Source organism: uncultured Methylobacterium sp. (assembly GCF_964244095.1).
Lineage (GTDB): Bacteria > Pseudomonadota > Alphaproteobacteria > Rhizobiales > Beijerinckiaceae > Methylobacterium.
On the sequence record NZ_CAXTHR010000004.1, the window covers coordinates 1 to 53,769 of the forward strand.

The following is a 53,769-nucleotide window of genomic DNA, read 5'->3' on the forward strand; positions in this document are numbered from 1 at the left end:
CGCAAGGCGATGTTCGCCAACATGTCCGCCGCGCTGATCAAGCACGAGCAGATCATCACCACGCTGCCGAAGGCCAAGGACCTGCGGCCCGTCGTCGAGAAGCTGATCTCGCTCGGCCGCATCGACAGCGTCCACACCCGGCGCCTCGCGATGTCGCAGATCCGCGACGACGACATGGTGAAAAAGCTCTTCACGGTGCTGGGACCGCGCTACGTCGCGCGCCCCGGCGGCTATTGCCGCATCATGAAGGCGGGCTTCCGCAAGGGCGACAACGCGCCGCTCGCCGTGATCGAGTTCGTCGATCGCGACGTCGATGCCCGCGGCAAGGATTCGGGCCCCGTGGTCGGCGCGAGCGAAGCGGCCTGAGCGCCGCCGGCCCATCGCCCGACCCACGCAGGGCACGAAACGAAAAAGGCGGCTCGCACACGAGCCGCCTTTTTCGTTCCACGGGTAACGCTTCGACCCTCACGTCCGGCGGCGTGTCAGCCGGCGGTGGCATCCTGGAGCAGCGAGGAGACCCTGCGGGCGAGTTCGGCCGACTGGAACGGCTTCGTCAGCACCGGCAGGCCGTGCGGGATCTGGACCGCCTCGGCGTGGCCGGTGAGGATCAGCACGGGCACCTCGGACCAGCGGCTGCGAACCTCGGCAGCGAGTTCGACGCCGGTCATTCCGGGCATGGCGAGGTCGGCGACGACGAGGTCGAACCGGCGATGCTCCAGCAGGGCGAGCGCGGTGGCGCCGTCCTCGGCCTCGGTCTCGCTGTAGCCGAAGCCGTTGAGGAACGAGGCCGTGACGTGGCGGACCTCGGCGTCGTCGTCGACCACGAGGATGCTGGCCGGGCGTGCGGCCGTCGGGGCGGGGCCGGTGGCGGCGTCCTCCGCCTCGGCGGCGGAGGTAGCCACCGGAAGGGCGAGGTCGACGCGGGTGCCGTGCCCGACGCGGCTGTCGATCCGCAGGCGCCCCTGCGATTGCTGCGCGAGGCCGAACACCATCGCGAGGCCCAGCCCGGTGCCCTGGCCGACGGGCTTCGTGGTGAAGAACGGCTCACACACCCGCGCCAGGATCTCGGGTAGGATGCCTTCGCCCGCATCGATCACCGAAACGCCGACATAGGTGCCGGGGGCGAGATCCGGGTCGTCGTCGATCGTCAGGGACGCCGTCTCGATCGTGATCGCGCCGCCCTCCGGCATGGCGTCGCGGGCGTTGATGCAGAGGTTGAGGATCGCGAGTTCGAGCTGGTCCGGATCGACCTGGGCGGGGGGCAGCGCCGGATCGAGTCGGGTCTCGACCGTGACGAGGCCGCCGAGGCTGCGCCCGAGCAGCGCGTTCATGCCCTCGACGAGGGCGTTCACGTCGGTCGGCCGCGCGCGCAGGTCGTTGGCCCGGCTGAAGCTGAGGAGGCGCTTGGTCAGCGAGGCGCCGCGCTCGGCCGCGCCCCGGGCGTTCTCGATCAGCCGCTGGACGCGGGGCTGATCCTGGATCTTCGGGGTTGCGAGTTCGAGGCTGCCGAGGATCGCGGTGAGCAGGTTGTTGAAGTCGTGGGCGATGCCGCCGGCGAGCGTCCCGAGCGCCTGCATCTTGTCCGACTGGCGCAGCCGCGCCTCCAGGCTCTTCTGCTCGGTGACGTCGCGCTCGATCGTGGCGAGATGCGCGGTCCTGCCGGACACGCCACGGATCGGCACGCGGACGACGTGGCTCCATCGCTGGGCGCCGACCGGACCTTCCGCGGAGACCGTCTCGCCGGTCTCGCCGGAGCGGATCGCGGCGGCGTCGGCCTCGGCGCTCTCGGCGGCGCGGGCGCCAAGCAGGTCGGCCTCCCGCCGTCCGAGGCAGGCGGCGACGTCCTGCCCCAGGAGCGCCGCCTTGCGGGCATTGAGGCGCAGGAACCGCCCCTCCGTGTCCTTGAACGAGATCGCGTCCGCGGAATGGTCGAGGAGGCCGCGCAGCAGCGCCCGCTCGGTGGCGAGTTCCCGCCCCAGCGCATGGCGCTCGAAGGCGTTGCGCACCGTGCCGAGCAGCAGGTCGGCGTCCCACGGCTTCGTCACGTAGCCGATGATGCCGCCGCGGTTCAGCGCGCCGATCACCGCAGTGATGTCGGCATAGCCCGTCAGCAGGATCGCCTGGGCGTCGTGGAAGCCCCGCACCTCGGCGAGCAGGGCATCGCCGGTCATGCCGGGCATGCGCTGGTCCGAGAGCACGACCGCGATGTCGGGGTCGGCCCGCAGGATCGCGAGGGCGTCGGCGGGCTTCGTCGCCGTGACGATGCGGTAGGTGTCCTCGAACAGGTCCTCGAGGGCGATCAGGATGTCGGGCTCGTCATCGACGGCCAGGATCGTGCCTCTGGTCATACGCTCGCCGTCCGCCGCGGAATCCCGATCACGAAGCAGGCCCCGCCTCCCGGCGCCGTCTCCACGGTGAGCGAGCCGCTATGCGCCTGAACCACGCTGTAGGCAATCGCCAGACCGAGGCCGGTGCCGGCGCCGACGGGCTTGGTCGTGAAGAACGGCTCGAAGATCTTCTCGCGCAGGTCTTCCGGGATGCCGGGTCCGGTGTCGCTGATCCGGATCAGGTCGGTGTCCGGCGTCGTCTCGGTGGCGACGCGGATGGTGCCGCCCGCGGCCATCGCGTCGGCGGCGTTGCCGAGGATGTTCATCACCACCTGATTCAGGAGGGCCGGCGTGCAGTGGATCTCGGGCCGGCCGGCGAAGGCGCGCTCCACGCCGATCCGTCCGCCGAGCTTGTGCTGGATCAGCGCCAGCACCGTCTCGATCGCGTCGGGCACGTTGACGAGCGCGCGCTCGCCCTCGTCGAGGCGCGAAAATTTGCGCAGGTTCAGGACGAGGTCCTGGATGCGCGTGAGGCCCAGGCGCATCGCGCCGACGCGGTCGCGGACCTTGCCCAGCGCCTTACCCGCGGCAGGGTCGGCCTCCGGCATCGGGAGGTCGCCGAGCAACCGCTCGACGGTGCCCTGGTGGGCGAGGATGAACGCCAGCGGATTGTTGATCTCGTGCGCGATGCCGGCGACCAGCTCGCCGAGGGAGGCCATCTTGGCGGCCTGGACCAGCTTGGCCTGCGCGTCGGTGAGCTTGCGGTTGGCGAGCGCGAGGTCGACGTTGGCCCGCTCCAGGGCGTCGGCGAGGCGCGCGCGGGCTTCGGCCGCCTCGGCCTCGGCGCGGGCGTGCTCCACCGCCTGCTGGCGCGCGCCGAATTCACCGGCGATGCGGCGGTCGTCCTCCTCCAGGAAGCGGCGACGGACCAGGCCGCGCACCCGAAGCGCCAGGACCTCGGCTTCCGATTTCGAGACCACGTCGTCGGCGCCGGCCGCGAAGGCCCGGACGAGGAAGTCCTTGGCCGGGCTGCTGCCGGCGATCCCGACGAGGTGGAAGCCGGCACCGGCCACCCGCACGCCGCGGCGCCGGTCGATCGCCCGGCACAGCGACAGGCCATCATAGGCCGGCCCGAGGAGGTCGACGGTGATGCAGTCGAAGGCCGCGCCCGCCTCGGCCTCCGCGTCGAGGGCGGCGAGCGCCTCGGCGGGAGAGGCGGCCGCGGTGACGGCGTGGCCCTCCTGGCCCAGCAGGCCGGCGAGGAAGGTGCGGTAGGTGGCGCTGCCGTCGATGACGAGCACGCGGCCCCGCCGGAAGGCCGCCGCCGAGGGTGTCGCGCTGCCGCCGGCGCTGCCCGCGCGCTCGCGCAGCAGGGCGCGGATGCGCAGGACCAGGAGGTCGCGGTCGCCGGACTTGGCGACGTAGGCGTCGGCGCCGCTCTCCAGCCCCTGGCGCTCACCGTCGCGGGCGCCGGTGAGCATCAGCAGCGGCAGGGCGCGGGTGCGCAGCGACAGCCGAAGCTGCCGGGTCAGTTCGTCGCCGTTCATGCCGGGCAGGTGGTGGTCGGCGACGACGAGGTCGGGCAGGCCGTGGTTGAGGTGGTCGAGCGCCGCTTCCGCCGTCGCGCAACGCTCGACCCGGAAGCCGTGGCCCTCCAGAAGCAGGCGCAGTTCCAGCGCCTGCGTCTCCGAATCCTCGACGAGGAGGATGCGGGCCGGTTCGGGCGCGGGCGCGCTCATGCCGGCCGGTCCGGCAGGACGAGGCGCAGGAGGTGGGCGGCGATGCGGTCGAGCGGTAGCACGAGGCGGGCGGCCCGCAGGCGCACGGCCGCCGCCGGCATGCCGTAGACCACCGCGGTGCTCTCGTGCTCGGCCACCGTTTGGGCGCCGGCGGCGTGCATGTCGAGGAGGCCGCACGCCCCGTCCTCGCCCATCCCGGTGAGCAGCACGCCGATGCCGGAGGCGCCCGCCTGCCGGGCGAGCGAGCGGAACAGCACCGTCGCCGCCGGGCGCTGGCCGGCGACCGGCGGGCTGTCGAGGATGCGCAGGGTCCGGCCCGGTCCGAGTTCGAGGTGGCGGTCGCCCGGCGCGACGTAGACGCGGCCGGGCTCGGCCCGCCCGCCGTCGCGGGCGAGCGCCACCGGCATCGGCACGACCCCGTCGAGCCAGTTCGCGAACCCCTCCATGAAGGCCGGGCCCATGTGCTGCACCACCAGCACCGGCAGGGGAAACGTCTCGGGAAGGGCACCGAGCACCCGCGCCAGCGCCGGAGGGCCGCCGGTCGAGGCGGCGAGCGCCAGCACGCTCGGCTGCTGCGATGCCGCCGGGGTGGGGGTCGGCATCGCGTTCGCGGGGCGGCCCGTCCATTCGGCGCCGATCGGACGGCGGCGGATCACCGGCACCTGCGCCATGATCCGCAGTTGCGTGCAGATCTCGCCGGCGACGGCATCGTAGCCGGCGTTCGTCGTCGCCACGGGCTTCTCGACGACCGAGAGCGCGCCGGCGCGCAGTGCGTTCATCGAGATGCGCAGCGAGGAATCCTCGATCGCGTCGGCGATCACCACGATCGGCGTCGGACGCTCGGCCATGATGCGGCGCGTCGTCTCCAGCCCGTCGATGCCGGGCAGGCGGATGTCCATCGAGATCACGTCGGGCCGCACCGCGTCGATCGCCGCCAGCGCCTCCTCGCCCGAGGCGACGGCGGCGACGCATTCGAGGCGGGCATCGCGAGAGACGATGTGGCGCAGCAGCGCGCGCACCACCAGGCTGTCCTCGACGAGCATCACGCGCACGGGTGGGCTCACAGCAACTGCCCGACGGTGTCGAGGAGCTGGCGCTGGTCGAACTTCTGCTTCGTCAGGTAGGCGTCGGCGCCGAGGTCGAGCCCGCGGGCGACGTCGGCGGCATCGCCGCGCGAGGTCATCAGCACCACCGGCATGCGCGAAAACCGCGTCTCGGCGCGGATCGCCTGGAGCAGGCCGAACCCGTCGAGCCGCGGCATCTCGACGTCGGCGAGGACGAGGTCCACGGGCTCGATCTCGGCGCACAGGCGGTCGAGGGCGTCCTGCCCGTCGACGCAGACGACCACGCGGTAGCCGGCGGCTTCCAAGATGCCCTTCTCCAGGGTTCGGGTGGTGATGGAATCATCGACGACGAGGATCGTCCTGCGGTGTTGCGAACGTGGCGCCTCCGTCATCGTTCCGCCCCGACCCGCCGCTGCTTGCGCGGGCATCGCCGCACCCGCTTCCGCGGCCCGGAGGGCGAGACCGTCCGGGTCGAGGACGAGGGCGGGGACGTCGCCGGGCAGGATCACCGTGCCGGAGACCAGTCCGGGAGCGGCGCCGACGGGGGGCGCCGGCAGCACGAGGAGGGTGCGCACGTCGTGCAGGGCATCGACGGCGAGGGCGAACCGGCGCGTCCCGGCCCGCAGCAGCACCGCCGTGAGGCGCGCGCCGGAACCGCCCGCGCCGCCGAGGATCTCGCTCAGGCCGACGACGGGCACGCTCTCCGGTGCGCTGCCTGTGCCCGCGATCCGCAGGACCGGGCGGCCCATCGCCTGGGCCAGGCCGGCCCGGTCGATGCGGATCAGCCGCTCCACCGCGGCGCCGGGGAGCGCGTAGGTCGCGCCGTCCGCCTCGACCAGCAGCATCGCGCGCCGGGCGGCCGAGAGCGGGACGGAGATCGTCAGGGCGCTCCCCCACGGCGTGCGGGGCTCCAGCCGCGCGGTGCCCTGGAGCGCGCGGGCGGCGTCGGCCACCACCGAGAGGCCGAAGCCGCGCCCCGAGAGGGCGTCGACGGCGCCGGCGGTGGAGAAGCCCGGCTCGAACACCAGCTCGAGCAGCGTCTGCGGATCGGCGGGCTCGTCCGGCCGGAGCAGCCCGCGGCGGCGGGCGGTGGCCTCGATCGCGGACAGGTCGGGGCCGGGGCCGTCGTCCTCGACCGAGACCACGAGGCGCCCGCCCCGGATCGCGACCGCGAAGCGGATCGCGAGCGCCCCGGGCTTGCCCGCGCGCCGCCGGGCCTCCGGGCTCTGCGCGCCGTGGCTGAGGGCGTTGCGCAGGCCATGCAGCACCGGGTCCTTGAGGCCCTGGAGCATGCCGCGGTCGACGGGGAGGTCGAGGCCGAAGACGGAAAGGTCGATCTCGCGCTCCTGCTCGCGGGCGGCGTCGCGCAGGAACCGGGCGAAGCCGCCGAACACGCTCTCGGCCGGCACCAGGGCGAGGCGCTCGGTCCGCAGCCCGACGCGGGCGGCGGCGCCCTCGACGGCGGCGGCGGCGGCGGCCTGCCGCCGCGACAGGTCGGCGGCCTCGCGCGCCAGCCCGGCAAGCCCCGCCTCGAAGCCGCGCAGTTCCGTGCGGACGGCCTCCAGGGCCTCGGCGACGCCATCGGCCATCGCCTCGCCCGTCCGCAGGGCGCGGGCGAGGCCGGAGACCGCCCCGCGCCCGTGCAGGGCCTCGGCCCGGCGGTGCAGGTCGCCCGACAGCCGGGCGAGGCGCGCGAGCCCGTCGGAGACGGCGGCCTCGGCCCCGAGCGTGCTCACCAGTTCGTGGCCCGCCCGCGTCAGCGCCTCGACCGCCTCGGCCGGGACGCGCAGCAGCGACGGGCCGGCCTCGGGGACGGGCTCGGCGGCGGGCGGCGGCGAGGCCGGCGGGAAGGGGGACGGTGTCGGCGGCTCGGCCGGCCCCTGCGGGTCGGACGGTGGCGGTGGCGGGGCGCCCGCAGGCGCGGCGGCCCCGGCGGCGGGCGCCGGGCCGCGGGCGAGGCAGCGGTCGAGGGCCGCGATCGCGTCCGCCGGCATCGCGGTGCCGGACCCGGCGTTCATCGCGGCGACGAACGCCTCGATCCGGTCGAGCGCCAGGTGCGTCGCGTTGGCCGCGTCCCGGTCAAGGTGCGCGCCTGCCGAGACCTGCTCGAACAGGCTCTCCAGCCGGTGCGCCACCGCCTCGACGGGCGGCAGGTCGACGGCGCGGGCCGCGCCCTTCAGGCTGTGCGCGCGGCGGAAGATGTCGTTCCAGTCGGGCGCGCGGCCGGCGCTGGCCGCGCCCAGCGCCGCCCGGATCGCGTCGATGTGCTCGCGGTGCTCGACAGCGAAGGCCGCGAGCAGGAGCTGGCGGATGTCGGTCACGGCCCGCGGCGACCGGTCAATGCCGGTACCGCTCGGCGAGCGCCATCAGCGCGGCCGCCAGCTCGGTCAGGTTGGCCGAGGCGCCCTCGACCTCGCGGGTGCCGGCGGCCGTCTGCTGGCTCGCCTGGCGGATGTTCTGGAGCGCGCCCATCACCTGCTCGATGCCGAGCTGCTGCTGGTTGTTCGAGGCGACGATCTGCTGGAAGGTCTGGACGTTCTCCTCGACCCGGGCGGTGATCTCCTCGATCGTCCGCTGGGTGGTGTCGGAGCGCGACTTGCCCGCGGTCGCGCGCTTGACCGCCTCCTCGGTCAGCATCACCGAGGTGTTGATGCCGCGCTGGATCTCCGAGAGGATGCCGCGCACCTGGATCGTCGCGCCCTTGGCCTGGTCGGCGAGCAGCTTCATCTCGGAGGCGACGACCGCGAAGCTCCGCCCACTCTCCCCGGCCGCCGCGGCCTCGATCGCGGCGTTGAGCGCGAGGAGGTGCGTGCGCTCCGAGATGTCGTTGACCGTCTCGATGATGTCGCCGATCGTCTGGGTCTTCTCAGAGAGCGTCACGATGTTGCCGGCCACCGCCTCGGCCTGGTCGCGGATCGCGTCCATGGCCTTGGCGGTGTCGGCCACCGCCCGCAGGCCCTGGCGCGAGGTCTGCGCCGTCGCCTGCGCCGTGGCGATGACCTCGCCGGCGCGCTTCGAGATCTGCGCGCCCGAATGCGTGATCTCGTCGACGGTGGCCGCGGTCTCCTGCACGGCGGCGAACTGCTCCTCGACGGAGGCCGCCTGCTCCTGGGCCGAGGCGCGGATCTCGGCAGCGGCGGCGTTCAGATCGGCGGTGGCGGCGCGGTTGGTGCGGGCGAGGTCGGCGAGCCCCGCGACCATGCCGTTGAGCGCCCGGCCGAGGCGGCTGATCTCGTCGCCGCCCCGCGCCTCGAGCTTGCCCGACAGGTCGCCTTCGCCGACGCGCTCAGCGAAGGCCATCACGCTCCCGAGGGGCCGCACGATCAGGCGGTTGATGGCGACGCCGATCCCTGCGCAGATCAGGAGCGTGATCACGGCGCCGCCCCACAGAGCGAGGCTCGCGTTGCGCTCGGCCCGCATGAGGCGCTCGTTCTGCATCACCCGGATGCGCTCCTGCACGGTCTCGATCGCGGCGAGCTTGGCGCGGAAGCTGTCGAAGAGCTGCTTGCCCGATCCCTGTGCCTCGATCTTGAGCGCCTCGGGACGGGTCGCCGGATCCGCCATGCCGCGGATCGCGGCCTCGGCGATGTCGGCCTGCCAGGTGCGGGCGGAGCGCTCCGCGTCGGCGAGATACCGCGACGTCTCGGGGTCTTCGGCGACGAACGCGTGCAGCCGGGCGATGCTCCGGTCGAGGGCGGCCCCGCCGGCGCGGTAGGGATCGAGGCTGCTCTCGCGCCCGGTGAGCAGATAGCCGCGCAGCCCGGTCTCCTGGTCGAGCATCGCGCCGTGGAAGCCGTCGAGGGCCTTGATCACCTGGCTCGAGCGGATGCTGGCTTCCGTCGCATCGTGCAGTTGGGTGAGCGTGGCCAGGACCGCGCCGCTGCTGAGCACCGACACCAGCGCGATGGCACCGATGGCGCCGCCGAGCGAGCGGCTGAGGCGGAACGTGCCCGCCATGCTCAGCGCCCCCCCGGAGCGCGGACGGTGCCGACGGGCGGCAGGATCGGTTTCGGGAAGATCGGTTTCGGGAGGATCGGTGTTCCGATGGCGATCGACACGGCGGCTGACGCTCCGGTGAGGCGGCCGGCGGAGCCATGCCCCGCGGCCCCGCTTCTATGGCAGGGTGCGCCGCAACAGGCGCGGCAGGTCGATGACGACGAAGTCGCCGAGGCCCGTGGGGCCGGATTCGGCCGGGGCATAGCGCGAAACCGCCTCGCCGCCGAATCCGCGCGCCGTGCCCTCGGGCTGCTCAGCGAGATGCGCGACGCCCAGCACACGGTCGACGGCGAGCGCGAGCGGCGTCGCGGCGGCGCGAAGCACCACGAGGTGCCCGTCCGCGGCAGCGCCGGCACCGGGGCGCCCGAGGGCGCGGGCGAGGCCGATGACGCCGACGATGCGGCCGGACAGGGCGACGAGGCCGAGGACAGCGGGCACCGCCCCAGGCACCGGGGTGCAGGGCCGCATCGGAAGGACGTGGGCGACGCCGGCCAGCGGCAGTCCGAAGCGCTCGGAGCCGCAGGCGCAGACAAGGTGGGCCCGGGTCGGCACGGCCGCGCGCCCGGCTTTCTCGCGGCGGGCGAGGGCCTCGGTGCGGCTCGCACGGAGCGCGGCCGCCCGCGCCGCCTCGCGCGCGGCCCGGTCGGCATCCAGCCCCGTCTCCCGATCCGCCGCGTTCACGCCGTCTCCGTTTCCAGGCCGTCGCGGACGAAAGCCGCGTTCAGCGAGATCTCGCCGGCACGAAGGCCGTCGCCCTCCGGCAACGCCGCATCCGCTGGCAGGGCCCGGCTCAGGGCGACCGCGTTGTTCAGCGCGCGCCGGGCCTCGGCCTTACGGCCGAGGCCGCCGAGCAGCAGGCCGAGATGGTAATGCGCCATGACGAAGCCGCGGTCGAGGTAGAGCGCGCCGCGGAACGCCCGTTCGGCCTCGGCCTCGCGCCCGAACCCCTGCGCGAGCAGGCCCTCGTAGAGCCGCAACGGGGCATCGGTCGGCCGCGCGGCCAGCGCCGTCCGCACGAGCCGCCAAGCCGCGCCGGTCTCGCCCGCATCCGCGAGGGTGCGGATCGCCGCCACGACGTCCCCGGCCGCGCCCGGCACCGCGGCGGCGGGCGGTTCGACGACGGACGCCGCGCGGCGCGGGACGGGCGCGACGGGCTCCGTGCGGTCCGTGGGGAGGTGGGCGGCGTCGGCATCCGCGACGGGCCCGACCGGGCGGCGATAGGCGACCGTGCCGGGCAGGCTGACTGCGTCGAGCCAGCCGGCGAAGGCCGGGTGAGGCTCGGCGTGGCCGATCAGCAGCCAGCCGCCCGGCCGCAGGCGCCGGCCGAGCGCGCGCACGATCCCGGCGACGGTCTCGGCACCGAAATAGATCAGCACGTTGCGGCACAGGATGAGGTCGAACGCGTCGCCCTCCGGCGCCGTGCCGTCGAGCAGGCTCATCAGGTTCTGCCGCTCGAAGCGCGCCATGCGGCGGAACTCGGGCCGCAGGGCGTATCCGCCCTCGCGCGCCGCGCCGGGACGCGCGGGTATGCGGTGGAAGTAGCGCAGGCGTTCCTCCGGGGGCAGCGTCCGCAACGCCCAGCGGCCGTACTCGGCGGCCTGCGCGGTGGCGAGCGCGGCGATGCTGATGTCGGTGCCGACGATCGCGATCCGCCAGTCGGGCAGCGCCGGCCCGAGCAGCCGGTGCAGCAGGATCGCCACCGAGTAGGGCTCGGCTCCGGTCGAGCAGCCGGCGCTCCAGACCCGGAGGCTGCGCTCGGGCCCGCGGGCGGCGATCAGGCCGGGCAGGATGGTCTCGCGGAGTGCGGCGAACTGCTCGGCGTAGCGGAAGAAGAACGTCTCGCCGATGGTGATCTCGGCCTCCAACGCCGCCCACTCGCCGGGCTCGCCGTCCAGCCGCGCGTCGTAGGCCGTCGAATCCTCTACGCCGCAGGCCTTGAACCGCCGCCGCAGGCGGTCGAGCAGCAGGTCGTCCTTGTCGGCATAGTACTGGTGGCCGGTCCGCGCGATGATCCGCGCCTTGAGCGCGGCGTAGCCCGGATCGACGTGAGGGCTCGGGCCGATCGGCGGCCGCACGGCTCGTACGCCCCGGCCGGTCAGGCGGGGGCGAGCGCGGCGAGCCGCGCCTGGGCCGCGCGGGTCAGGTCGGCGACGCGGGCGCGCTCCTCGGCGGTGAGGATGCGGGCCGGGTCGAGGGCGTGCACCAGCCGGTCGCCGCGCCGGATCTCGGCGGCGACGCAGCCGTTGAGGCTGCCCGCCTCCGCCACGGGACAGATCGCCTCGGCCTCCACCGCGACGAGGTCGGTCACGCGATCGACGAGCCACGCCCCGTCCGCGCCCGGGGCGAGGACGAGGTGGGCGTAGGGGCCGGGCGCGTGCCCGCCGGCGCGCAGGCCGAGCAGGCGGGCGAGGTCGATCACCGGCACGGGTTTTCCGCCAAGGTTGAGGAAGCCCGCGAGCCACGTGGCCCCGGCCGGCGGCCGGAACAGCTCCGGCAGCGGCAGCACCTCGCCGACGGCCGCGCTCGGCACGGCGCAGGGCGTGCCCGCCACGTCGAGGAGCAGGTAGGTGGGCGAGGCCGTCTCGGGTTGGGCCACCGGCGATCCGTGTCTCGCAACCCGTCCGGGCAGGGGTTCGTCGCAAGGTGATAGGCCGGGCGCGGGAGCGGGGCAATCGCGGACGCGGGCCCTGGGACGCGCATCCGACCCCGTTGACCGACCCGGCCGCCTTCGGTATGAGACGCGACAGTTTTAGCGCGGAGCGCCGTTCGGGCGGCCGCGGTTCGTGAAAGCGGGTTCGATGCGCGCGATCCTCATCGTAGCGGAAGCGTCACCGACCGGGCGGCCCTGAACCAAGGGCCGCGATCCGGGCGGTGGCGCATGCGGGGTCCCTCACGGGGCCCTTTTTTGTTGCCCGCGCCCGATCGGCGACATCGAGACGACACGCAAGAGCAAGCAGGAGCAGGACGATGGGCGGCGAGGTCATGACCGGGGCCGAGATGGTCATCCGGGCGTTCCGGGATCAGGGTGTCGACACGCTGTTCGGGTATCCGGGCGGCGCGGTGCTGCCGATCTACGATGCGCTCTACCACCAGGAGGCGGTGAGGCACGTGCTGGTGCGCCACGAGCAGGGCGCGGTCCACGCGGCCGAGGGCTACGCGCGCTCGTCGGGCAAGGTCGGCTGCGTGCTCGTCACCTCGGGGCCGGGCGCGACCAACATCGTCACCGGGCTCACCGACGCGCTGCTCGATTCGATCCCGCTCGTGTGCATCACGGGCCAGGTGCCGACGCACCTGATCGGCACCGACGCGTTCCAGGAATGCGACACGGTCGGCATCACGCGCCACTGCACCAAGCACAACTACCTCGTCAAATCGATCGACGACCTGCCGCGCATCCTGCACGAGGCGTTCTACGTCGCGAGCCACGGCCGGCCGGGCCCCGTCGTCGTCGACCTGCCCAAGGACATCCAGTTCGCCAGCGGCCTCTACGAGCGTCCGTCTGTGGACGGCCACAAGACCTACCGTCCCGCGGTGAAGGGCGACGCGGAGAAGATCCGCGCGGCCGTCGAACTGATGGCGCAGGCGCGACGGCCCGTGTTCTACACCGGCGGCGGCGTCATCAATTCCGGCCCCGAGGCTTCGCGGCTCCTGCGCGAGCTCGTCGAGGAAACCGGCTACCCCGTCACCTCCACCCTGATGGGCCTGGGCGCCTACCCCGCATCGAGCGAGAAATTCCTCGGCATGCTGGGCATGCACGGCACCTACGAGGCCAACCTCGCGATGCACGAATGCGACGTGATGATCTGCATCGGCGCGCGCTTCGACGACCGCATCACCGGCCGGCTCGACGCGTTCGCGCCGTTCTCGAAGAAGATCCACGTCGACGTCGACGCCTCCTCGATCAACAAGGTGGTCAAGGTCGATGTCGGCATCGTCGGCGACTGCGCGAGCGTGCTCGCCGACATGCTGGAGGCGTGGCGCGCGCTGCCGGCGCGGCCGGATAAGTCCAACCTCGACGGGTGGTTTGCCAAGATCCGCACGTGGAAGGCGCGCGAGTGCCTCGCCTACTGGCCGTCCGGCACGATCATCAAGCCGCAGCACGCGGTGCAGCGGCTGTACGAGGCGTGCAAGAACCGCGAGACCTACATCACGACGGAGGTCGGCCAGCACCAGATGTGGGCGGCGCAGTACTTCAAGTTCGAGGAGCCCAACCGCTGGATGACGTCCGGCGGCCTCGGCACGATGGGCTACGGCCTGCCCGCGGCGATCGGCACGCAGCTCGCCCACCCGCAGGGCCTGGTCATCGACATCGCCGGCGAGGCCTCGATCCTGATGAACATGCAGGAGCTGTCCACCGCGGTGCAGTACCGCCTGCCGGTCAAGGTGTTCATCCTCAACAACGAATACATGGGCATGGTGCGCCAGTGGCAGGAATTGCTGCACGGCTCGCGCTACTCGCAGAGCTATTCCGAGAGCCTGCCGGACTTCGTCAAGCTGGCCGAGGCCTACGGCGCCAAGGGCATGCGCTGCGAGAAGCCGGGCGACCTCGACGGCGCGATCGCGGAGATGCTCGCCCATGACGGGCCGGTGATCTTCGACTGCATCGTCGACAAGACCGAGAACTGCTTCCCGATGATCCCCTCGGGCAAGGCGCACAACGAGATGCTGCTCTCCGACTACCTCGGCGAGACCGGCGTCGAGCTCGGCGACGTGATCTCCGAGGAAGGCAAGATGCTGGTCTGACGCCGGATCGCGGAGGGACGCCGAGGAGACATGCGATGAACGCCATGAACACGCACTACCCCGATGCCGGCAAGGCCGAGGCCGTCAACCGGCACACGCTCGCCGTGATCGTCGACAACGAGCCGGGCGTGCTGGCGCGCATCTCCGGGATGTTCTCGGGGCGCGGCTACAACATCGAGAGCCTGACGGTGTCGGAGACGGAGGAGGCGCGCCACCTCTCGCGGCTGACCATCGTCACCACCGGCACCGACGCCGTGCTCGAGCAGATCAAGGCGCAGCTCGACCGGCTCGTGCCGGTGCACCGGGTGGTGGACCTGACGCTCCAGGGCAGCGCGCTGGAGCGGGAACTGTGCCTCGTGAAGGTGGCGGGCCGGGGCGAGCACCGCGGCGAGGCGCTCAGGCTCGCCGCCGCCTTCGGCGCCAAGACGCTGGACGCGACGCTGACCTCGTTCGTGTTCGAGCTCACCGGCGCGACCGAGGAGATCGACCGCTTCATCGGCCTGATGACGGTGCTCGGCCTCGTCGAGATCTCGCGCACCGGCATCGCCGCGATGGGGCGCGGGCCGGACCCGATGTGATGCGTTTCCCGCAGGCCGGCGTATGATGTCCGCGCCGGCCCACGGGAGGAGCGTCGCGATGGAAGGGAAACTGGAGCGATCGGGCGAGGATTTCGCTGTCCGGCTCTCGGCGGAGGATGTCCGCGCACTCGGGTTGCGCGAGGGGCAGGCCGTCGAGGTGACGGCGAAGGACGCGCCCGGCACGAAACCCGAGACCGCGCCATCCGGGTCGGACCGCCGATACGTGAACGGGCTGCCCGTCTACACGATGGCGGAAATGGTCGCGGAGGCTCGACGTTTGGGGCCGTCTTTCGAGCCTCCGACTATAGATTGGGGGCCGGATCGCGGCTCCGAGATCATCAACGATGACGACCCTCGTTGATCGGCCAAGGCGCCCCGGCGAATTACTGCTCGTCGATCTGGAGCCCGTGCGCGGCACCGAACAGAACGGGCGTCGCCCGGCGTTGGTGATCTCCGAGGACGACATGCATCTTCTCGCTCGTCGCGTCATCATCTGCCCGATCACGCGAAATCGTGATCCCTGGCCGACGAAGGTTTTCCTACCTCCAGGCTTGGCCGCGGAGGGTGCGGTCTTGGTCGATCAGGTCCGCTCGATCGACAGGGATGCGCGCACCCTCAGATCGCTCGGTTTCGTCCCGGACGGCGTCCTTGCCGACGTCCGGGGCAGGCTTGCGACACTCATCGGCCTCTTGCCGAACCGCGGTGTGACCTCATGACGACCCTCTACTACGCCCCCGGCGCCTGCTCGCTTGCCGCCCACATCGCGCTGGAGGAGACGGGCGCGCCCTACGAGCCCGTCCGCTTGAACCTCGCCGACGGCGACCAGCGCGCGCCGGCATACCTTGCGATCAACGAACGCGGGCGCGTGCCGGCGCTGGTCGAGGACGGGTGGGTGCTCACCGAGAACACGGCGATCCTGCGCCACGTCGCCCGCGCGCATCCGGACGCGAAGCTCTGGCCGGAGGACCTGCGGGGCCAGGCCATCGCCGACGAGTGGCTGTGCTGGCTCTCGACCAACCACCACCCGGCCTTCGCCCATATCCGCCGGGCTGAGCGTTACAGCGACGACGAGGCGGCGCTTGCCGGCATCCGCGCCAAGGGTGCCGACACCTTCGGCGACCTGTGCACCCTGACCGAGGTGCGGCTCGCGCACGGCGGCTGGGCGGTGGCCGGCCGCCACAGCGTGGTCGATCCCTACCTGCTGACGTTCTGGACCTGGGGCCGCGGCCCGGCCTGCCGCTTCGACATGGCGGGCCGCTTTCCCGCCTGGACCGCCCATGCGCGGGCGATGGCCGCGCGCCCGGCCGTGCGCGCCGTCTTTGCCCGCGAGGGGCTCGACCTGCCGGCGTGAGACCTCGGCCGTGCCGCGATTGCCCCTTCCGTCAGGGGGATACCGCGGCTAGAAGCGCGCCCATCGCGAGCGCCGCGCGAGCGCGCAAGGCGCATTCGGACATCGCACGCCCGTCACGAACCGACATGAGGAAGAAGCCGCCATGCGCGTCTATTACGATCGCGACGCCGACCTGAACCTGATCAAGGGCAAGAAGGTCGTCATCGTCGGCTACGGCAGCCAGGGCCACGCCCACGCGCTGAACCTGCGCGATTCCGGGTGCAAGGACATCGCCATCGCCCTGCGCGAGGGCTCGGCCACCGCGAAGAAGGCCGAGGGCCAGGGCTTCACCGTGATGTCGGTCGCCGATGCGGCGAAGTGGGCCGACGTGGTGATGATGCTCACCCCCGACGAGCTGCAGGGCGACATCTACAAGGAATCGCTGCACGCCAACATGAAGCAGGGCGCCGCGCTGCTGTTCGCCCACGGCCTCAACGTGCACTTCAACCTGATCGAGCCGCGGGCCGACCTCGACGTGCTGATGGTCGCGCCGAAGGGCCCCGGGCACACCGTGCGCTCCGAGTACCTGCGCGGCGGCGGCGTGCCGACGCTGATCGCCATCGCGCAGGACGCGTCCGGCAACGCGCACGACCTCGGCCTGTCCTACGCCTCGGCCAACGGCGGCGGGCGCGCGGGCATCATCGAGACCACCTTCAAGGAGGAGTGCGAGACCGATCTCTTCGGCGAGCAGGCGGTGCTCTGCGGCGGCCTCGTCGAGCTGATCAAGGCCGGCTTCGAGACGCTGGTGGAAGCCGGCTACGCCCCCGAGATGGCCTATTTCGAGTGCCTGCACGAGGTGAAGCTCATCGTCGACCTGATCTACGAGGGCGGCATCGCCAACATGAACTACTCGATCTCCAACACGGCCGAGTACGGCGAGTACGTCACCGGCCCGCGCATCGTCACGCCCGAGACCAAGGCCGAGATGAAGCGCGTGCTCGCCGACATCCAGGGCGGCATCTTCACCCGCAACTGGATGCTGGAGAACAAGGTCGGCCAGACCTCGTTCAAGGCCACGCGCGCCAAGCTCGCCGCCCACCCGATCGAGGAGGTCGGCGCCAGGCTTCGCGGGATGATGCCGTGGATCTCCGAGAAGGCGCTGGTGGACAAGACCAGGAACTGATGCCGGACCTGCGCGGCGGCGCAGGGCCGCTCGCGCGTCAGCAGCCGAGTTGGCGCGCGAGGTCGGCGAGGTCGGTCGCCGCGTAAGTCACCGGCACGCCCGGCGCGGTCTCGCCGCCGGCCGGGCCGTTCTCCCGCGGCCGGGCGATGTGGGCGGTGGCGAGCCCGTGGCTCGCCGCGGCCGCGAGGTCGTGCGAATGGGCGGCGACCATCAGCGTCTCCGACGCGGAAAAGCCCAGGGCCGCCACGGCATCGCGGTAGAGCGCGGGCTTGGGCTTGTAGTCGCGGGAATGGCCGGCGCCGAGCACCGCGTCGAAACGGAGGCCGTTGCGCCGGGCGAGGTCGACCATCAGCCGGACGTGCCCGTTCGAGACAGGCGCGAGCAGGTGGGCCTCGCCCAGGCGGGCGAGCGCCTCCGGCACCTCCGGCCACGCGTCGAGCCGGTGCCACGCCTGGACCAGTTCGGCGCGGACCGGCGCGGGCACGCCCGCGATGCCGAACGCCGACAGCACGCCGGGCAGCGATTCGGCGTGAAGCGCGTCGAGGTCGCGGTAGGGGCGGGCGCCGGAGCGCACCGTTTCCATCGACGGCTGGTAGCGGGCGCGCCACGCGTCGGCGAAGGCGCCGCCGTCGAGGTCTTTCGCATAGGCGGCGAGCAATCGGTCCGCCTCCCGCGCGACGCCGGCGCGCCAATCGACCAGCGTCCCGAAGACGTCGAAGACCAGCGCGCGGACCGCCGTCACACCGATCTCAGGCGGGTGCGCCGGACGAAGCCGACGATGTCCTTGACCGCGTCCAGCGTCGGCGCGGCGATCGCCTCGGCGCGCTCCGAGCCGTCGGCCAGCACCGCGTCGATGTGGCCGGGATCGGCGGACAGCCGCTTCATCTGCGCGGCGATCGGCGACAGCGTCTCGACGGCGAGTTCGACCAGCGCGCCCTTGAAGGCGGAGAACTGCGCGCCGCCGTACTCCGCGAGCACCGCGTCGCGGGTGATCCCCTTGAGCGCCGCGAAGATGCCGACGAGGTTGTCGGCCTCCGCCCGTCCGGCAAGCCCCGCCACCTCGGAGGGCAAGGCGTCGGAATCGGTCTTGGCCCTGCGCACCTTGCTCGCGATCGCGTCGGCATCGTCGGTGAGGTTGATGCGCGCATTGTCCGAGGCGTCGGATTTCGACATCTTCCGGGTGCCGTCGCGCAAGCTCATCACGCGGGCGGCCGGGCCGCCGATCAGCGGCTCGGTGACGGGAAAAAACCCGGTCCCCTCGCCGTCGCCGTGGCCGTGCGCCACGATCGAGCCGGCGAAGTCGGTGTTGAACTTCTGCGCGATGTCGCGGGTCAGTTCGAGGTGCTGCTTCTGGTCCTCGCCGACCGGCACGTGCGTCGCCCGATAGGCGAGGATGTCGGCGGCCATCAGCACGGGGTAGTCGTACAGGCCGATCGAGGCGGCCTCGCGGTCCTTGCCGGCCTTGTCCTTGAACTGGGTCATGCGGTTGAGCCAGCCCAGGCGCGCGACGCAGTTGAACACCCAGGCGAGTTCGGCGTGCTGCGGCACCTGGCTCTGGTTGAACACGATCGAGCGCCTGGGGTCGATGCCGGCGGCCAGGAACGCGGCCGTCACCTCGCGGATCTGGGCCTTCAGCGCCTCCGGGTCCTGCCACAGGGTGATCGCGTGGAGATCCACGACGCAGTACAGGCACTGCGCGTCGCGCGCCTGCATCTCCACGAACCGCCGGATGGCGCCGAGATAGTTGCCGAGATGCAGGTTTCCCGTCGGCTGGACGCCGGAGAAGACCAGTTCGCTGAACGCGGCCATCGCTGCGCGACCCCTGCCGTTTGCCGCCGGACAGGACCACACCGTGCCGCGCGAGGCGGCTTACTGAACCGGCGGCCGGGACCGGTCAAGGCGAAGGCGGATCGCGGCGTCGGGGCTCACGGCTCGCGGCAGGCCTCTTGCGCGCTCGGGCAGAGGTCGACCAGCACGCAGCGCCCGCAGGCCGGCCTGCGGTGGTGGCAGACCTGCTGGCCGTGCAGCATCAGAATCTCGTGGTTGTCGTAGAGCGCCTGCGCCGACCAGCCGGCGGGAAGCTGCGCCCGCAGGATCGGGTGCGACGGGCCGACATCGACCTTCGCGCCGATCAGGCCGAGGCGCTGGGCCACGCGATGGTGGTGGCTGTCCACCGGCAGCGCCGGCATCCGCAGCACCGAGAACGACAGCACCGCGGCGCTGGTCTTCGGACCGATGCCGGGGATCGCCTCGAGCCACGCGCGGGCGGCGTCGACCGTAAGGTCGGAGAGGAAATCCAGGGACAGGCTGCCGTGGCGCGCCTGCACCGCCCGGAGCACCGCCTGGATGCGTGGCGCCTTGAGTTCCGGCCAGGTCACGCCGCGGATCGTCGCCTCCACCTCGGCGACGTCGGCGTCGCGCAGGTCCGCCCAATCGGGGAAGCGTGCGCGTAGCGCCTTGAAGGCCCGGCCGGAATCGGCGTTGCGGGTGCGGTGCGACAGCAGCGACGAGACCAGCTCGGAGAGCGGATCGAGGCTGTGGAAATACGGGATCGGGCAGCCGTAGACCGGGCAGAGCCGGCGGTGGACCTCCAGCGCCTTCCAGGCGGTGTCCGAAGGTTCCGGGCCGGCGCCTTCCGGCTGCGCGGCCGCGCGGGTGGCGCGGGCGTCAGGACCGGAGTGGGGATCGCGTTGGGCGCTGGGCATGCAGGCGGAATCCACGAGGGTGTCCCCGGTTCCCGCCGCCGCCGCCGCCGCCGCAGGGACGCGGCTACCGGATCAGCGCGTAGATGTTCACGTCGAGCCTGTCGTCGGTCTTGTCACTGAGGTCGGTGACGTATTCCTCGATGAAGCGGTCCTGGACGACGATGTCCTTGGCGTCGAGATAGGTGGTCAGGGTCTCGTAGGTCCCGTCGATGTCGTCGTAGGAGCCCTTGTGCGGAAACCGCAGGGCCTTGCCGGACGGCGTCGCGCCGAAGCGCACGCCGTCGGCGGTCGCCGGCGCCGGCTCGGGGATCGCTGCGACCGGCACCATCGCCTCGTAGGCGAAGCCGTCGTCGTCGGTGCGGACGAAGACCGCGAGCGGGCGCCCCGCGGCGGCGATACCGGCCCTGGCGAGGTCCGCCTCGATCCGCGCGAAGGCGCCCTTGAGGCTCGGCACCGCCTCCTCCCACTTGGCCTTGCCGGCGATGATCGCGGCGGGCTTGGCCGGGAGCGTGACCGGATCGACGTCGTCGGCCTCGCCCGGCGTCTCCACCAGCGTCTTGCGCTGCGGCGGCGGGGCGCCCGCGGGCGCGTTCGCCGCCGGCGGCGCGAGGGCCTGCTCGGGCGCGGGGGCGGCGGATCGGTTCGGATCGGCCGGCGGGTTCGGCGCGATGGTCGTCGGCAGCGGGTTCGTCACCGCGGGCGAGGGCGCCGTCGAGGCCGGCGGCGCGGGCTGCTGCCCTTGGGCCGGCAGGGGGCGTGGAAGGACGGCCGTCGCGAACAGGCCGGCGCAGAGCATGAGGCGAAGGCGGGTCAAGGCTGCGCTCCGACGAGGATGCAAGACGAGAATCGGGGCCGCGGCGGGTCGAATCGTCCGGAGCCTCGCAGGCCGGACGATAGTGACGAACGCGGCCGCCCGCGAGGCCGCATTCGCCGGCGCGGGCCGGGACGGGCAAGGGACGGGCAAGGGACGGGCAAGGGACGGGCAAGGGGCGAGGACGGGAAAGGGACGAGGACGGGCGCCGCGGATCGGCCGCGTCCGATCGGCCCGGAACCGGCCGCGGCCCTCGCGTCGGGCGGCGCGCCTTGCCATATACGCTGCTCCGCACCGATCCCCGCGAAGCCGACACCGACCAAGGCCGCATGAGCGCACTCGCCCACCGACGTTTCCTGAAGATGCACGGCGCGGGCAACGCAATCGTGGTGCTGGACCTGCGCGGCACCGGCCTGCGCGTGGCGAAGGACGAGGCCCGCGCCGTCGCGGCGGACCCGGGCTCGGCCTTCGACCAGTTGATGGTGCTCCACGATCCCGTGAGCCGCGGCACCGACGCCTTCCTGCGGATCTACAACGCCGATGGCTCGGAATCCGGCGCCTGCGGCAACGGCACCCGCTGCGTCGCCTACGCGATGCTCGACGACCCGGCGATGGCGCGGCCGGTCGAGAACGGCCGGCTGGTGCTGGAGACGGTCGCCGGCCGCGTCGAGGTGAAGCGCGTGGCGGACCGCTCGTTCACCGTCGACATGGGCCGGCCGCGGCTCGCCTGGGACGAGATCCCGCTGCGCGATCCCTTCCCCGACACCCGCCGGATCGAGCTGCAGATCGGGCCGATCGACGCGCCGGTCCTGCACTCGCCGGGCGTGGTCAACATGGGCAACCCGCACGCGGTGTTCTTCGCCGACCGCGACCCGGACGCCTACGACCTCGCGCAGATCGGGCCGATGCTGGAGAATCATCCGATCTTCCCCGAACGCGCCAACATCGGCATCGCGCAGGTGCTCTCGCGGGAGGCGATCAGGCTCCGGGTGTGGGAGCGCGGCGCCGGCCTGACGCTGGCCTGCGGCACCGCCGCCTGCGCTGCGGTGGTCGCGGCCTCGCGCCTGCGCATGATCGGCCGGCAGGCGAGCGTGAGCCTGCCCGGCGGCGACCTGTCCGTGGAATGGCGCGCCGACGACCACGTGCTGATGACCGGCCCGGTCTGCCTCGTGGCCGAGGGGCACTTCGCCCCCGGACTGTTCGCGCAAATGCCGGTCGCGCAAGGGCCGGCCGCGCAAGGGCCGGCCTGATGCCGGTCGAGACGCTGACCTTCGGCTGCCGGCTCAACACGGTCGAATCCGCGGCGATGCGCGGCCATGCCGAGGCGGCGGCGCAGGATCGCGACCTCGTCGTCGTCAACACCTGCGCCGTGACCGCGGAGGCCGGGCGGCAGGCCCGCAAGGCGATCCGCCGCCTCCACCGCGAGCGGCCCGGCGCCGAGATCGTCGTCACCGGCTGCGGCGCGCAGGTCGAGACGCAAGCCTACGCCGCGATGCCGGAGGTCGCGCGCCTCGTCGGCAACGGCGACAAGCTCGCGCCCGCGACGTGGCGACCGGGGCAGGGGGGTGCGAGGGAGGGGCGTCCGCGGGCCGATGTCGGCGACGTCTTCGCCGCCCGCGCGATCGAGCCGGCGCCGATCGCGAGAATCCCTGGGCACACCCGCGCCTTCGTCGCCGTCCAGAACGGCTGCGACCACCGCTGCACGTTCTGCGTCATCCCGTTCGGGCGCGGAAATTCGCGCTCGGTGCCGCAGGCTATGGTGGTCGATCAGGTCGCCCGCATCGTCGCCGCGGGCGGCCGCGAGGTGGTGCTCACCGGCGTCGACCTCACCGCCTACGGCCGCGACCTTTCCGAGCCCTGCCGAAGCCTGGGGACGCTGGTGCGGGCGATCCTGGCGCAGGTGCCGGACCTCGCGCGGCTGCGCCTGTCCTCGATCGACCAGATCGAGGCCGACGACGCGCTGATGCGGGCGGTGGCGGAGGAGCCGCAGCTGATGCCCCATCTCCACCTCTCGCTCCAGGCCGGCGACGATACGATCCTCAAGCGGATGAAGCGCCGGCATGCCCGCGCCGACGCGATCGCTTTCTGCGCCGCGGTGCGGCGGCTCCGGCCCGGCACCGTGTTCGGCGCCGACCTGATCGCGGGCTTCCCGACCGAGACCGAGGACGGGTTCGCCCGCTCCCTCGACCTTGTGGCCGAATGCGGCCTGACCCATCTGCACGTCTTCCCGTACTCCCCCCGGCCCGGCACGCCGGCCGCGCGGATGCCGCCGGTCCACCCCGAGATCGTGCGGGAGCGCGCTGCACGCCTGCGCGCGGCGGGCGCCGCGGCGCTCGCGCGCCACCTCGACGGGGAGATCGGGCGCACGCACCGGGTTCTGGCCGAGCGCGGTGGCATCGGCCGCACGGAAGGCTTCACGCCGGTGCGGGTCGCGGCCGAGCCGGGGGCGATCGTCTCGGTCCGCGTCACGGGGCATGACGGGCGCGCGCTGATCGCGGCCTGAGCGTGGGGTCGCCCGATCCTGCCTATCCGGCCAGCCCGCACGCCGACAGGCCGGCGCGCATGTGCTCCGGCGCCGGCGCCTCGGCGACCACCGGCGGCTTCTTCGGATAGAGCGGCAGGGCGAGGCGCCGGGCGTGGAGCTGAAGGCCCGGCCCGCCGTGCCGGGGGGCGGTGCCGTAGACGGAATCGCCGAGGATCGGGAAGCCCATCGCGGCGCAGTGGACGCGGAGCTGATGCGTGCGGCCGGTGACCGGCTCCAGCTCGAGCCAGGCGCGGCCATCGGCGCTCCGGCCGAGCACCCGCCAGTGGGTCAGCGACGGCTCGCCCTGCGGGTCGGGCTTCATCCACCACGCGCGCGGATCGTTCGAGCGGCGGGCGAGCGGTAGGTCGATGCTGCCGGATTCCGCCTCCGGGCCGATCTCGGCCAAGGCCCAGTAGGTCTTGCGCGTCTCGCCCGTGGCGAAGAGCCGGTTGAGGCGGGCGAGCGCCCGGGCGTGGCGGCCGAGCGCGAGGCAGCCGGAGGTGTCGCGATCGAGCCGGTGCGCGGCCTCCGGGCGGCGGGGCAGGCCGAAGCGCAAGGCGTCGAGGTGGTCGGTCAGGGTCTCGCCGCCCTTGGGCCCAGGATGGACCGGCAACCCCGCCGGCTTGTCGATGACGAGGACCAGGGCATCGCGGTAGAGCAGGCGCGCGCCTATGTCTGGGAGGAGCGGGCCGGGCAGGGACTCTCGCGGCAAGGACATGCGTTCGGGCTAGCGGGGCCGGGGCGCGGGAGCAAGGACGCGGGATGAGCCAAGACGAGAAGCCGGGCTGGCTGGGCCGCCTGTTCGGGCGCAAGGGCGGCGCGCCGGAGGCGCCCGAGCCGCCGGCCGGGTCCCCGGCATCGCCCGCCGAGGGGCGGCCCGACTTCGCCACCGGCGCCGAGGACGTGGCGCACGTGCCGCTGCCGGCGGGCGAACCCGCGCCCGCCGGCCCCGGCCGTCATGCGGTGCCCGACGTGCTGGAGGGCGCCGACCTCCAGCCGATCGCGGGCGAGTCCGAGCGGCCGCCGTCCGGCACGGCAGGCGACGACCCCGCCCGCGGCGCGGAGTCCGCCGACACGACGCGCATGGCCCGGGAGCCGGAGACCGCGGCGCCTGCCTCCGCGCCGGACATCCAGCCCGTCGACGCGGCGGCCGCGCTCGCTCACGACGCCATGGACACAGCAGCCGACGCGCAGGACGCCGAAAAGCGCGGCTGGTGGAACCGGCTCACCGCGGGGATGAAGCGCACCTCGTCGGCCCTGTCGGACCGGGTGACGGGGCTGTTCACCAAGCGCAAGCTCGACGCGAACACCCTGGAGGACCTGGAGGATGCGCTGATCCAGGCCGATTTCGGCGTCGCGACCGCGACGCGGATCGCCGAGGCCGTCGGCAGGGGCCGCTACGAGAAGGGCATCTCGCCTGACGAGGTCCGCGCGATCCTCGCGGCGGAGGTCGAGCGGGCGCTCGATCCCGTGGCCAGGCCGCTGGTGATCGACGGATCGAGGAAGCCCTTCGTGATCCTGATGGTCGGGGTGAACGGCGCCGGCAAGACCACCACGCTGGGCAAGCTGTCGCTGACCTTGAAGGCCGAGGGGCACAGCCTGATGCTGGCGGCCGGCGACACCTTCCGCGCGGCGGCGATCGAGCAGCTCAAGGTCTGGGGGGGGCGCACCGGCACGCCGGTGGTGAGCGGGGCGCAAGGGGGGGATGCGGCCGGCCTCGCCTTCGACGCGCTGAAGCGGGCGAAGGCCGAGGGCACCGACGTGCTCCTGATCGACACCGCCGGCCGGCTCCAGAACAAGGCCGGGCTGATGGCGGAGCTGGAGAAGATCATCCGCGTGCTGCGCAAGTCCGACCCGGAGGCGCCGCACGCGACGCTGCTGGTGCTCGACGCCACCGTCGGCCAGAACGCGCTCTCGCAGGTCGAGCTGTTCGCCAAGGCCGCCCCGGTCACCGGCCTCGTGATGACCAAGCTCGACGGCACGGCACGCGGCGGCATCCTCATCGCGCTCGCGGCGAGGTTCGGCCTGCCGGTCCACTTCATCGGCGTCGGCGAAGGCATCGACGACCTGGAGCCGTTCGCGGCGCGGGATTTCGCGCGGGCGATCGCCGGGCTGGAGAAGGGTTAGGCGACCGGGGCTAGGCCTACCTACGGCCGGTCGCCGTCGTCCTGGATCAGAGCCTCGTAGTCCCGTCCACCATACGTTATCCGGACGACGACGATCGCGTCCGCCTCGATGCGATAGGCGACGACGACGCGGCGGCGGATCGGGAAGATGCGGATACCGGGCCGGAGATCGGCCCGGGCCGGGCCCAATTCCGGATGAACACAGAGCTTGCGGCAACGCTCGCGGATGCCGTCGATGAAAGCGCGGGCGCGCTGCGGATCGTCCGCGGCGATCAGGTCGTAGATCCCGTCGAGATCCTCGATCGCGGCCGGCCGGTAGACGAGCCTACGCATGGTCCTCGGACGCGGTCCGGAACCGGGCCTCGAAATGCGCATCGACGTCGTCGTCGGTCAGCGACGGGCGCGGATCGTTGTCGGCCGCGTCGATACGGGCGATCAGCGCCGCGCGCCGGTGCTCGCGGTCCTGCCAAGCCCGCATCGCGGCGCCGACCACGTCGCTGTCGGACGCAAAGCGCCCCTCGGCGACCTCGGTCCGGATCAGCCGCGCGAGATCGGCGGGCAACGTGATGCTCAGGCGTTCGACGTTCGGCATGAAGGACCTCGAAGCGCGGCGATCGGTGGCGTCCCCACCTTCCGATCGCGATGGACATGGGCGGCCCCCGCTCGGTACAGACCCCAGGTAACCAGCCTACAAGGCCGGGCACGACGAGGCCACCGGGCGCATCCCTCACCCTTCGGCGCGACATGATGCCAATCGAATCCGTCCCCCCGCGGCGCCATCTCGCGCCGCTGCCCAAGCTCGCCCTCGAACTCGGGCCGCTGGTGCTGTTCTTCCTCGGCAACGCCTATGCCGAGCGCCTCGGCGTGGCCGCAGACCGGAAGCTGTTCGTGGCCACCGGCGTGTTCGTCGTGGCGACGGTGGCGGCGCTGGCCGTCCACTTCGCCCTGGTGCGGCGGCTGCCGATCATGCCGATGGTGTCGGGCGTCGTGGTGGTCGTGTTCGGCGGCCTGACGCTCTACCTGCAGGACAAGACCTTCATCATGGTCAAGCCCACCATCGTGAACACGCTGTTCGGGCTGGTGCTGCTCGGCGGGCTGGCCTTCGGCAAGTCGCTGCTCTCGGTGGTGCTCGACTCGATGTTCGCGCTGACCGACGAGGGCTGGCGCAAGCTCACCTTCCGCTGGGGCGTGTTCTTCCTCGCGCTCGCGGTGCTCAACGAGGTGGTGTGGCGGACGCAGACCGAGGATTTCTGGGTGAACTTCAAGGTGTTCGGCATCATGCCGCTGACGGTCGTCTTCGCGCTCGCGCAGACGCCGCTGCTGAGCCGCTACGAGCGCAAGGCTACCGACGCCGGGACGTAGGCGGCCTGGGACGCTATCGTTCGGCGACCTTACCGGCAGCGCGGATCTTCGCGAGCACGTCCTTGAGGTTCTCCGGCGTCACGATGCCGACGAGCTTGTCGCGGATCACCCCGTCGGGCCCGACGATGAAGGTCTCGGGCACGCCGTAGACGCCGAAATCGATGCCGACGCGGCCCGATTCATCGTGGCCGACCGCCTGGAACGGCACGCCGTTCTTGGCCAGGAACCGGCGCCCGTTCTCGGCGGCGTCCTTGTAGTCGATGCCCACCAGCCGGATGCCGGGCTCGCGCGCAAGCCGCATCAGCATCGGGTGCTCGACCTGACAGGGCGCGCACCACGAGGCCCAGACGTTCAGCACCGTCACGCCGCCCTTGAGGTCGGCGCTCGACAGGCCCGGCACCGGCCTGCCGTCCGCCGTCAGGCCGGCGACGGCAGGCAGCCGGAATTCCGGCACCGGCTTGCCGATCAGCACCGAGGGGAGGGCGGCCGGGTCGACGCCGGAACGCAGGCGCAGGAAGAACACCGCGGCGAGAATCGCGAAGGCCAGCACCGGCACGATCACGAGGAGCGAGCGGCGCACCGGCTCCGGAGGCGCCTCGGCACTCAACGGCCGTCCCCGGACTGGAGCTCGGCCAGCGCGCGCTTCTGGGCCCGCCGGTCGCGGATCGCGTCGAGCACCAGCCCCGCCATCACCACGGCGGTGAAGGCGTAGGAGGCCAGGATGAAGCCGCCGTGCGGTCCGAGATCCATGCGCGCGCGCCTAGAAGGCCGGGCGGCCGAGCGGCATGGCGCGCCCGGCCTCCGGGGTCGCCGCGGCCGATCCGGCGTCCAGCCGCTCCGCCTCGCGGATCGTCAGCGTGCGCACGCGGCGGCGCATGATCTCGGTGCGCATCGCGTAGAGGTGGAGGGTGGTGCCGCCGAGCGTGGCCGCGCCTATCATCACCAGCAGCGGGTAGAGCATCGACGGGTCGATGGTCGAGCCGCCCATGCGCAGGATCGAGGCCGGCTGATGCAGCGTCGACCACCAGTTCACCGAGAACTTGATGATCGGCAGGTTGATCGCCCCGACGAGCGTCAGGATCGCCACCGCGCGGGCGGCGCGGTTGGGGTCCTCCATCGTGCGCCACAGGGCGATGATGCCGCAATAGATCAGCAGCAGGATCAGCATCGCGGTGAGCCGCGCGTCCCAGACCCAGTAGGTGCCCCACATCGGCTTGCCCCAGAGCGAGCCGGTGACGAGGCAGATCAGGGTGAAGGCCGCCCCGATGGGCGCCGCGGCGCGCTGCGCCACGTCGGCGAGCGGATGGCGCCACACGAGCGTGCCGATCGCCGACAGGCTCATCGAACCGTAGAAGAATACCCCGAGCCACGCCGCCGGCACGTGGATGAACATGATCCGCACGGTCTCGCCCTGCTGGTAGTCGGGCGGCGCGACGAACCACGACAGGTAGAGCCCAAGCGCGAGGATCGCGGTCGAGAGCGCGGCCAGCCAGGGCACGAGCGTGCCGGACCAGCGCATGAAGTGACTCGGGTTGGACAGGCGCGTCCAGAGAGGCGTCGACATGGGCGGAGTCTTAGCGCGGGGTGCGGTGCGCCGGCAATGCGGGCGGTGGGCGCAGGCGGCGCGCTCACGTGGAGGTGGGTTCGCCGAGGCTCATGCGTAGTGCCAGCGGCACTGGAGGATCTCCAGCACCTGCTCGTCCGACCGGCCGGCGACGCGGTAGACGAGGCGATGGCGTCCGGTGATCCGGCGCGACCAACAGCCCTTCAAATCGCCCTTCAACGGCTCCGGTTTGCCCGTGCCGGTGAACGGCGTCCGCATCGCTTCGCGGATCAGGAGATTGATGCGCCCGAGAACCGCGGCCTCGTCGGCCTGCCAGTGCAGGTAATCCTCCCAGGCATGGGCCGACCAGACGAGTCTCACCCGTCGGTCAGGTCGTGGTCGATGCCGCCGCCGGCCTCGATCTCGGCGATCGATGCCAGCAGGCGCTTCGCGTTCGCGGGGGTGCCGAGGAGATGCAGGGTCTCGCGCAGGCCGTCGAGTTCGGCGCGCGGCAGGATGACGAGGTCTTCGTGGTTCTGCCGCGTCACGACCAGCTCCGTTCGATCGCTCTCGACCCGGTCCAGATGGCTGGCCATGTTCCTCCGGAGTTCGGTGAAGCCGACCTGCGCCATGGTGAGGTTCCGATCTGTACCTGCCTGCGTACATACCGGGGGCGTGTTGCGCGGACAAGGGGGCAGACCGGCCGTGGCGCTCCGCATCGCAGGTCCGCGCATGGCGGCCATCGAAGGCGCGGCGAAGATCGCCGCGCCTTCGATGGCCTGCCGCGGCGTGTCCCGGCGATCACTCCCCCCAGCGCAGCGCCGCGGCCGCGGCGAAGGTGCCGACGAGCGCCGCGATCAGGCTGAGGCCGGACAGGATCATCAGGGGCGTCGCGAACGGCACGGTGCCGCTGAGGGCCGACTGCGCCGCCGAGACGCCGAAGATCAGGGTCGGGATCATCAGGGGCAGCACCAGCACGGCCAGGATCAGGCCGCCGCGGCGGATCGAGGCAGTGAGCGCGGCGCCGACCGCGCCGACGAAGGTCAGCGCCGGGGTGCCGGCGAGCAGCGTCAGGGCGGTGGCGCCCATCGCGGTGCCGTCCAGCGCCACGAGCAGGCCGAACAGCGGCGAGGCGAGCGCCAGCGGCAGGCCGGTGGTGAGCCAGTGGGCCGCCACCTTGGCGAGCACCACGAGTTCGAGGGGCACGGGCGCGGCGCTCATCAGGTCGAGGGAGCCGTCCTCCTCGTCGGCCTGGAACAGCCGGTCGAGGCCGATGAGCGTGGACAGGACCGCGGCGAGCCACAGGATCGCCGGGCCGATCCGCGACAGCAGGTTGAGGTCGGGCCCCAGGGCGAAGGGCACCAGGGCGACGATCATCAGGAAGAAGACCAGCGACAGCGTGCCGGAGCCGCCGACGCGGGCGGCGAGCGCGAGGTCGCGGGCGACCAGGGCCAGGACGACGCGGATCATCGGGCACGGCTCCGGGCGGGCGTCATGCCCAGACGTCGCGGTCGTCGTCGGCAGGCGCCGGCGCGGCCGGCGGCGCGATCGGCAATTCCCGCGCGCCCTTCAGCCCGAGCGCATGGTGGGTCGCGGCGATGACGAGGCCGCCGCCGGCCCGGTGCTCGGCCATGAGCGCGGCGAGGACCGCCTGCGAGGCGGCATCGAGCGCGGCGGTCGGCTCGTCCAGCAGCCAGAGGGGACGGGCGCAGACCAAGAGCCGCGCCAGCGCCACCCGCCGGCGCTGGCCGGCCGAGAGGTAGGCGACCGGCAGGTGGAGGGCATGGCCGAGGCCGAGGCGGTCGAGGGCCGCGCGCGGTTCCAGGGCGGGCGCACCGAGGAGCGCGCGGGCGAAGGCGAGGTTCTCGCCGGCCGTGAGCGCGGCCTTCAGGCCGTCGCGGTGGCCGACGGCGTGAAGACGCTCGGGCAGGGTGGCGTCCCCGACATCCTGCACGATCAGGCGGCCCGCATCCGGCCTCAGCCGCCCGGACAGGATCGCGAGCAGGCTCGACTTGCCGGCGCCGTTGCGGCCGGTGACCGTCATCGCCTCGCCGGGACCGATCGCGAAGGACAGCCCGGAGAAGATCTTCCGCCCGGAGCGGCGGCAGGCCAGGTCTTCGACGCTCAGCCGCACATCCGCCTCCCCGCGCCGCTTTCCCGCGCTTCCTTGCCCGATTGCGCGAGACGGCGGAACCACGCAATCTCGGGCCGACGCCGAACAGCACCCTGCGACAGCGGAGGAGCCGCCATGATCCAGCAGACGCCGGCGGGCCTGGGCGCGCACGCGTCCGGTCCGGCTCCCACCGAGGCCGAAATGGCCCGCGACCCCGACGCGGTCGCCGGACGGGCGATGGTCGCGGCCCGGGTCGCCCTGTGCACGCCTGCCGAGCAGGCTGCGTTCTGGACGGCGGTGCGGCGCTGCTTCGGCGGGCCGCCGTCGGAGGCCGCCGGGGCCTGACCGGGCCGGCTCGGACGCGGCGTCGCGGGCGGACAGCCGACGCGCGCTGTCAGGCGGCACCCCGTATCGGGCAGATTCGAATCGTTCTATACGATCCTCAGGCTGCGCCGCGCGACCTTAGGGCGTCCAACGCGCCCCGCCCGCATCCTCCTGCCCGGGCACCCCCGGGGCGGCGCGCGCTTCGCGGAGCGCAGTCAGGCCGAACACAGGTTTCGTGGCGCAGGTTATGCCTGCGCGTGTTCGACAAACGCCAGCGAGGAACAGACCAGCCGTGGCATCACTCGACAGCTTCAAGGCCCGCCGGACGCTTCACGTCGCGGGCAAGGCCTACACCTATTACGCGATTCCCGAGGCCGAGAAGAACGGCCTGGCCAACTCGACCGCGCTGCCGTTCTCGATGAAGGTGATCCTCGAGAACCTGCTCCGCTGCGAGGACGACCGCTCGGTCCGCAAGGCCGACATCGAGGCGACCGTCGCCTGGGTCGACAACCGCGGCAAGGTCGAGACCGAGATCGCCTTCCGTCCCGCGCGCGTGCTGATGCAGGACTTCACCGGCGTGCCCGCGGTGGTGGACCTTGCCGCCATGCGCGATGCGATGGTGGCTTTGGGCGGCGACCCCCAAAAGATCAACCCGCTGGTGCCGGTGGACCTCGTCATCGACCACTCGGTGATCGTGGACGAGTTCGGCACCCCGAAGGCGCTCGGTGAGAACGTCGCGCTGGAATACGAGCGCAACGGCGAGCGTTACACCTTCCTGAAGTGGGGCCAGTCGGCCTTCGACAACTTTTCCGTGGTGCCGCCCGGCACCGGCATCTGCCATCAGGTCAACCTCGAATACCTGTCGCAGACGGTGTGGACCAAGCCGGACCCCGACGCGTCGGACGGCTCCGAGATCGCCTATCCCGACAGCCTCGTCGGCACCGATTCGCACACCACCATGGTCAACGGGCTGGCCGTGCTCGGCTGGGGCGTCGGCGGCATCGAGGCCGAGGCGGCGATGCTCGGCCAGCCGCTCTCGATGCTGATCCCGGAGGTCGTGGGCTTCAGGCTCTCGGGCAAACTGCCCGAGGGCACCACCGCGACGGACTTGGTGCTGACGGTCACGCAGATGCTGAGGAAGAAGGGCGTGGTCGGGAAATTCGTGGAGTTCTACGGCCCCGGCCTCGACGACATGGCGGTGGCCGACCGCGCCACGATCTCGAACATGGCGCCCGAGTACGGCGCCACCTGCGGCTTCTTCCCCGTCGACCGCAAGACCATCGACTTCCTCACCGTCACCGGCCGCACCGACGAACGCATCGCGCTCGTCGAAGCCTACGCCAAGGCGCAGGGCATGTGGCGGGATGCTGCGACCCCCGACCCGGTCTTCACCGACACGCTGGCGCTCGACATGGGCGACGTGCGCCCCTCGCTCGCCGGCCCCAAGCGGCCGCAGGACCGGGTTCTGCTCGACGGCGCCAAGCCCGGTTTCGCCGCCTCGATGGAGACCGAGTTCCGCCGCGCCGCCGACATCGCCAAGCGCTACCCGGTGGAGGGCGCGAACTACGACATCGGCCACGGCGACGTAGTGATCGCCGCGATCACGAGCTGCACCAACACCTCGAACCCCTCCGTGATGATCGGCGCAGGGCTCTTGGCCCGCAACGCGGTCGCCAGGGGCCTGCGCTCCAAGCCCTGGGTGAAGACCTCGCTGGCGCCGGGCTCCCAGGTGGTCGCCGAGTACCTGGAGAAGGCGGGTCTTCAGCAGCCGCTCGACGCGCTCGGCTTCAACCTCGTCGGCTTCGGCTGCACCACCTGCATCGGCAATTCCGGGCCCCTGCCGGCGCCGATCTCGAAGGCGATCAACGACAACGACGTGGTGGCGGCGGCCGTGCTCTCGGGCAACCGCAACTTCGAGGGCCGCGTGAACCCGGACGTGCGGGCGAACTACCTCGCCTCGCCGCCGCTGGTGGTGGCCTACGCGCTCGCCGGCTCGATGCAGATCGACATCACCACCGAGCCGCTGGGCGTCGGCTCGGACGGCAGGCCGGTGTATCTGGCCGACATCTGGCCTTCCAGCGCGGAGGTGGCAGAGTTCATCGAGGCCAACATCACCGCGGCGCTGTTCAAGTCGCGCTACGCCGACGTCTTCACCGGCGACGACAACTGGCAGGGCGTCGAGGTGACGGAAGCCGAGACCTTCGCCTGGAACGGCGGCTCCACCTACGTGCAGAACCCGCCCTACTTCGAGGGGATGCGGAAGGAGCCGGAGCCGATCACCGACATCGCGGATGCGCGCATCCTCGGCCTGTTCCTCGACTCGATCACCACCGACCACATCTCGCCGGCCGGCAACATCCGCGCGGCCTCGCCCGCCGGCGAATACCTCCAGGCGCATCAGGTCCGGGTGCAGGACTTCAACCAGTACGGCACGCGGCGCGGCAACCATCAGGTGATGATGCGCGGCACGTTCGCCAACATCCGCATCAAGAACCAGATGGTGCGCGATCCCGCGGGCCAGGTGGTCGAGGGCGGCTGGACGCTGTTCCAGCCGTCGGGCGAGCGGATGTTCATCTACGACGCGGCGCAGAGATACGCCGCGCAGGGCACCCCGCTCGTGGTCTTCGCCGGCAAGGAGTACGGCACCGGCTCGTCCCGCGACTGGGCGGCCAAGGGCACGAAGCTCTTGGGCGTGCGCGCCGTGATCGCCGAGAGCTTCGAGCGCATCCACCGCTCGAACCTCGTCGGCATGGGCGTGGTGCCGCTGGTGTTCCAGGGCGAGACCTCGTGGGCCTCGCTCGGGCTCAAGGGCGACGAGACCGTCACGCTCAAGGGCCTGTCGGGCGGGTTGAGGCCGCGCCAGACGCTCACCGCCGAGATCACCGCGGCCGACGGCACGAAGCAGGAGGTGCCGCTCACCTGCCGCATCGATACGCTCGACGAGCTCGAATACTTCCGCAACGGCGGGATTCTGCCTTACGTGCTGCGCTCGCTCGCGGCTTGAACCGAGACCATGCGGCCTCCGGGCCGCATGGTCCAACGCAGGAAGCCCGTGCCGAGGAGACTAGAGCGCAATCCGACGAAGTGGACACCGGTTCGTCGTAAGAGTGCGCGTAAAATCAAGAGCCTAGAGCCGCTCCCGATCCAACGTGATCGGGAGCGGCTCTGGGCGCGGGCTTCGTGTCTTTCGATCCCGGCTCGCCCGAGCCCAGCCCGAGGATCGGGGCATCGCCCCCGTTGGCGGGCGTCGACGGACATCGTATCTGTATTCGAGATGGCCATCACGTTCGACCCGGCCAAGCGGAATCGCACTTTGGTCGAGCGGGGGCTCGATTTCCTCGCGGCCGAAGCGGTCGTCGCCGGTCCGATCCACGTTTTCGAGGATCTGCGCGAGGATTATGGCGAGACCCGCCTCATCACGGTGGGGCTACTTTCCGGACGCATGATGATCGTCGGTTGGACCCCGCGTGGCGCAGACCGCCACGTATTGCAGACCGCCATGTCTTCTCGATGAGGAAGGCCAGTGACCGCGAGAAGACCCGCTACAGCCCCCTTCTCCGCTGACGCGATCGGCGAGACCGACCTCCCCCGAGTCGACGCGCACGTGGTGCAGCCGGAGGAATACGAGGACCTTCCGGAGTTGACGGACGCGATGATGGCACGTGCCGATCACTATGTCGGCGACAGGTTGGTGCGCCGCGGTCGTCCGTCCAGGACCGGTGCCAGGATCGGCGCCAAGGCCGGCACCACAACGGCCGTGTCGATCCGCCTTTCACCGGCCGTGCTGGCCCATTTCCGCGGCAGCGGCCCGGGGTGGCAAGCGCGGATCGACGAAATCCTGCGCAAGGTCGTCGAAGCGGAGAGATCGCAGCGCGCAGACGGCCCGAAGCGCGCCTGAGCCACACATCGAGAACCGCTCGCCGAAACGGATCGCGCGCAAGGGTGTTCTGTCGCCGCCGCGGCCCCATAACCTCCCGACCCACCAACCGGGAGAATTTCATGAAGACCCTCACCACGCTGGCCGCCGCCGGCCTGATGACCCTGTCCGGCGCGGCCTTCGCCGCACCGGTCGTCGAGCGCGTGCGCGGCACGATCGAGACGGCCGACGGCACCACGCTCACGATCAGGACCGTCGACGGCGCGACCGAGACCGTGGACGTCGGCGGCGCGAAGTTCGCCTGGGTGGTCAAGTCGAGCCTCGACCAGATCAGGGACGGCGTCTTCATCGGCACCGCCACCAAGGGCGAGAACCCGATGACGGCGCTGGAGGTGGTGCTGTTCCCCGAGGCCATGCGCGGCACGGGCGAGGGCCATTACGGCTGGGATTCGATCGCCGACCAGACCGGAGGCGGCGCGAAGGTGAAGAGTTCCATGACCAACGGCACCGTCAAGGCCGGCACGGAGGCCCCAAAGGTCAAGAGTGCCATGACCAACGCCACGGTCTCGGGCAGCAAGGACAGCGGCGGCGCCAAGACGCTCCAGGTCAGCTACGGCAAGGACGGGACCAAGACGATCGAGGTGCCGCCGACCGCGCCGGTCGTCGCCTTCGAGCCGGCCGACAAGGCGATCGTGACGCCGGGCGCCAAGGTGTTCGCGGTGGTCGCCAAGGACGGCGGCAAGGCCGAGGGCAGGTTCGTCGCCGTCGGCAAGGACGGCCTCACCCCGCCGATGTGATACGGCCAACGGCCGATCTGTTCCGGCGACCTGCGCGCTCTCCCCGCTTTAGCGGGCTACCGGATGCACGCATCTCCCCACGCGATCCGGACAGGGCGCGTGTCCCCTCTCCCCGCACGCGGGGAGAGGCCCGGTTGCACCTCGTCGTGCAGCCGGGTAGCGAAGCCGAAGCGGCGGTGAGGGGACGGAGCCGGATGAGGCTCGCCTTGAGCCCCCCTCACCCTCGGCTGCCGCCTCGCTTTGCCGACGGCGAGGTCGGCAAAGCCCTCTCCCCGCAGGCGGGGCGAGAGGATGCACAGCCGCCGATGCGCCGAGCCCTGGGATGCATGAACCCGCAAGCCTGCTAAAAGGAGGGGAGGGAAACGCGCATCGCCCGGACCGGCCAGCCGGAAACCGCATGAGGCCTCCGGGATCCGCGGCCGGCTTCGCGTCAGCCGTGCTCGGCGTCCCCGCCGCCGGTGAACTCGCGCCACAGCAGCATCAGGGCCGCCATCACCGCCGGGCCGAGGAACAGGCCGAGCAGGTGGAAGGTCTCGACGCCGCCGAGGATGCCGAGCAGCACCCACAGGAAGGGCAGCTTCGTCGTGCCGCCGATGAGCGCGGGCCGCACGAAATGGTCGGCCACGAAGGTGACGACGAAGCCGGCCAGGACGACGACGACGGCCGCCGTCACCGAGCCCGCCGCCACGAGCAGCAGCGCGGCGACGGCGATGGCCACCGCCGCGCCGAACGGGATCATCGCGGCGACCCCGGTCAGCGCCCCGAGCAGCACCGGATGCGGGACGCCGGCGACGTAGTAGACGATGCCGAGCAGGACGCCCTCGCCGAGGCCGACGAGGACGAGGCCGTCGACGGTGCCGTGCACCGAGGCGACCATCTGGCGCCCGACCCGCTCGCCGCGCGGCCCGAACAGCCGGTGGCAGGCGACGAGCACCTGTTGCGCGATCGCGCGGCCGTCGCGGAACAGGAAGAACAGCGCCACGAGGCTGAAGCCGAACAGCACGGCGCGATGGATCAGTTCGCGGCCGAAATTGCGCGAGAACCCGAGCAGCGTGTCGTTGTCGAAGCGGTGCAGCAGGTCCGAGCCGGCCTCCGGGTGGCTGAGGTTCTCGCTCCACCACGCGCTCGCCTGTGCCGCGCCGAAGGGCAGGCGGCTCAGGAAATCGGGCACCGGGATGCCGTCCTTCTCGGCCGCACGCACGAACGCGATCACGTCGTGCGCCTCCCGCGCCGCCTGGACGCCGAGCACGATCAGCGGCGCGATGAAGACCAGGGCGACGATGAGCGTCGCCAGCATCGGCAGCAGGACGTTGTGCCTGCCCGGCGGCCAGCGCCGCTCGGCCCGGGCGTAGAGCGGCCCCAGCGCGATGGCGAGCACCACGGCCCAGGCGAGCGCCGGCAGGAAGCCGCTCAGGACCCACAGGCCGAGGCCCGACAGCGCCAGCACGAGGGCGACGCGGGCGATCCCCTGACCCCTGGCCTTCTCCACCGGCGGCAGCGGAGGGGTCGGGTCGTTGCCGGGACGCAGCTTGGGTTCCATGCGCCTCGACGCCTCCGGATCGGGTCTGATCGAACCCGTCTCTACGCCCTCGCGCGCCCGCACGGAATGGGAACAGGATGGGACGCAATGGTCGGGAGGCGGCACGGGACGGGGACGAATCCGGCGCGGTTGCCGGGCCGGACCCCCTCGTGTAGAGGTCGCCGCCGTATAACGGGGCCCCGCGCGATGCTCCGCGACGCGAGGTCGGCCGCAGGGACGGAGACGCCCCGGCGCTCGCCCGCAGCGGCCCGTTCAAGAGATTCCGAGCCGGCGAGAACGCATGTCCGACCCAGTCAATCCCGGCACCACGGCGACCTTCGAGCGCGTGGCCGACATCATCGCCGAGACCGCCGACACCCCGCGCGAGAAGATCACGCCGGAGAGCCACGCCATCGACGACCTCGGCATCGACAGCCTCGCCTTCCTCGACATCGCCTTCGCGGTCGACAAGGCGTTCGGGATCAAGCTGCCGCTGGAGCGGTGGACCCAGGAGGTCAACGAGGGCAAGGTCCCGGCCGAGGCCTACTTCGTGCTGAAGAACCTCTGCGCGCGCATCGACGCGCTGGTGGCCGAGAAGGCCGCCAAGGCCTGAGCGGGGCCGCGCCGCGCATCTGCAGACGCCCTCGCACCGCGCGGATCGGGACTCCATGCGCCTCGAATATTTCGAGATGATCGATTCCGTGGTGAGCCTCGACCGCGCCGCCGGGCGGATCGAGGCGCTGGCGCAGGTGCCGCTGGAGAGCCCCGTCTTCGAGGGGCATTTTCCCGGCCATCCCCTGGTGCCGGGGGTGCTGCTCACCGAGACCATGGCCCAGGCGTCCGGCTACCTCGTGCTCGCCCACCTCGATTTCGCGCAGATGCCGTTCCTGATGGGCGTCGACAAGGCGCGGTTCCGCGCCTTCGTCGGCCCCGGCGCGACCCTGCACGTCGCCGCCAGCCTGGAGCACGACGGCTCGGGCTACGCGGTGACCAAGGCCGCGATCCGCCACGACGGCAAGCTGCTCGCCGACGCGGAACTGCGCTTCCGCACGATGCCGTTCCCGGAGGGCCTCGACGCGCCGATGCGCGAACGTGCCGCCAGGATCGGGCTGGTACTGGACGGGACCGGGGCATGAGCCGCGCCGTCGTCGTCACCGGGATCGGCCTCGTCTCCTGCGCCGGCGAGGGCTTGGCCGCGCATCTCGACGCGCTCGAGGCCGGCGCGGCGCCGCGGACGGATGCTGCGACCTTCGCGCCCTATCCCGTCCACCCGGCGCCGGCGCTGGCCTGGGACGGCCAGATCCCCAAGAAGTCCGATCAGCGCCAGATGGAGGCGTGGCAGCGCCTCGGCGTCTACGCCGCCGGGCTCGCCCTCGACGCGGCCGGCGTCAAGCAGGACGCCGCGTTCAAGCAGGCACTGCACCTCGTGGTCGCGGCCGGCGGCGGCGAGCGCGACTACGCCGTCGACGGGGCGATCCTCACCGGCCTGCGCGATGCCGCCGATCCGGGCGCCTACCTCAACGAGCGGTTGCAGAACGACCTGCGCCCGACGCTGTTCCTGGCCCAGCTCTCGAACCTGCTCGCCGGCAACATCGCCATCGTCCACGGCGTCACGGGCGCGTCGCGCACCTTCATGGGCGAGGAGATGGCCGGCATCGACGCGCTGCGCATCGGGCAGGCGCGGATCGCCTCCGGCCAGATCGACGCGATGCTGGTCGGCGGCTCCTACAGTGCCGAGCGGCCGGACGTGCTCGTCGTCCACGAGATGGGCGGTTTTCTGCGCAAGCCCGACTATGCGCCGGTCTTCGCGCGCGCGGATCGCGCGGGCTTCATCCTCGGAAGCTGCGCCGCCTTCCTCTTGCTCGAATCCGCCGGGACCGCCGCCGCGCGGGGCGCCCGCGCGCTCGCGCGCCTCGCACCCGTCGCGAGCGACCGGACCCGGCGCGCACCGGGCAGCGTCGGGACGAGCCTCGGCGCCCTCTGGCGGCAGGCCGGGATCGGACGGGCGGATGCTGTGCTGTCCGGCGCCACCGGCGTCGCGCCGATCACCATCGAGGAGCACGACGCCCTCGGCCGGCTGGCACCCGAGGGCAGGATCTACGCCCTCGGAGACCTGGTCGGCCACGGGCTCGAAGTGACCGGCCCGCTCGGTGCCGCGCTCGCCGCGGGGCTCGTGGCGGGCGGGCTTGCCGAGGTCGCGGTCACCGCGGTCGGCCACCGGCGCGGCGAGGGCGTGCTGCGCCTGCTCGCCGCCTGACCGCGCGCCCTACTTCGCCGCCGCGGTGAAGGGGCAGCCGCTCGCCTCGGCGGTCGCGAAGGCTTCCGCACCCGGCACGGTGGCGAGCGTCTTGTAGAGGTCCCACTCGCCCTTCGACTCGGCCGGCTTCTTGACCTCGAACAGGTACATGTCGTGCACCATGCGCCCGTTCGGCAGCACCTTGCCGCCCTGCGCGAAGATGTCGTCGACCGGCATCGTGTGCAGGAGCTTGTTCACCGCCTCGGTCTCGTCGGTGCCGGCGGCCTTGACCGCCTTCAGGTACTGCAGCACCGCCGAGTAGGTGCCGACATGGACCATGTTCGGCATCTTGCCGGTGCGCGCCATGAAGCGGCGCCCGAAGGCACGGGTCTCGTCGGTGAGGTCCCAGTACCACCCTTCCGTGAGCGTCAGCCCCTGGGCGACCCGTAATCCGAGGCCCTTGACCTCGGTCAGCGTGAACAGCAGGCCGGCGAGCCTCTGGCCGCCCTCGACGATGCCGAACTCGGCCGCCTGCTTGATCGAATTCGCGGTGTCGAGGCCGGCATTGGCCAGCCCGATCACCTTCGCGCCCGACCCCTGGGCCTGGAGCAGGAAGGAGGAGAAATCCTGGGCCGCGAGCGGGTGGCGCACGCTGCCCAGCACCTTGCCGCCCTTCGACGCGACGTAGCGGCCGATCTCGGCCTCCAGCGAGTAGCCGAAGGCGTAGTCGGCGGTCAGCATGAACCACGTGTCGCCGCCCTGCTGCACCAGGGCGCCGCCGGTGCCGACGGCGAGCGCGTGGGTGTCGTAGGCCCAGTGGTAGCCGTAGGGGGTGCAGAACTTGCCGGTGATGTCGGCGCTGGCCGACCCGGTGGTGATCGTGATCTTGCGCTTCTCCTTCGACAGGCCCTGGACCGCGATGGCGACGGACGAGGTCGTCAGCTCCATGATCGCGTCGACGTTGTCGCGGTCGTACCATTGCCGGGCGATGCCGGAGGCGATGTCGGGCTTGTTCTGGTGGTCGGCGGTGACGAGTTCGATCGGCGCGCCGTTCATCGAACCGCCGAAATCCTCCACCGCCATCCGGGCGGCCTCGATCGAGGAGCGGCCGCCGAACTCGGCGTAGGTGCCGGACTGGTCGTTGAGGATGCCGATCTTGACGACGCCGTCCGAGAGGGCGGGCGCCTGCGCCGCGGCGGGGACGCTGAGCGCGGCGAGCGCCGTGGCGAGCACGAGACGGACCTGTCCCTTGGTCATCATGTATCCTCCCGGATGCCGGATCTTGTCGCACGGCCGCCGTTCGGGCGATCCTGGGGGGATGCTTACGCCAAGCATGCCTGCGCGCCTATGGCGCCGATCCGGGCGAGCTTGACGCTTCGGCCAGACCTTCACCCCGCGAGGAAGTCGCGCAGGGCCGCGAGCGTCGCGGACGGGTTCTCCTCGGGCAGGAAGTGGCCGGACGCGACCTGGATGCCCTCGGCCCGCGGAGCGAAGGTCCGCCGCCACGCCGCCAGCGCCGTCTCGGGCTTGCCGTGGTCGAGGTACCCGCGGCTCGCGAGCACCAGCACCGGCATCGCCAGCCTCCGGCCGGCGGCGAGGTCGGCGACGTCTGCATCGCGGTCGGGGCCGGCGCCGGCGCGGTAATCCTCGCACATCGCGTGGATGCGCTCTGGCACTGCCCAGGCCCGGGCGTAGAGGGCGAGCGCCCGCGGGTCGAAGGCCGAGAGGTCGTTGGCGCCGCTCCACCCGGCGAGCAGGCCCTCGAAATAGCGGTCCGGGTCCCCCCCGATCTCCGCCTCGGGGCCGGGCGCGGCCCGCGCGAGGAACGGCCAGTGCGGGTTCGTGCCGGGGGCCGCCGCGATCCGCTCCCACTGGGTCACGGTGGGCACGATGTCGAGGAGGGCGAGGCGCGCGACGCGGGCCGGCGCGTCGAGGGCGAGGCGGTAGGCGACCCGGCCGCCGCGGTCGTGGCCGGCGAGCGCGAAGCGGGCGTGGCCGATCCGCTCCATCAGCGCGACGATCTCCCGCCCGACCGTGCGCTTGGCGTAGACATCGTGCGCCGGGTCGCCCGCGGGCGCGCTCGACCAGCCGTAGCCCTTGAGGTCGAGGCAGATCACGCGATGGTCGCGGGCGAGGTCGGGTGCGACGCGGTGCCACATCGCGTGGGTCTGTGGAAACCCGTGGAGGAGCAGGAGCGGCGGGGCGTCGGCCGGGCCGCCGACGCGGGCGAAGGCCCGGCCCCAGGCGGCCTCGGTCCACAGGGCCGCGAAGCCCGGAAACAGGTCGTCCTCGCTCGGCATGCGACGTCTCCCGTGACGGGCGGCCTCGCCCGCATCTCCCCCATGCGCGTCGCCCGAAGCGGAAACTCGCACGCAGCCACGCGGCTCCCACAAGCCTGAGACCGTGGCCGGATGCACGGCATTGACGCGATCCGTCGGGACGAATCTTAAGCACCGGCCTCGAAGATGCGTTGGCTAAGCGTGGTGATCGCATGACCGCTCAACGTCTCGAAGACCTCGCTCAGCTCGATTCGGACTGGACCTGGGAGACCGATGCGGCCGAGTGCTTCACCGTCCTCTCGCCCGAGGCGGAACGGTTCCTCGGGCGCAGCTCCGATGCGCTGGCCGGGAAGTCGCGGGCCATGATCGCCGTGAACGGCGGCGATTCGATCTTCTGGGAGCCCTATCGCCAAGCCCTCGCGCGGCGGCAGCCCTTCGGCGACTTCATCTACTGCTACGATCATCCGGACGGGCGGCCACGCTGGTTCCGGATCAGCGGCGAGCCGCGCTTCTCGGAGGACGGCGCCTTCCTCGGCTATCGCGGAGCCGGCACCGACATCAGCTCCGAGCGCCGCACGCGCCGGGCCCTGGCGGGCGCGCTGGCGGAGCTGCGCGCCTCGCATGCGAACCTCGTCGAGCAGAACCGGCTCTTCGACGCGGCGCTGGGGAACATGACGCAGGGCCTGTGCATGTTGGACGCCGCGGCGCGCCTCGTCATTTGCAACCCGCGTTACTGCGAGCTCTTCGGCCTCGCGCCCGACGCCCTGCGCATCGGGATGAGCCAGCGCGAGATCTGCGAGATCCTGGTGGCGAAGGGCTGCTACGCGCCGGGCGTCACCGTCGACGGCCTGTGCGAGGCGACGCGGCGCGCCCTGCTGTCGCCGGGCCGGACGCCGATCCATCGCGAGCTCGCGGACGGCCGCATCCTCGCCGTGTGCTACCGCACCTTCGAGGACGGCGGCTGGGTCGTGAGCTTCGAGGACATAACCGAGCACCGGCGGAACGAGATGCGGATCGCGCACATGGCCCGCCACGACGGCCTCACCGACCTGCTCAACCGCATGGCGCTGCGCGAGCACGGGCTCGACCTGCTCGGACAATCCCGGACCGAGGGAGGCCGGCGGGTCGCCATGCTCTGCCTCGACCTCGACCGCTTCAAGCTCGTCAACGACACCTACGGCCACGGCGCGGGCGATGCCCTGCTGCGGGCGGTCTCCGAGCGGATCTGCGCCCGGGTGCGGAGCGGCGACCTCGTGGCGCGGCTCGGCGGCGACGAGTTCGCCGTCCTCCACCGGGTCGCCGACGCGGCCGGGGCGGTCGCGCTGGCCGAGCGCCTGATCGCCCAGGTGAGCGCGCCCTACGAGATCGGCGGCTACACCGTCGCGGTCGGCATGAGCGTCGGCATCGCCATGGCCGAGGAGGCGGCCGACGACATCGACCGGTTGCTCAAGAACGCCGACACCGCGCTCTATCGTGCCAAGAGCGCGGGCCGCGGCACCGCCTGCCTGTTCGAGGCGGCGATGGACGAGGCCGCCGAGGCCCGGCGCGACCTTGAGCGCGAGCTCGCGGCCGCCCTGGTCCAGGGGGCGTTCGAGCTGCATTACCAACCCCTGCTCGATCTTGCCAGCGACACGATCACCGGCGTGGAGGCCCTGATCCGCTGGCGCCACCCGGAGCGCGGGCTGATCCCGCCCGCGACCTTCATCCCGGTGGCCGAGGAGACCGGGATGATCGTGGGCTTGGGCGAATGGGTGCTCAACCAAGCCTGCCGCGAGGCCGCGACCTGGCCGGCGCGCATCACCGTCGCGGTCAACGTCTCGGCGGTGCAGCTCCGTCACCGCGACTTCGTGCAGATGGTGTTCCTGGCGCTCGCCGCCAGCGGCCTGCGACCCGACCGGCTGGAACTGGAGATCACCGAGGGCGTGCTGCTCGAAGACACCGAGGCGAACATCGCGACCCTGCACCTGCTGCGCCGGGCCGGCATCCGCATCTCCATTGACGATTTCGGCACCGGCTACTCCAGCCTGAGCTACCTGCGCCGCTTCCCCTTCGACAAGATCAAGATCGACCGCTCCTTCGTGCAGGATGCCGGGCCGGCGACCGACACCGGAGCGATCATCCGGGCGCTGGTGGGCCTCGGCGTCAGCCTCGGCATCACGACGCTGGTCGAAGGCATCGAGACCGAAGGCCAGCTCGCCACGGTGCGCGCCGAGGGCTGCCAGGAGATGCAGGGCTTCCTGTTCAGCCCGCCGCGTCCGGCCGGCGAGATCGGCGCGATGCTGGCAGCGTCCGACAGCGGGGCCAAGGCAGCGTGACTGGACCGATTTATACAACCTGCGGGCGAAACATAACCGGACATTAAGCCGTCGTATCCTACCAAGAGTTGCATTGCTGCGTTGCGATGCAATGGCAGGGGATCGCTTGCGATGGACACGAGGCTCGGACGGGGCGACGGCGCCGCGCGGCACCTTCGGTCGGCGAAGGCGCGGTCGCGCTGCCGGAGCGGGAACGCGGCGGTCGAATTCGCCCTGGTGACGCCGCTGCTGCTGCTGTTTGCCGGCATCCTCGGGTTCGGCGTGTATCTCGGCGCCGCGCACACCCTGCGCGAGATCGCGGCGGAGGCGGCGCGGGCCTCGGTCGCGGGCGTCAGCGACGGCGAGCGGGCGTCCCTGGCGCAGGGCGCGGTGCAACGCAGCCTCGCCTCCGGCTCGATGTTCAGGGCCGGCAGCGTCGGGGTGTCGGTCGGGACCAGCCCGAGCGACGCGACCGTCTACACCGTGACCCTCACCTACGATACGTCGGTCCTCGGGCTGAGGGGCCTCGGCAGGCTCGTGCCGCTGCCGCCCGACCTCCTGACGAGCACGGTCAGCGTGCGCCGGGGCGGCCTGTGATGCCGACGGCCCGCGGCCCCGATCCTTCCGCGACCGGCCCTCGCCAAGCGCGAACGCGGGTTTCCGACGGTGCGGCGGACGCTCCCGACCGGTCACGGTCAAAGGCTGCCGGCCTGCGTCGCCGGGCAGGGCGGTTGGGCTTCGACCGGAGCGGGTCGGTGGCGATCCCGGTCACCCTCGGCGCCACCGCGCTGATGGGCGCGGGTGCGGTCGGGGTCGATCTCGGCATCGTCGTGCAGGCCAGGCGCAAGGCGCAAGGGACGGTCGACATCGCCGCGATGCTCGCGGCCGCGAACGCCGCGCAGGCCGATGCGGTCGCCCGCCGGTCGCTTGCCGACAACGGCTACGGATCGGTCGCGACGGTGACGGTCGCGCCGGGGCGCTACGCGGGCGACGCCAAGGTCGCGCCCGCGAGCCGGTTCCAGGCCGAGGCGAGCCCGGCCAACGCCGTCCGCGTCGGTCTGCGGACGGGCGTGCCGGTGCATTTCGCGCAGGTGCTCGGCCTGCCCGGGACCGTGCCGATCCGGGTGGCCGGCACGGCCGCGAGCGCGCAGTTCGCCGCCTTCTCGGTCGGCTCCGGCGTGGCGGCGCTCGACGGCGGCATCGCCAACGCCGTGCTCGGGGCGATGCTCGGCACGAAGGTCCCGCACTCGCTGATCGACTACAACGCGCTGCTGTCGACGCAGGTCGACGCCTTCCGCTTTCTCGACGCGCTGGCCCCCAGCCTGAACCTCCAGGCCGCGACCTACGCCGACGTCGTCGCGGCGAGCGCCAGCGTCGGGCAACTCACCGCCGCCCTCAAGGTCGCGGCGTAGGGCACGCCGGGGGCGGGCACGGCGGCGGCGCTGGCGGGCCTGCTCTCCGCCCTGCCGAATGCCGGCGGGCCGATCCCCGTGGCGCAGATCGTCGATCTCGGCGATGCCGCCGCGCTCTCGCCGTCACGGGGCACGGCCGGGCCGGCCATCGGCCTGATGAACCTCGTCTCCGACCTCGCCACGGCCGCGAACGGCCGCAACCCGATCGCGGTCGATCTCGGCGCGACGGTGCCGGGGCTGCTCGCGACCCGCCTGACGCTCGCGGTCGGCGAGCGCCGGCAGCATTCGTCCTTCGTCCAGCCGGGCAGCATCAACGCCACGATCCACACGGCGCAGGTCCGCCTGCTGATCGAGACGACGCTCGCCGCGCCGCTCGGTCTCGGCACGTTGAGCCTGCCGATCTACGCCGAGGCGGCGCAGACCTCCGCGACGCTGCGCGCGGTCGCCTGCCCGTGGACCGCCTCGACGCGGCGCCAAGTCACGGTCGATGCGCAGCCGGGCCTCGCGACGCTGGCGATCGCCGGCATCCACCGCGGCAGCATCGCGGCCGGCGCCGCCACCCCCGACCTGACCCGCGCCGCCGCGCTGATCGCCGTGCCGCTCCTGACCGTCCAGGGCACGGCGCGGGCGACCATCGCCAAGCCCTCGGCCCAGACCCTGACCTTCTCCGACGACGAGATCACGCGCCACGTCGTCAGGACCGTCTCGACCACGGGGATGGCGCAGTCGCTCACCGGCAGCCTGAGCCAGGGCCTCGGCCTGTCGATCAACGGGCTGTCTCCGCCGCCGCTTCTCGGCCCGCTGCTGTCGGGCACGCTGGCGGGCGCCGCACCGGCCCTCGACGGGGTGCTCGACACGACGCTGCGCACGCTGGGCATCCGCCTCGGCTACGCCGACGTCACCGCCGACGGCACGCTGTGCAACCAGGCGGTGCTGGTGCAGTAGGTCTCCCGTTCCCCGCCGGCCGCCCGCCAGGGCGCGGAGGCGCCGGGTTCGATCGCGGCGGCCGGCCCGGCCGACGCCGGCGCGGACGTCCGGTCCGGCCTCAATGCCCGCGGCCGCGCGACGACGCGGCGATCTGCCGGCCGAGGCTGAGCAGCAGGATGTCCACCACCAGGCGCAACTCCGAGTTGTCGAGCTGGTCGATCGTCTCGCGGCAGGCCAGCGCGTGGGCGGCGGCAGCGTCGAGGATCGCGACCGGGTCGCGCCAGTCGGCCGCGGCGAAGGCCGTGAGGTCGCGGTCGCTCTCCGTCACGTCGATGATGATGCCGTGGCCCTTGGCGACGGCACCCGTCTCGCTGCGGACGAGCCGGCTGCGGTCGAGGATGCGGCGCACCCGCCCGGTGGTCGAGACGGTGCAGTACTCGGCGACGAACAGGCCACCGGACGACCGCAGGCGCTTGAAGTGGCTGGCGAGCTTCGGCAGGTCCTCCGGACCCGGGCCTCGGCCTGCTCGAACGGGACCGGAAACCCGGCGATCGCGTGGTCGCCCGCCAGCACGTCGGCGGCGCCGGCATCGAGGATGCAGCGGTCGGGCCGCGCCGACCAGGACCAGGTTCCGACCACGTCCGAGGCCGACAAGGCCGCGGAGAGGTCGACGGAGCGGGAGCGGGTCCGATCGATCGTTTCGGTGGGCATGGACGATCCCCATGGTTCGGTTGCGATTTCGCTCTGAAACCGAAGAAATACAACCCAAGGTAAAATTAACAATCGGTTAACTCAACGGACGGATCACGCCCGTGCATTCTACCGATGCGCACGCGGATCGGCGTCCGCGCAGCCGACGCGCCGCGCCGCCCTGCTCTCGGAAAGCCGCTCGACCGAACGTCGGCGGCGCGCGGCGCCGAGGTCACTCAGCCGATCTGGCCGATCAGGGTCACGGCTCCGAAGATCAGGACGGACACGACGGCCACGGCCAGGAGGATCAGGGCGGCGCGCGATTCCCGCAGTTCCGGCGATAGGGGCATTCCGTGAGGACCGTCGGGGAGGGGGCGCGGAGCGGGTCTCCGCGATCGCTGCGGGATAAGCCTCGCATCGATCGATCCACCTGTCGAGGCGGCGGGCTCAGCCCAGCCCGCCGGCCTCGACGACGAAGCGAGCGACGGCGTCCGCCCCCGCACCCGCGCGCAGCGACGCGAACACGTAGGGCCGTTGCCCGCGCATCCGCCGGGTGTCGGCCTCCATCACCCCGAGGTCGGCGCCGACCAGGGGCGCGAGATCGGTCTTGTTGACGATGAGCAGGTCTGAGCGGGTGATGCCGGGGCCGCCTTTGCGCGGGATTTTCTCGCCGCCGGCCACGTCGATCACGTAGAGCGTGAGGTCGGCGAGTTCCGGCGAGAAGGTGGCAGCCAGGTTGTCGCCGCCCGACTCGATCAGGATCAGGTCGAGCTTAGGGAAGCGCCGCCGCATCTCAGCGACCGCGGCGAGGTTGATCGAGGCGTCCTCGCGGATTGCCGTGTGCGGGCAGCCCCCCGTCTCGACGCCCATGATCCGCTCTTCGGGGAGCGCGCCCGCCACCGTGAGGATGCGCGCGTCCTCCTTGGTGTAGATGTCGTTGGTGATCGCGCAGATCTCGTAGCGGTCGCGGAACCGCTTGCAGAGCTGCTCCATCAGCGCGGTTTTCCCGGAGCCGACGGGGCCGCCGATGCCGACGCGGAGCGGGCCGTTCTTCGATGTCATGCGGGCGGACTCGGTCTGTCTGGGGTCACGAGCGGAAGATCCGCGAATACTGCGTCTCGTGCCGGAACGAGCCGAGATCGAGGCGCAGCGTCGCCGAGCCGAGGTCGTCGAGGCCGAGGCCCTCGGCGTCCGCGGCGAGCGCGACGAGGCGGGGGCCGAGCCCGGCGATCAGCCGCAGGCCTGCGGCCTGGCCGATCGGCGCGGCGCGCAGCGCCGCCGAGACGAGGTTCTGGACGAAGGCGAGGCCGTAGGCGGCGAGCAGGGCGGGCCGGGCCATGCCGTGGGCGCCGGCGGCGGCCCCGACCGCGACCGGGTAGGCGACCGCGCCGGGCAGGGTCTTGGCGATGGCGTCGAGCATTGGACACGGCCACGCGGCGCGCGTCGCGTCGAGGAAGCTGCGGCCCTGCTGGCTCGTCTCCAGGTGGAGTTCGCGCGACGGGGCGAGGGCGAGCGCGAGGTCGTTGATCTCCGCCAAGCCCGGCCCGTCGCCGGAGACGGCCGCCCGGTGGGCGTGGGCGGTCAGGATCGTGTCGTTGCGCGCAGCCCCCCGCTCGACCACGTCCGTAAGCCAGGCCGCGATCCCGGCCTCGTCCGAGAGGTCGCCCGCCTCCACCGCCCATTCGAGTCCGTGCGAGTAGGCGTAGGCCCCGACCGGGTAGGTCGGCGACAGCCACGCCGTCAGCCGGATCTGCTCAATCATGGGCGTGGACGCGCCCGTCGCCGTGATGGTGGGGGCGGCCGCCATGGTCGTGGGGCTGGGCATGCCCGCCCGCGTAGGCGCCGCCCTCGGGCCGGAACGGGCGCACGACCGGCAGCGCGGTGCCGCCGAGGCCGCGCACCATCCCGGCGAGCACGTGGTCGTCGGCGATGAACACGCACTCCTCGCCGATCTCGGCCGGGATGTGACGGTTGCCGATGTGCCAGATCAGGCGCTTCAGGGCGCGCGGCGAGGCGGCGCGGATCTCGAGCAGCGCCTCCGGCGCGGCCTCGACCCAGACGAGCCGCCCGTCGTCGAGCACCAGCGCGTCGCCGTCGTCGAGCACCGCGGGCTCGGGCAGGTCGAGCAGGAACGCGAGCCCGCCGACGCCGCGCATCGCCATGCGCCGCCGGTGCCGGTCGCCGTGGTCGAGGACGATGCGGTCGACGATCTCGGCCCCGGAGAGGGCGTCGGCACGGATGACGCGGGTGGCGCGGATCATGGGCTCAGAACCGCCGTCGGGCGTCTGCGGTCCGGCGGCGGCGTCTTCCCGCAAGGCATCAGACCATCTCCGTCTCGGTGGGACCGGGATAGAACCCGTCGTTCAGGATCTGCGCCGTCGCGTAGGGGCAGATTTCCGGGAAGGCGCGCTCGTCCAGCCCCGTTTCCTCCGCAGCCCGCACGCGCGCGAGGGGATAGCTTTTCGTCAGAACGAGGTCCGGGACGTGGCGCAGGCTTGGACTGAGATCGACGAGACCGTCGATCTGGAGCCGCTGCTCCACGATCGACGCGCGCCATCCGTATCTGCGCTTCTCCGGTTGAAACTCCCATTTCAGGAGATGCTGAAGCAGGATCGCGAGGCGGTTGCGGATCTCGGATTTCTGCGATCCGCCCACGCCCTCGATCTCCTCGGCGAGATGATGCAGGTCGATGTCCCCCCGACGCCCGGCACGCAGAAGGGAGGCCTGCGCCTGCGTCCATAGGTACAGGTCGGCCTCGTAGAGATCCTGCCCCAATGGCGGGCTCAAAGCGGCGTTGGACATGCAGCCTCCGCTGTCGTTCGGGCCATCCTACCTCAAAACAGGAAGTACCGCTGCGCCATCGGCAGCATGTCGGCCGGCTCGCAGACCAGCAATTCGCCGTCGGCGCGGACATCGTAGGTCTCGGGATCGACCTCGATCACCGGCGTCGCGTCATTGAGGATCATGCTCTTCTTCGAGATGCCGCCGCGCACGTTCTCGACCGCGACGAGTTGCTTCTGCACGCCCAGCTTTTCACGCAAGCCGTCCTCCACCGCCGCCTTCGAGACGAAGGTCAGCGCGGTGGCGAACGGCGCGCGGCCGAAGGCGCCGAACATCGGGCGGTAATGCACCGGCTGCGGCGTCGGGATCGAGGCGTTGGGGTCGCCCATCGGCGCCACCGCGATCATGCCGCCCTTGATCACGAGGTCGGGCTTCACCCCGAAGAAGGCCGGCGACCACAGCACGAGGTCGGCGAGCTTGCCCGGCTCCACCGAGCCGATGTGCTGCGACACCCCGTGCGCGATCGCCGGGTTGATCGTGTACTTGGCGATGTAGCGGCGCGCCCGCAGGTTGTCGTTGCCGGATGCGTCGCCGGGGAGCGCCCCGCGCTGGCGCTTCATCTTGTCGGCCGTCTGCCACGTGCGGATCGCGACCTCGCCGACGCGGCCCATCGCCTGGCTGTCGGACGACATCATCGAGAGCGCGCCGATGTCGTGCAGGATGTCCTCGGCCGCGATCGTCTCCTTGCGGATGCGGCTCTCGGCGAACGCGAGGTCCTCGGGGATCGACGGCGAGAGGTGGTGGCACACCATCAGCATGTCGAGATGCTCGTCGATGGTGTTCTTCGTGTAGGGCCGCGTCGGGTTTGTCGACGACGGCAGGACGTTGGCCAGCCCCGCCACCTTGATGATGTCGGGCGCGTGCCCGCCGCCCGCGCCCTCGGTGTGGAAGGCGTGGATGGTGCGGCCGGCAAACGCCGCGATCGTATCCTCGACGAAGCCGGATTCGTTCAAGGTGTCGGTGTGGATCATCACCTGCACGTCGTGCAGGTCGGCGACCGTGAGGCAGGTGTCGATGGCTTTCGGCGTCGTGCCCCAATCCTCGTGCAGCTTCAGGGCGCAGGCGCCGGCGCGCACCATCTCGACGAGCGATTCGGGGCGCGAGGCGTTGCCCTTGCCGGCGAAGGCGAGGTTCATCGGGAAGGAATCCGCCGCCTCGATCATCCGCGCGAGGTGCCAGGGGCCGGGGGTGCAGGTGGTGGCGAACGTCCCGTGCGCCGGCCCGGTGCCGCCGCCGAGCATGGTGGTGATCCCTGAGCACAGCGCCTCGTCGATCTGCTGCGGGCAGATGAAGTGGATGTGGCTGTCGAAGCCGCCGGCCGTGAGGATCTTGCCTTCCCCCGCGATCACCTCGGTGCCGGGCCCGATCACGATGTCGACGCCCGGCTGGATGTCCGGGTTGCCGGCCTTGCCGAGCTTGTGGATGCGCCCCTTCACGATGCCGACGTCGCACTTCACCACGCCCCAGTGGTCGAGCACCACCGCGTTGGTGATGACGGTATCGACCGCGCCGTCGGCGTTGGTGACCTGGCTCTGCCCCATTCCGTCGCGGATGACCTTGCCGCCGCCGAACTTCACCTCCTCGCCGTGGGTGGTGGCATCGCGCTCGACCTCGATCACGAGGCTCGTGTCGGCGAGCCGGATGCGGTCGCCCACGGTGGGCCCGAACATGTCGGCATAGGCCGCGCGGGGGAGGGAGGCGGGGGGAGGGGTGTTGGCCATGCAAGATCCTCGGTCACGGCACCGGCGAGAAGTCGGTGGAGCGGCCAGCGTCGCGATCAAAGGTGAAGGTCGTCCGGCATCCGCGTGCGCGGTTGATGAGCGCGATCAGTTGGTCGGCCACGTCGCCGCCTTCCTCCCGCGAGCGATGCGCGGCCTCGCGCAGCAGATCGGCTTCGGTCGAGATCCGCGGATGCTCGGTCAGACGCCGCAGGACGGAAGCGATTTCATGCGGCTCGAAACCATAGGCCCGTCGCAGGGTCCAGATGAGTTCGGCGACCACGAGGACGTTGACGTAGGCCGTCTCGCCCGAAGGCAGAGCGTCAAGCAGCGCGATAACGCGGGCGCGCTCGTCCGGGCTGTCGTTGGCGAATAAGCGCACGAGCAGGTTCGTGTCGAGCCCGATCATCTACTCGGCTGCCGACCGTTCCGACGGACGGGATTGCCGGCGGATACGCGCGTCGTCCTCGGCCATATGGTCGGCGATCGCGTCGTCCATCTCGCGAATCGACAGGGGCGGCCTGCGCGCCGGCCCTTGCGGAGTCAGAGCGTCCCACGAACCGTTGACGACGTGGAAATGAACCTGACCATCGAGAGTCAGGAAGAATTCGACCGCCTCGCCGGCCTCGATCGCAAGCCTGCGGACCAGCTCCTCGGGAAGCGCGACCTTCCCCTGCTCATCGACAACGGCCCTGTATGTCGGCATCGCACCGCTCCAAGACTCGATGATTGCTGATCCGATGGCAGCCGAGGCTATCACAACGCCCCCATCACGTCGCCCCGGAACCCGTACACCGTCCGTCCGCCGGACAGCGGCACCAGCGCTACCTCCCGCGTCGAGCCTGGCTCGAAGCGCACCGCCGTGCCCGGCGCGATGTCGAGGCGCTGGCCGCGGGCCTTTTCGCGGTCGAAGGCGAGGCCGGGGTTGACCTCGTAGAAGTGGTAGTGCGAGCCGACCTGGATCGGCCGGTCGCCGGTGTTGGCGACCTCGACCACCGTGCGCTCGGCGCCGACGTTGAACACGATCGCGCCCGGCAGCGTCGTGACCGCGCCCGGCACGTCGGAGGAGGGGGCGCCGCGCACCGGATGGTGCACGGTGACGAGCTTGGTGCCGTCGGGAAACGTCGCCTCGACCTGGATGTCGGGGATCATCTCCGCGATGCCCTCCATCACCTGGTCGGCGGTGAGCACGTTGGCGCCCGCCTGCATCAGGTCGGCGACCGAGCGCCCGTCGCGCGCGCCCTCGACCACGAAGTCGGTGATGAGCGCGATCGCTTCCGGATGATTGAGCTTCACCCCGCGGCCCAGGCGGTTGCGCGCCACCTGCGCGGCCATGGCGACGAGGAGCTTGTCTTTTTCGCGGGGAGTCAGGAGCACGAAGAGGCCTCTCGTGTGCCGGCCGGGTCGGGCCCCGAGCAAGGATCATGCTGGGGCAGGGGTCAAGCCTCCCGAGCCGCCGGCGGCGAAGGACGGGCGAGGGACGGCGATCCGGCGGGGATTTTGCCGTGCCGGACATGGCGCAATCGCGCGCGCGCGCCATCTTCCATGCGATCATGACGATTCATCTCCCAGTCCCCATCGCCACCGCGCGGCCGACCGGCCTCGGAGAGGTCGCCGCCGCGGCGGTGGCCTCCGTGCCGGCGCCGGACCGGCACGGCAGCTTCCCGGTCGAGGCCATCGCATCGCTCCGCGCCGCGGGGCTGCTCGCGGCGCCCCTGCCGGAGGCGCTCGGCGGTGCCGGCCTGTGCGAGCCCGGCGGCGCGGCGCGGCTGCGCGATGTCCTGTGCGGGATCGGCCGGGGCAACCTCGCGGCCGGCCGGGTCTACGAGGGCCACGTCAACGCCCTGGCGCTGGTGCTGCGCTACGGCGGCGACGCGGCGCGCGCGCGGTTCTCGGCCGATGCGCGGGCGGGCCACCTGTTCGGGGTGTGGAACACCGAGCCGAACCCGGGTGGGCTCGCGATCGGTGCCGACGCCGACGGGCCGGTGCTCACGGGAGCGAAGTCCTACGCCTCCGGCGCCGGCCATGTCACGCGGCCCCTGGTGACGGCGCGGCTGCCCGACGGGCGCTGCCAGATGCTGGTGGTGCCCCTCGATCCGGAGGGCCGCGCCGACCTCTCCAGCTGGCGCGCGCACGGCATGCGCGCCAGCGCGACCGGCACCGTCGACTTCTCCGGCATCCGGCTCGGGCCGCACGAGCGGATCGGCGCGCCGGACGACTATTTCCGCCAGCCGTTCTTCGCGGCGGGCGCGTGGCGGTTCCTCGCCGTCCAGTGCGGGGGCATCGAGGCGGTGCTCGGCGCCCACCGCGACCACCTCGCCGCGACCGGCCGCGGCGGCGATCCCCACCAGCGCGCCCGGCTCGGGCAGGCGGCCACCGCCGCCGAGGCCGCGCGGCTGTTCGTCGAGCGGGCGGCCCACCTTGCCACCGCCGAGCCGGTCGACGCCGCGCGGGCGATCGCCTACGTCAACCTCGCCCGCGGCGCGGTCGAGCGGGCCGGCCTCGACGCGATCGGGCTGGCCCAGCGGTCGGTCGGGCTGGCGGGCTTCCTCGAAGCCCATCCCCTGGAGCGGCTGGCGCGCGACCTGGCGACCTACCTGCGCCAGCCGGGGCCGGACGCGGCGCTGACCGGCGCCGCGGATTACGTGCTCGAAGCGGGCCTGCCGATCCAGGCCCTGTGGCGCGACCCCGGGACCACCTGAGACTCATGC

Annotated in this window: 59 protein-coding genes (1 of these 59 only partly in view); 25 read left to right on the plus strand and 34 right to left on the minus strand. The window is 72.1% G+C overall.

The features are described 5' to 3' along the window. Window positions 1-366: 50S ribosomal protein L17 (gene rplQ / locus ACFE86_RS01255; protein WP_375453511.1), on the plus strand; the 366-nt coding region annotated here is incomplete at its 5' end. Between the two features lie 116 nt (window positions 367-482). Here rplQ and ACFE86_RS01260 read toward each other — a convergent pair. From ACFE86_RS01260 to ACFE86_RS01295, 8 genes are all read right to left on the minus strand, one after another. Further along, entirely contained in the window at window positions 483-2,348 is a 1,866-nt protein-coding gene (locus ACFE86_RS01260) for a response regulator (protein WP_375453512.1), read from the minus strand. Then, entirely contained in the window at window positions 2,345-4,066 is a 1,722-nt protein-coding gene (locus tag ACFE86_RS01265; protein WP_375453513.1) for a response regulator, read from the minus strand. Before ACFE86_RS01265 ends, ACFE86_RS01260 begins: the two co-directional genes overlap by 4 nt. After that, window positions 4,063-5,109, minus strand: a complete 1,047-nt coding sequence (gene cheB, locus ACFE86_RS01270; protein WP_375453580.1) for a chemotaxis-specific protein-glutamate methyltransferase CheB — start codon at window positions 5,107-5,109, stop codon at window positions 4,063-4,065. Before cheB ends, ACFE86_RS01265 begins: the two co-directional genes overlap by 4 nt. 17 nt (window positions 5,110-5,126) lie before the next feature. Further along, window positions 5,127-7,451, minus strand: a complete 2,325-nt coding sequence (locus ACFE86_RS01275) for a response regulator (RefSeq protein WP_375453514.1) — start codon at window positions 7,449-7,451, stop codon at window positions 5,127-5,129. A gap of 16 nt (window positions 7,452-7,467) precedes the next feature. After that, complete coding sequence (locus ACFE86_RS01280; protein ID WP_375453515.1) at window positions 7,468-9,087, minus strand: methyl-accepting chemotaxis protein; 1,620 nt, start codon at window positions 9,085-9,087, stop codon at window positions 7,468-7,470. Between the two features lie 156 nt (window positions 9,088-9,243). Next, on the minus strand, window positions 9,244-9,807 hold the full coding sequence (locus ACFE86_RS01285) for a chemotaxis protein CheW (RefSeq protein WP_375453516.1): 564 nt from the start codon (window positions 9,805-9,807) through the stop codon (window positions 9,244-9,246). After that, window positions 9,804-11,201, minus strand: a complete 1,398-nt coding sequence (locus ACFE86_RS01290) for a CheR family methyltransferase (protein ID WP_375453517.1) — start codon at window positions 11,199-11,201, stop codon at window positions 9,804-9,806. The genes ACFE86_RS01285 and ACFE86_RS01290 overlap by 4 nt, the downstream gene beginning before the upstream one ends. 20 nt (window positions 11,202-11,221) lie before the next feature. Beyond that, window positions 11,222-11,722, minus strand: coding sequence for a chemotaxis protein CheW (locus ACFE86_RS01295; protein ID WP_375453518.1), 501 nt, complete (start codon window positions 11,720-11,722; stop codon window positions 11,222-11,224). A 371-nt stretch (window positions 11,723-12,093) separates the two neighbouring features. Here ACFE86_RS01295 and ACFE86_RS01300 point away from each other — a divergent pair, with 371 nt between their 5' ends. From ACFE86_RS01300 to ilvC, 6 genes are all read left to right on the plus strand, one after another. After that, on the plus strand, window positions 12,094-13,869 hold the full coding sequence (locus ACFE86_RS01300) for an acetolactate synthase 3 large subunit (protein WP_375453519.1): 1,776 nt from the start codon (window positions 12,094-12,096) through the stop codon (window positions 13,867-13,869). A gap of 35 nt (window positions 13,870-13,904) precedes the next feature. Then, window positions 13,905-14,447 carry an acetolactate synthase small subunit gene (ilvN, locus tag ACFE86_RS01305; RefSeq protein WP_375453520.1) on the plus strand — a complete coding sequence of 181 codons (543 nt, stop codon included), beginning with the start codon at window positions 13,905-13,907 and terminating at the stop codon, window positions 14,445-14,447. A gap of 58 nt (window positions 14,448-14,505) precedes the next feature. After that, window positions 14,506-14,808: a MazF family transcriptional regulator gene (locus ACFE86_RS01310; RefSeq protein ID WP_375453521.1), complete on the plus strand. Its 303-nt coding sequence runs from the start codon at window positions 14,506-14,508 to the stop codon at window positions 14,806-14,808. Continuing rightward, on the plus strand, window positions 14,792-15,163 hold the full coding sequence (locus ACFE86_RS01315) for a type II toxin-antitoxin system PemK/MazF family toxin (RefSeq protein WP_375453522.1): 372 nt from the start codon (window positions 14,792-14,794) through the stop codon (window positions 15,161-15,163). Before ACFE86_RS01310 ends, ACFE86_RS01315 begins: the two co-directional genes overlap by 17 nt. Then, window positions 15,160-15,798, plus strand: a complete 639-nt coding sequence (locus ACFE86_RS01320; RefSeq protein WP_375453523.1) for a glutathione S-transferase family protein — start codon at window positions 15,160-15,162, stop codon at window positions 15,796-15,798. Before ACFE86_RS01315 ends, ACFE86_RS01320 begins: the two co-directional genes overlap by 4 nt. Window positions 15,799-15,940: 142 nt before the next feature. After that, complete coding sequence (gene ilvC / locus ACFE86_RS01325) at window positions 15,941-16,960, plus strand: ketol-acid reductoisomerase (RefSeq protein WP_375453524.1); 1,020 nt, start codon at window positions 15,941-15,943, stop codon at window positions 16,958-16,960. A gap of 37 nt (window positions 16,961-16,997) precedes the next feature. Here the strand turns inward: ilvC and ACFE86_RS01330 are convergent, their stop codons facing one another. The 4 genes from ACFE86_RS01330 to ACFE86_RS01345 form a co-directional block, all read right to left on the minus strand. Then, window positions 16,998-17,702 (minus strand): haloacid dehalogenase type II, encoded by a 705-nt coding sequence (locus tag ACFE86_RS01330; protein WP_375453525.1) that lies wholly within the window; start codon window positions 17,700-17,702, stop codon window positions 16,998-17,000. After that, on the minus strand, window positions 17,699-18,769 hold the full coding sequence (trpS, locus tag ACFE86_RS01335; RefSeq protein WP_375453526.1) for a tryptophan--tRNA ligase: 1,071 nt from the start codon (window positions 18,767-18,769) through the stop codon (window positions 17,699-17,701). Before trpS ends, ACFE86_RS01330 begins: the two co-directional genes overlap by 4 nt. Before the next feature lie 116 nt (window positions 18,770-18,885). Then, window positions 18,886-19,665 (minus strand): endonuclease III domain-containing protein, encoded by a 780-nt coding sequence (gene nth, locus ACFE86_RS01340; RefSeq protein WP_375453527.1) that lies wholly within the window; start codon window positions 19,663-19,665, stop codon window positions 18,886-18,888. Between the two features lie 64 nt (window positions 19,666-19,729). After that, the gene (locus ACFE86_RS01345; protein ID WP_375453528.1) at window positions 19,730-20,479 is read right to left on the minus strand and encodes a GyrI-like domain-containing protein; all 750 of its coding nucleotides are present in this window, start codon (window positions 20,477-20,479) and stop codon (window positions 19,730-19,732) included. A 326-nt stretch (window positions 20,480-20,805) separates the two neighbouring features. On the opposite strand from ACFE86_RS01345, the gene dapF reads away from it, so the two are divergent. Further along, window positions 20,806-21,726, plus strand: a complete 921-nt coding sequence (gene dapF / locus ACFE86_RS01350; RefSeq protein ID WP_375453529.1) for a diaminopimelate epimerase — start codon at window positions 20,806-20,808, stop codon at window positions 21,724-21,726. Then, window positions 21,726-22,979 carry a tRNA (N(6)-L-threonylcarbamoyladenosine(37)-C(2))-methylthiotransferase MtaB gene (gene mtaB / locus ACFE86_RS01355; protein ID WP_375453530.1) on the plus strand — a complete coding sequence of 418 codons (1,254 nt, stop codon included), beginning with the start codon at window positions 21,726-21,728 and terminating at the stop codon, window positions 22,977-22,979. The genes dapF and mtaB overlap by 1 nt, the downstream gene beginning before the upstream one ends. Window positions 22,980-23,001: 22 nt before the next feature. On the opposite strand, the gene ACFE86_RS01360 is transcribed toward mtaB, so the two are convergent. Further along, window positions 23,002-23,718, minus strand: a complete 717-nt coding sequence (locus ACFE86_RS01360; protein WP_375453531.1) for an RluA family pseudouridine synthase — start codon at window positions 23,716-23,718, stop codon at window positions 23,002-23,004. A gap of 44 nt (window positions 23,719-23,762) precedes the next feature. Here ACFE86_RS01360 and ftsY point away from each other — a divergent pair, with 44 nt between their 5' ends. Beyond that, window positions 23,763-25,127: a signal recognition particle-docking protein FtsY gene (ftsY, locus tag ACFE86_RS01365; protein WP_375453532.1), complete on the plus strand. Its 1,365-nt coding sequence runs from the start codon at window positions 23,763-23,765 to the stop codon at window positions 25,125-25,127. A gap of 20 nt (window positions 25,128-25,147) precedes the next feature. Here ftsY and ACFE86_RS01370 read toward each other — a convergent pair whose 3' ends face one another. Together ACFE86_RS01370 and ACFE86_RS01375 are read right to left on the minus strand one after the other, a co-directional pair. Next, entirely contained in the window at window positions 25,148-25,459 is a 312-nt protein-coding gene (locus ACFE86_RS01370; RefSeq protein ID WP_375453533.1) for a type II toxin-antitoxin system RelE/ParE family toxin, read from the minus strand. Next, a complete protein-coding gene (locus ACFE86_RS01375) occupies window positions 25,452-25,718 on the minus strand; it encodes a type II toxin-antitoxin system ParD family antitoxin (RefSeq protein ID WP_375453534.1) in 267 nt (88 codons plus the stop codon). The genes ACFE86_RS01370 and ACFE86_RS01375 overlap by 8 nt, the downstream gene beginning before the upstream one ends. Window positions 25,719-25,873: 155 nt before the next feature. Here ACFE86_RS01375 and ACFE86_RS01380 point away from each other — a divergent pair, with 155 nt between their 5' ends. Further along, entirely contained in the window at window positions 25,874-26,488 is a 615-nt protein-coding gene (locus ACFE86_RS01380) for a septation protein A (protein WP_375453535.1), read from the plus strand. A 13-nt stretch (window positions 26,489-26,501) separates the two neighbouring features. On the opposite strand, the gene ACFE86_RS01385 is transcribed toward ACFE86_RS01380, so the two are convergent. The 7 genes from ACFE86_RS01385 to ccmA all read right to left on the minus strand — a co-directional run bounded on the left by ACFE86_RS01385 (window position 26,502) and on the right by ccmA (window position 30,165). Next, on the minus strand, window positions 26,502-27,095 hold the full coding sequence (locus tag ACFE86_RS01385; RefSeq protein WP_375453536.1) for a DsbE family thiol:disulfide interchange protein: 594 nt from the start codon (window positions 27,093-27,095) through the stop codon (window positions 26,502-26,504). Then, a complete protein-coding gene (ccmD, locus tag ACFE86_RS01390) occupies window positions 27,092-27,238 on the minus strand; it encodes a heme exporter protein CcmD (protein ID WP_375453537.1) in 147 nt (48 codons plus the stop codon). The genes ACFE86_RS01385 and ccmD overlap by 4 nt, the downstream gene beginning before the upstream one ends. A 10-nt stretch (window positions 27,239-27,248) precedes the next feature. Beyond that, window positions 27,249-28,052 carry a heme ABC transporter permease gene (locus ACFE86_RS01395; protein WP_375453538.1) on the minus strand — a complete coding sequence of 268 codons (804 nt, stop codon included), beginning with the start codon at window positions 28,050-28,052 and terminating at the stop codon, window positions 27,249-27,251. Window positions 28,053-28,142: 90 nt separating this feature from the next. Next, window positions 28,143-28,412, minus strand: a complete 270-nt coding sequence (locus ACFE86_RS01400; protein WP_375453539.1) for a Txe/YoeB family addiction module toxin — start codon at window positions 28,410-28,412, stop codon at window positions 28,143-28,145. Next, window positions 28,409-28,663: a type II toxin-antitoxin system Phd/YefM family antitoxin gene (locus ACFE86_RS01405; protein WP_375453540.1), complete on the minus strand. Its 255-nt coding sequence runs from the start codon at window positions 28,661-28,663 to the stop codon at window positions 28,409-28,411. The genes ACFE86_RS01400 and ACFE86_RS01405 overlap by 4 nt, the downstream gene beginning before the upstream one ends. 169 nt (window positions 28,664-28,832) lie before the next feature. Next, window positions 28,833-29,501: a heme exporter protein CcmB gene (gene ccmB, locus ACFE86_RS01410; RefSeq protein WP_375453541.1), complete on the minus strand. Its 669-nt coding sequence runs from the start codon at window positions 29,499-29,501 to the stop codon at window positions 28,833-28,835. Window positions 29,502-29,523: 22 nt separating this feature from the next. Continuing rightward, window positions 29,524-30,165 carry a heme ABC exporter ATP-binding protein CcmA gene (gene ccmA / locus ACFE86_RS01415; protein ID WP_375453542.1) on the minus strand — a complete coding sequence of 214 codons (642 nt, stop codon included), beginning with the start codon at window positions 30,163-30,165 and terminating at the stop codon, window positions 29,524-29,526. A 114-nt stretch (window positions 30,166-30,279) separates the two neighbouring features. Here ccmA and ACFE86_RS01420 point away from each other — a divergent pair, with 114 nt between their 5' ends. The 5 genes from ACFE86_RS01420 to ACFE86_RS01440 all read left to right on the plus strand — a co-directional run bounded on the left by ACFE86_RS01420 (window position 30,280) and on the right by ACFE86_RS01440 (window position 35,142). Further along, window positions 30,280-30,489: a hypothetical protein gene (locus ACFE86_RS01420; protein WP_375453543.1), complete on the plus strand. Its 210-nt coding sequence runs from the start codon at window positions 30,280-30,282 to the stop codon at window positions 30,487-30,489. 271 nt (window positions 30,490-30,760) lie between these two features. Next, a complete protein-coding gene (gene acnA / locus ACFE86_RS01425; RefSeq protein WP_375453544.1) occupies window positions 30,761-33,472 on the plus strand; it encodes an aconitate hydratase AcnA in 2,712 nt (903 codons plus the stop codon). Window positions 33,473-33,742: 270 nt separating this feature from the next. Continuing rightward, a complete protein-coding gene (locus ACFE86_RS01430) occupies window positions 33,743-33,982 on the plus strand; it encodes a BrnT family toxin (protein ID WP_375453545.1) in 240 nt (79 codons plus the stop codon). Between the two features lie 90 nt (window positions 33,983-34,072). Then, a complete protein-coding gene (locus tag ACFE86_RS01435; RefSeq protein ID WP_375453546.1) occupies window positions 34,073-34,366 on the plus strand; it encodes a BrnA antitoxin family protein in 294 nt (97 codons plus the stop codon). Window positions 34,367-34,467: 101 nt separating this feature from the next. Beyond that, window positions 34,468-35,142: a metal ABC transporter permease gene (locus tag ACFE86_RS01440; RefSeq protein ID WP_375453547.1), complete on the plus strand. Its 675-nt coding sequence runs from the start codon at window positions 34,468-34,470 to the stop codon at window positions 35,140-35,142. 430 nt (window positions 35,143-35,572) lie between these two features. Here ACFE86_RS01440 and ACFE86_RS01445 read toward each other — a convergent pair whose 3' ends face one another. Continuing rightward, window positions 35,573-36,682, minus strand: coding sequence for an AI-2E family transporter (locus tag ACFE86_RS01445; RefSeq protein WP_375453548.1), 1,110 nt, complete (start codon window positions 36,680-36,682; stop codon window positions 35,573-35,575). Window positions 36,683-36,962: 280 nt separating this feature from the next. On the opposite strand from ACFE86_RS01445, the gene ACFE86_RS01450 reads away from it, so the two are divergent. The 3 genes from ACFE86_RS01450 to ACFE86_RS01460 are packed head-to-tail and all read left to right on the plus strand — an operon-like array spanning window position 36,963 to window position 38,918. After that, complete coding sequence (locus tag ACFE86_RS01450; protein ID WP_375453549.1) at window positions 36,963-37,274, plus strand: acyl carrier protein; 312 nt, start codon at window positions 36,963-36,965, stop codon at window positions 37,272-37,274. A gap of 55 nt (window positions 37,275-37,329) precedes the next feature. Next, complete coding sequence (locus tag ACFE86_RS01455) at window positions 37,330-37,797, plus strand: 3-hydroxyacyl-ACP dehydratase FabZ family protein (RefSeq protein ID WP_375453550.1); 468 nt, start codon at window positions 37,330-37,332, stop codon at window positions 37,795-37,797. Continuing rightward, complete coding sequence (locus tag ACFE86_RS01460) at window positions 37,794-38,918, plus strand: beta-ketoacyl-ACP synthase (RefSeq protein WP_375453551.1); 1,125 nt, start codon at window positions 37,794-37,796, stop codon at window positions 38,916-38,918. The genes ACFE86_RS01455 and ACFE86_RS01460 overlap by 4 nt, the downstream gene beginning before the upstream one ends. A 9-nt stretch (window positions 38,919-38,927) precedes the next feature. On the opposite strand, the gene ACFE86_RS01465 is transcribed toward ACFE86_RS01460, so the two are convergent. Together ACFE86_RS01465 and ACFE86_RS01470 are read right to left on the minus strand one after the other, a co-directional pair. Next, window positions 38,928-40,154 carry an ABC transporter substrate-binding protein gene (locus ACFE86_RS01465; RefSeq protein WP_375453552.1) on the minus strand — a complete coding sequence of 409 codons (1,227 nt, stop codon included), beginning with the start codon at window positions 40,152-40,154 and terminating at the stop codon, window positions 38,928-38,930. 131 nt (window positions 40,155-40,285) lie between these two features. Next, complete coding sequence (locus ACFE86_RS01470; RefSeq protein WP_375453553.1) at window positions 40,286-41,197, minus strand: alpha/beta fold hydrolase; 912 nt, start codon at window positions 41,195-41,197, stop codon at window positions 40,286-40,288. A 191-nt stretch (window positions 41,198-41,388) separates the two neighbouring features. Here ACFE86_RS01470 and ACFE86_RS01475 point away from each other — a divergent pair, with 191 nt between their 5' ends. The 4 genes from ACFE86_RS01475 (at window position 41,389) to ACFE86_RS01490 (ending at window position 45,827) form a co-directional block, all read left to right on the plus strand. After that, window positions 41,389-43,491: a putative bifunctional diguanylate cyclase/phosphodiesterase gene (locus ACFE86_RS01475; RefSeq protein WP_375453554.1), complete on the plus strand. Its 2,103-nt coding sequence runs from the start codon at window positions 41,389-41,391 to the stop codon at window positions 43,489-43,491. A gap of 111 nt (window positions 43,492-43,602) precedes the next feature. After that, window positions 43,603-44,067, plus strand: coding sequence for a TadE family protein (locus ACFE86_RS01480; RefSeq protein WP_375453555.1), 465 nt, complete (start codon window positions 43,603-43,605; stop codon window positions 44,065-44,067). Between the two features lie 158 nt (window positions 44,068-44,225). Further along, window positions 44,226-44,882 carry a TadG family pilus assembly protein gene (locus tag ACFE86_RS01485; RefSeq protein ID WP_375453556.1) on the plus strand — a complete coding sequence of 219 codons (657 nt, stop codon included), beginning with the start codon at window positions 44,226-44,228 and terminating at the stop codon, window positions 44,880-44,882. A 78-nt stretch (window positions 44,883-44,960) separates the two neighbouring features. Beyond that, entirely contained in the window at window positions 44,961-45,827 is an 867-nt protein-coding gene (locus ACFE86_RS01490) for a hypothetical protein (protein ID WP_375453557.1), read from the plus strand. 100 nt (window positions 45,828-45,927) lie between these two features. On the opposite strand, the gene ACFE86_RS01495 is transcribed toward ACFE86_RS01490, so the two are convergent. The 9 genes from ACFE86_RS01495 to ACFE86_RS01535 all read right to left on the minus strand — a co-directional run bounded on the left by ACFE86_RS01495 (window position 45,928) and on the right by ACFE86_RS01535 (window position 52,435). Next, window positions 45,928-46,218 (minus strand): hypothetical protein, encoded by a 291-nt coding sequence (locus ACFE86_RS01495; RefSeq protein WP_375453558.1) that lies wholly within the window; start codon window positions 46,216-46,218, stop codon window positions 45,928-45,930. 728 nt (window positions 46,219-46,946) lie between these two features. Further along, complete coding sequence (gene ureG / locus ACFE86_RS01500) at window positions 46,947-47,561, minus strand: urease accessory protein UreG (RefSeq protein ID WP_375453559.1); 615 nt, start codon at window positions 47,559-47,561, stop codon at window positions 46,947-46,949. 25 nt (window positions 47,562-47,586) lie between these two features. Further along, window positions 47,587-48,261, minus strand: a complete 675-nt coding sequence (locus ACFE86_RS01505; protein ID WP_375453560.1) for an urease accessory protein UreF — start codon at window positions 48,259-48,261, stop codon at window positions 47,587-47,589. Further along, complete coding sequence (locus ACFE86_RS01510; protein WP_375453561.1) at window positions 48,254-48,760, minus strand: urease accessory protein UreE; 507 nt, start codon at window positions 48,758-48,760, stop codon at window positions 48,254-48,256. Before ACFE86_RS01510 ends, ACFE86_RS01505 begins: the two co-directional genes overlap by 8 nt. 58 nt (window positions 48,761-48,818) lie before the next feature. Next, window positions 48,819-49,301 carry a DUF29 domain-containing protein gene (locus tag ACFE86_RS01515; RefSeq protein ID WP_375453562.1) on the minus strand — a complete coding sequence of 161 codons (483 nt, stop codon included), beginning with the start codon at window positions 49,299-49,301 and terminating at the stop codon, window positions 48,819-48,821. 32 nt (window positions 49,302-49,333) lie between these two features. Continuing rightward, the gene (ureC, locus tag ACFE86_RS01520; protein ID WP_375453563.1) at window positions 49,334-51,061 is read right to left on the minus strand and encodes an urease subunit alpha; all 1,728 of its coding nucleotides are present in this window, start codon (window positions 51,059-51,061) and stop codon (window positions 49,334-49,336) included. A 13-nt stretch (window positions 51,062-51,074) separates the two neighbouring features. Continuing rightward, window positions 51,075-51,467 (minus strand): PIN domain-containing protein, encoded by a 393-nt coding sequence (locus ACFE86_RS01525; RefSeq protein ID WP_375453564.1) that lies wholly within the window; start codon window positions 51,465-51,467, stop codon window positions 51,075-51,077. Then, window positions 51,468-51,764 carry a hypothetical protein gene (locus ACFE86_RS01530; protein WP_375453565.1) on the minus strand — a complete coding sequence of 99 codons (297 nt, stop codon included), beginning with the start codon at window positions 51,762-51,764 and terminating at the stop codon, window positions 51,468-51,470. A 50-nt stretch (window positions 51,765-51,814) separates the two neighbouring features. Further along, on the minus strand, window positions 51,815-52,435 hold the full coding sequence (locus tag ACFE86_RS01535; protein ID WP_375453566.1) for an urease subunit gamma: 621 nt from the start codon (window positions 52,433-52,435) through the stop codon (window positions 51,815-51,817). A 176-nt stretch (window positions 52,436-52,611) separates the two neighbouring features. Here ACFE86_RS01535 and ACFE86_RS01540 point away from each other — a divergent pair, with 176 nt between their 5' ends. Next, a complete protein-coding gene (locus ACFE86_RS01540) occupies window positions 52,612-53,760 on the plus strand; it encodes an acyl-CoA dehydrogenase family protein (protein WP_375453581.1) in 1,149 nt (382 codons plus the stop codon). Between the two features lie 5 nt (window positions 53,761-53,765). Beyond that, window positions 53,766-53,769, plus strand: partial view of a PIG-L deacetylase family protein gene (locus ACFE86_RS01545; RefSeq protein WP_375453567.1) — the 5' end (the start) only. It continues 731 nt past the right edge of the window; 4 of the gene's 735 nt are visible here — the first part of the coding sequence; it begins with the start codon at window positions 53,766-53,768; its stop codon lies beyond the right edge, outside the window.

What these genes read in the sequence shown, in the direction of transcription:
- ACFE86_RS01260 (WP_375453512.1), bottom strand. Translation starts at nt 2,348, where the DNA reads ATGACCAGAGGCACGATCCTGGCCGTCGATGACGAGCCCGACATCCTG.
- ACFE86_RS01265 (WP_375453513.1), bottom strand. Translation starts at nt 4,066, where the DNA reads ATGAGCGCGCCCGCGCCCGAACCGGCCCGCATCCTCCTCGTCGAGGAT.
- cheB (WP_375453580.1), bottom strand. Translation starts at nt 5,109, where the DNA reads ATGCTCGTCGAGGACAGCCTGGTGGTGCGCGCGCTGCTGCGCCACATC.
- ACFE86_RS01280 (WP_375453515.1), bottom strand. Translation starts at nt 9,087, where the DNA reads ATGGCGGGCACGTTCCGCCTCAGCCGCTCGCTCGGCGGCGCCATCGGT.
- ACFE86_RS01300 (WP_375453519.1), top strand. Translation starts at nt 12,094, where the DNA reads ATGGGCGGCGAGGTCATGACCGGGGCCGAGATGGTCATCCGGGCGTTC.
- ilvN (WP_375453520.1), top strand. Translation starts at nt 13,905, where the DNA reads ATGAACGCCATGAACACGCACTACCCCGATGCCGGCAAGGCCGAGGCC.
- ACFE86_RS01310 (WP_375453521.1), top strand. Translation starts at nt 14,506, where the DNA reads ATGGAAGGGAAACTGGAGCGATCGGGCGAGGATTTCGCTGTCCGGCTC.
- ACFE86_RS01315 (WP_375453522.1), top strand. Translation starts at nt 14,792, where the DNA reads ATGACGACCCTCGTTGATCGGCCAAGGCGCCCCGGCGAATTACTGCTC.
- ACFE86_RS01320 (WP_375453523.1), top strand. Translation starts at nt 15,160, where the DNA reads ATGACGACCCTCTACTACGCCCCCGGCGCCTGCTCGCTTGCCGCCCAC.
- ilvC (WP_375453524.1), top strand. Translation starts at nt 15,941, where the DNA reads ATGCGCGTCTATTACGATCGCGACGCCGACCTGAACCTGATCAAGGGC.
- trpS (WP_375453526.1), bottom strand. Translation starts at nt 18,769, where the DNA reads ATGGCCGCGTTCAGCGAACTGGTCTTCTCCGGCGTCCAGCCGACGGGA.
- nth (WP_375453527.1), bottom strand. Translation starts at nt 19,665, where the DNA reads ATGCCCAGCGCCCAACGCGATCCCCACTCCGGTCCTGACGCCCGCGCC.
- dapF (WP_375453529.1), top strand. Translation starts at nt 20,806, where the DNA reads ATGAGCGCACTCGCCCACCGACGTTTCCTGAAGATGCACGGCGCGGGC.
- mtaB (WP_375453530.1), top strand. Translation starts at nt 21,726, where the DNA reads ATGCCGGTCGAGACGCTGACCTTCGGCTGCCGGCTCAACACGGTCGAA.
- ACFE86_RS01360 (WP_375453531.1), bottom strand. Translation starts at nt 23,718, where the DNA reads ATGTCCTTGCCGCGAGAGTCCCTGCCCGGCCCGCTCCTCCCAGACATA.
- ftsY (WP_375453532.1), top strand. Translation starts at nt 23,763, where the DNA reads ATGAGCCAAGACGAGAAGCCGGGCTGGCTGGGCCGCCTGTTCGGGCGC.
- ACFE86_RS01370 (WP_375453533.1), bottom strand. Translation starts at nt 25,459, where the DNA reads ATGCGTAGGCTCGTCTACCGGCCGGCCGCGATCGAGGATCTCGACGGG.
- ACFE86_RS01375 (WP_375453534.1), bottom strand. Translation starts at nt 25,718, where the DNA reads ATGCCGAACGTCGAACGCCTGAGCATCACGTTGCCCGCCGATCTCGCG.
- ACFE86_RS01380 (WP_375453535.1), top strand. Translation starts at nt 25,874, where the DNA reads ATGCCAATCGAATCCGTCCCCCCGCGGCGCCATCTCGCGCCGCTGCCC.
- ccmD (WP_375453537.1), bottom strand. Translation starts at nt 27,238, where the DNA reads ATGGATCTCGGACCGCACGGCGGCTTCATCCTGGCCTCCTACGCCTTC.
- ACFE86_RS01395 (WP_375453538.1), bottom strand. Translation starts at nt 28,052, where the DNA reads ATGTCGACGCCTCTCTGGACGCGCCTGTCCAACCCGAGTCACTTCATG.
- ACFE86_RS01405 (WP_375453540.1), bottom strand. Translation starts at nt 28,663, where the DNA reads ATGGCGCAGGTCGGCTTCACCGAACTCCGGAGGAACATGGCCAGCCAT.
- ccmB (WP_375453541.1), bottom strand. Translation starts at nt 29,501, where the DNA reads ATGATCCGCGTCGTCCTGGCCCTGGTCGCCCGCGACCTCGCGCTCGCC.
- ACFE86_RS01420 (WP_375453543.1), top strand. Translation starts at nt 30,280, where the DNA reads ATGATCCAGCAGACGCCGGCGGGCCTGGGCGCGCACGCGTCCGGTCCG.
- ACFE86_RS01430 (WP_375453545.1), top strand. Translation starts at nt 33,743, where the DNA reads ATGGCCATCACGTTCGACCCGGCCAAGCGGAATCGCACTTTGGTCGAG.
- ACFE86_RS01440 (WP_375453547.1), top strand. Translation starts at nt 34,468, where the DNA reads ATGAAGACCCTCACCACGCTGGCCGCCGCCGGCCTGATGACCCTGTCC.
- ACFE86_RS01445 (WP_375453548.1), bottom strand. Translation starts at nt 36,682, where the DNA reads ATGGAACCCAAGCTGCGTCCCGGCAACGACCCGACCCCTCCGCTGCCG.
- ACFE86_RS01450 (WP_375453549.1), top strand. Translation starts at nt 36,963, where the DNA reads ATGTCCGACCCAGTCAATCCCGGCACCACGGCGACCTTCGAGCGCGTG.
- ACFE86_RS01455 (WP_375453550.1), top strand. Translation starts at nt 37,330, where the DNA reads ATGCGCCTCGAATATTTCGAGATGATCGATTCCGTGGTGAGCCTCGAC.
- ACFE86_RS01460 (WP_375453551.1), top strand. Translation starts at nt 37,794, where the DNA reads ATGAGCCGCGCCGTCGTCGTCACCGGGATCGGCCTCGTCTCCTGCGCC.
- ACFE86_RS01465 (WP_375453552.1), bottom strand. Translation starts at nt 40,154, where the DNA reads ATGACCAAGGGACAGGTCCGTCTCGTGCTCGCCACGGCGCTCGCCGCG.
- ACFE86_RS01470 (WP_375453553.1), bottom strand. Translation starts at nt 41,197, where the DNA reads ATGCCGAGCGAGGACGACCTGTTTCCGGGCTTCGCGGCCCTGTGGACC.
- ACFE86_RS01475 (WP_375453554.1), top strand. Translation starts at nt 41,389, where the DNA reads ATGACCGCTCAACGTCTCGAAGACCTCGCTCAGCTCGATTCGGACTGG.
- ACFE86_RS01480 (WP_375453555.1), top strand. Translation starts at nt 43,603, where the DNA reads ATGGACACGAGGCTCGGACGGGGCGACGGCGCCGCGCGGCACCTTCGG.
- ureG (WP_375453559.1), bottom strand. Translation starts at nt 47,561, where the DNA reads ATGACATCGAAGAACGGCCCGCTCCGCGTCGGCATCGGCGGCCCCGTC.
- ACFE86_RS01505 (WP_375453560.1), bottom strand. Translation starts at nt 48,261, where the DNA reads ATGATTGAGCAGATCCGGCTGACGGCGTGGCTGTCGCCGACCTACCCG.
- ACFE86_RS01510 (WP_375453561.1), bottom strand. Translation starts at nt 48,760, where the DNA reads ATGATCCGCGCCACCCGCGTCATCCGTGCCGACGCCCTCTCCGGGGCC.
- ACFE86_RS01515 (WP_375453562.1), bottom strand. Translation starts at nt 49,301, where the DNA reads ATGTCCAACGCCGCTTTGAGCCCGCCATTGGGGCAGGATCTCTACGAG.
- ureC (WP_375453563.1), bottom strand. Translation starts at nt 51,061, where the DNA reads ATGGCCAACACCCCTCCCCCCGCCTCCCTCCCCCGCGCGGCCTATGCC.
- ACFE86_RS01525 (WP_375453564.1), bottom strand. Translation starts at nt 51,467, where the DNA reads ATGATCGGGCTCGACACGAACCTGCTCGTGCGCTTATTCGCCAACGAC.
- ACFE86_RS01530 (WP_375453565.1), bottom strand. Translation starts at nt 51,764, where the DNA reads ATGCCGACATACAGGGCCGTTGTCGATGAGCAGGGGAAGGTCGCGCTT.
- ACFE86_RS01540 (WP_375453581.1), top strand. Translation starts at nt 52,612, where the DNA reads ATGACGATTCATCTCCCAGTCCCCATCGCCACCGCGCGGCCGACCGGC.